A 57671-nucleotide genomic window follows, 5' to 3' on the forward strand; every position below is an offset into this window, starting at 1 on the left:
GCCGAAGCGCATGCGACGAAGTCGCGAGTCTCGGCCGCTCGGACGCGAGCCTTGGGGGCCGCGAACACGCAGCGCCGCAGGCGCTGCCAAAGATTCAGAACTGGATTTTCAGGTGGTCGGTGACCGGCCTGGCCTGGCAGCCGAGGATGTAGCCGTTGGCGATGTCCTCGGGGTCGAGGATTTCGGCGTTCTCCATCTCGACCTCGCCCTCCAGCACCGTGCAGGCGCAGGAACCGCATTCGCCTTCCTGGCAGGAGTAGGGCACGTCGAGTCCCTTGGCCAGCATGATGTCGACCAGGGTCTGCTTGCGCGGCCAGGACAGCTCGTGCACTTCGCCGTCGAGTTCGACCTCGACGGTGGCGGCGGCAGCGGCCTCCTCATCGCTGACCTCGATCGGCGCCTGGTCGGCGAACGGGTCTCCGGCAAGGGAATTGAACACCTCGGCGTGGGTGCGCGAGCGCGGCACATCGATCCGTGCGAGCGCGTCGTGCACCCGGTCCATGAACGGTTTCGGCCCGCACATGAAGGCGTGGTAAGTGGCGTAGGGCGACACCAGGGTGGCCAGCGCGTCCGGCGTGGGCAGGCCCTGCAGGTACTCCAGCCAATGGATCACGGTAAGCCGTTGCGGATGCTTGTCGGCCAGCTCCCGCAATTCGGCCGCGAAGATCACCGATTCGTGGTCGCGGTTGGCGTAGATCAGAACGATCTTGCCGTTGCCCCTGGCCAGCGCCGATTTCAGGATGGACATCACCGGGGTGATGCCGCTGCCCGCGCCGAAGAGCAGCAGGTCGTCGTCGAGATCCTTGGGTGTGAAAACGCCGGAGGGCGGCAGCACCTCGATCTGGTCGCCCGCTTTGACGTTGTCGCACACCCAGTTCGATCCGTAGCCGCCGACGGTGCGTTTGATGGTGACCTTCGGCCGGTCGTCGGTGTAGGGCGAGCTGGCAAGGGAATAGCACCGCGCCACCGAGCCGGTCAGGTCGCTCGGAATGCGCAGTGTCAGGAATTGGCCGGGCTGGTAGCTGAAGCGCTCACGCGATTCCTCGGGCACGTCGAAGACCAGCGAGCAGGTGTCGACGGTCTCGGTGATGACAGCGGCTACCCGCAGCACGACCGAGCGGGAGCCGTGTGGAACTTCAACGGTGGTCATGGCGTCCTCTCGAACGTGGCGCAGCCGGCGGGTACCGACAAAACTAGAACGTGTTTCAGTTTCATCGTACGTCGGTATTCGGCTGCCGGACAAGCTGGGCCTCCAGACCGGCTACCAACACCTCCATGCCGAAGTCGTAGGCGTACTTCCCGCGCAGGTCCGCCATGTACTTGGTGGCGCGCTCCACCACGTCGGGCAGCGCCACATCCGACAGCGGCGATCGATCCCGCGGATTCACTCGGCTGCGGCCGAACAGGTAGGTGTGGATCGTCGCGTAGGCGGCGAGCACATTGCGGTCGGTGAAGCCCGCTTCGAACAGGATCTCCATCAGTGCGGCGATCAGATCGAGCTGTTTGCCGAGCATCTGCTCGATCAGTACATCGCCGAGGCCGGGATGCTTGCGCAGCTTCTCATCGATCTGGTCGATGAGGTCACGCAGCCGCTGCTGCCACGGCCCGGATTCGGGCGGTGGCTTGCGAACTCCGGTCAGTGCCGCGGTGGCGACCAGGTCGAGCAGCTCCCGTTTATCGGCCACGTAGTAGTACGGCGCCATCGGTGAAACCCCGAGTTCGCGGGAAAGTCGCCGCATCGACAATTTCTCGACGCCGTCTTCTCGAACCACCCGCAGCGCGGCCTCGACGATCTCGGACTCCGACAGAGTATTGCCGCCCCCGCTCGCCTGCATTCGTCCGACTCCCATGCCACCTCTACCACCGCGGGCATCGATCGCCCGTCACGTCCTGTTCAGCTGCTTGCCACCGAAAGTCTAGAGCGCCCGCCTCCGGACCGGTCGGCGTGCGTGCGACTCGGTGGGCAGGTCTGGCGGCCCGGGGCGGCGCGTCCACTGAGCGGGACGCCGCACGCCCACCTCGATCTATCGAGTGGAACCTGTTCCATTTTGTCAGTGTATGACGTTATCGTGTGAGCGCGGCTACATCGGGTGGCCGTGGACACCGATCGTCATCTCGGAGGTAGCCATGCCGGAATACGGATCGCTCGGAAAGACCGACACCGACAGCACCGGGCCGATCACCACGGTCGACGCGCGTTCGGCCGAGGAAGCGCCGCTGGTGGAGGAAACCCTCATCGAAGAGGTCTCCATCGACGGTATGTGCGGCGTCTACTGAACGGCGGAGCGACCATGCTCGATCTCGATACTCGTTGGGAGCTGCACCCGAGGGTGGCGCTGCGGCCGGAGTCGTTCGGCGCGCTGCTCTACCACTTCGGCACGCGCAAGCTCTCGTTCCTGAAGAACCCGCGCATCCTCGAGATCGTGCGGTCGCTGCCCTCGCACGCCTCGGCGCGAACCGCGCTGCGGGCGGCCGGTCTGTCGGACGATGCCGCCGGCCCGTATGTGCGGGCGCTGGAACAGCTGGCCGACTCGAGCATGATCACTCCCGCGGCACCGGGAAGCGCTCCGAAAGCATTGCGGCACAGCGCAGTCGCCGCACCCGTCGCCCGGCCGGACGCAGGGGCGGCTCCGGCATCGGCCGGTGCGGTGCGCCTGATCGACCGATTCGAAACCGGTCTCGCGGCACCGATCTGCCTCACTTGGGAGCTCACCTACGCCTGCAATCTGTCCTGCGTGCACTGCCTATCCTCCTCGGGCAGGCGTGATCCGCGTGAGCTGAGCACCGAGCAGTGCAAGGCGCTGATCGACGAGTTCGAACGCATGCAGATCTTCTACGTGAACATCGGCGGCGGCGAACCCACTGTGCGCCCGGATTTCTGGGAGCTGGTCGACTACGCGACCGCGCATCATGTCGGAGTGAAGTTCTCCACCAACGGAGTTCGCATCACGCCGGAGGTCGCCGCGCGCCTTGCCGCCAGTGACTATGTGGACGTTCAGATTTCGCTGGACGGTGCGGACGCGGAGGTCAACGACGCGGTGCGGGGGCCGGGCTCCTACGACATGGCGATCAGGGCATTGGACAACCTGGCCGCGGCCGGGTTCTCCGACGCCAAGCTGTCGGTGGTCGCGACCCGTCACAACATCGCCCAGCTCGACGAGTTCAAGGCGATCGCCGACAAGTACGGCGCCACACTGCGTTTGACCAGACTGCGGCCCTCGGGGCGCGGCGCCGACGTCTGGGACGAACTGCACCCGCTGCCCGAACAGCAACGGGTGCTCTACGACTGGCTGGTGCGCAACGGCGACGGTGTGCTCACCGGTGACTCGTTCTTCCACCTGTCCGCGTTCGGCGAGGCACTGCCGGGGCTGAACATGTGCGGTGCGGGCCGGGTCGTCTGCCTCGTCGATCCGCTCGGCGATGTGTACGCCTGCCCGTTCGCCATCCATGAACGGTTCATGGCCGGAAATGTGGTGGCGGACGGTGGTTTTCGTGCCGTCTGGCAGGAGTCGCAGCTCTTCGCGGAGCTGCGCGAGCCCAGCGGTGGCGGCGCCTGCTCCGGCTGCGCCCACTACGACTCCTGCCGCGGCGGCTGCATGGCGGCGAAGTTCTTCACCGGCCTGCCCGCCGACGGACCGGACCCGGAGTGTGTGCAGGGCTACGGCGAGGCGGCGCTGGCCGACACGGGGCGGATGATCCCGCGCTCGTCGGTCGACCACTCGCGGCGGGCGGCGCCGCGCGGGCCCGGTCCGCGAAAGCCGGGTCCGATTCCGCTCACGCTGTCGGTGTCCCGGCCCGTCGTCACACCCGAACGACGTCCTTCGCGCGCCTGCGACGAGAGCCCGCTGACATGATGCCGGAAGGTAGCCAGTGATGTGCTGCCCTGTCGCTCGAAGGTCGCCGTCAATCGCACGGCCGGAAGATTGCCCGCCTGTTGCCGAGCGTCCGAGATTGGTAGCCAGCGACCTCTCGGCAACGCTCGGTGCCGAGGGTTGCCTGTCCGCTCGGGCCAATTCGGACGAAATTCTGTCCTTTTTTCCGGGTGGATGATGCTCGTGCGTGAATCTCCGCCTAGCATGCCAAGAATGCGCAATGATCGCCTGCCCGACGGGTTCGGGGTACGGATCGATCCACGGGTACGCGCATACTCCGGGGGGCGCATACTGATCGGCGGTTCGCCCGCCCGGTTGCTGCGGCTTGCCCCGGAGGCCGCCGAGATGATCGGCGACGGGTACCTGGAGGTCACCGACCCTAAATCCGCTGTTGTTGCCAGACGGCTGCTCGATTCCGGTGTCGGCAATCCGCGTCCCCGGCTGCTGCCCTCGCCGGAAGACGTCACCGTGATCGTTCCGCTGTACAACAACGCCGACGGTCTGGTTCGACTGCTCGCGGCGCTGCGCGGGCACAACGTGATCGTCGTCGACGACGGTTCCGATCAACCGGTGCCCATCCCGAGCAATCGGGGCACTCGGTGCCGGGTGACCGTCCTGCGCCACGATCGCAAGCAGGGGCCCGCCGCGGCCCGCAATGCCGGATTACGGGCCGCGACAACCGACTTCGTCGCCTTCCTCGACTCCGATGTCGTCCCGCGCAGCGGCTGGCTCGAGGTGATGCTCGGGCACTTCAGCGACCCGGAGGTCGCGCTCGTCGCGCCGCGCATCGTCGCGCTCGATCCGGAGTCGAACACGCTGGCCCGCTACGAGCACACCCGTTCCTCACTAGACCTCGGCAGGCGCGAGTCGGCGGTGCAGTCGCGCGGTCTGGTGTCCTATGTGCCGAGTGCGGCACTGCTGGTCCGCCGCCGGGCCCTGCTGGCCCAGGGCGGCTTCGACGAGACGATGCAGGTGGCCGAGGACGTCGACCTGTGCTGGCGGCTGGAGCAGGCGGGCTGGCGGCTGCGCTACGAGCCCGCGGCGCACGTGGCGCACGACCATCGGATCTCCTTCCGTGACTGGTTCGGCCGGAAGCTGTTCTACGGCACCGGGGCCGCGCCGCTCGGCGACCGGCATGCGGGCATGGTGTCGCCGCTGTCGGTGCCGTCCTGGACGGTGGTTGCCGCCCTGCTGTTCGCGACGCTGTCGAAGTGGGGCCTGTTCGGCGGACTGATCACCCTCGTCACCGCGCTGATCCGACTACGAAGGGTCTTCGCGGAGCTGGACAACCCGACCAGGATCGCGGCCATCTACCTCGCGCGCGGATTCTTCGCGGGCCTTTGGCGTTTGGCTTCGGCGATGTGCAGGCACTATTGGCCGGTCACCATGCTGGCCATGCTGGTGTCGCGGCGCATCCGGCGCATCGCGGTGACCATGGCCGTCGCCGACGGCCTCGCCGACTGGTTCACCCACCGCGATTCGGGCGGGCTCGATCCGTTCCGATACGTGGCCTACAAGCGGATGGACGATGTCGCCTATGGCAGCGGGCTGTGGCTCGGCGCGTTTCGCGCGCGCAGCCTCGAGGCGCTCAAACCCACCACGCCGTCCAGCTGATTCGCCACCGCTGATGCTGTTGATGTTGATGTAGATGGCAGACACCCTGATCGTCGGTGGCGGCACAGCGGGCTGTGTACTCGCGGCCCGGCTGAGCGAAAACCCCGACCACACCGTGCGCCTGCTCGAGGCGGGCCCAGTGTGGGCGACGGCGGCGGAGATCCCCACCGACCTGCTCGACGCCACCCGGCTGCCGGTCGGCCGCGGGTCGCCATGGGTGTGGACCTACCCGGTCACCCTCGCGACGGACGATACGGGCAACGAGGTCGCGGGAAATATTGTGCGCGGCAGGGTGATCGGTGGCTCCGGTGCGATCAACGGCAGCTATTTCGTGCGCGCCACGGCGGCCGACTTCGCCGCGTGGAGCAGTGAGATCGCCTCGGCCGCCTGGTCCTTCGACGTGGCGCTGCCGGTCTATCGGCGACTCGAGCACGACCACGATTTCGGTGACCGCCCATGGCACGGCCGGACCGGGCCCGTGCCGGTGCGCCGGATCGCCGCGCCCGTGCCGCTGAGCGCCGAGTTCGCCGCGGCCTGCGCCGCGGCCGGCGTTCCCGAGATCGCCGATCTGAACGCCCCGCCCGGCACCGGTCCCGCCGCCGGCATCGGCCCCGTGCCGTGCAGCATCGAGAACGGCAGGCGGGTCAGCACCGGATGGGCGTATCTGCTGCCCGCGTCGGCGCGGCCCAATCTGACCGTGGTCGGTGGAATGCAGGTCACCCGCATCGAATTCCGGGGTACGCGCGCCATCGGCGTGGAATTCCTGCGCGACGGCGTGATCGGCACGATGTCGGCCGATCGGATCGTGCTGTGCGCGGGGGCGATCGAATCGGCGGCCCTGTTACTGCGTTCCGGCATCGGCGGCGTCGAGCAGCTTCGAACACTGAATATTCCGGTGCGTCATCCCGCGCCGGTCGGAATCGGATTCAGTGATCATCCCGAGATCGGTATCGAATACCGACTCGATCCACCGCTTCGCACGCCGGAGACGGTGCCGCTGGAATATGTGCTGAGTCTGGACGATATCGAAATCCGGCCATACACCATCGCGTTCACACCAGGGGTGCAGCGGCTCGGGGTGGCTTTGATGCGACCACATGCCGAAGGCGTCATGCGACTGCGTTCACCTGATCCTGCCGTGCCGCCGCATATCGACCACCGTTATCTGTCGGCGGCACACGATCGGAACCGTTTGCACGAGGCTGTCGGCACCGCCACCGAATTGTTGCGCCGGATATCGGCGGCACGGGTATCGAACCCGATGCCGGAATCATCCGGGGCTGCTGCCGAAATGTGGCTGCGGGCGAATCTGGCTACTTCGCAACATCTGTCCGGTACGTGCCGGATGGGGCGTGCGGATGACGAACGCGCGGTGGTGGACGAGCTGTGCAGAGTGCATGGAGTGACCGGATTGTCGGTGGTGGATCTTTCGATTGTCCCGGTGCCGCTCAGTCGCGGTCCGCAGGCTACGACGGTGCTGATCGCCGAGCGCGCCGCCGATTACCTCAGTCGGTGATGTGAAAGATGGGTAGGTCACATTTGTACGAGGTATGAACCGGGTGTGACCTGGCGGACAAACAAGAGCATCCGCCCTTCCACCGGAATACGCGCCGGTACAGTTTGGGGCGGAAAGAAAGGCAAATGGTCAGCAATCTTGCAGGTGGGCGGCCCCCACGGCATGGCGTCGAACCCGGCACTCAACTCGGCGCCCTTGAAGCCTATGCCGCACAAGCACACGGATATCTTAGCGCGGGAGGCGAGCAGCTTTCGCAGCTTGCCGGTCTGCTACGTCCGGTCGTGCTCGAATCATGGCTGCGCAGTGTGCGCGGCGGCGTCGATCCAATGGATATGCTCGACGGCCGGGGTCTGCGCGGCGCGGATTTGCAGCGCTACCGCGATGCGCATCCGATCGCCGCATTGATGCCGCTGATCGACAAGCTTCTCGTACAGGACACCGCCAGAACGGGTTTGATCATCGCGGTCTCCGATCAATTCGGTCGCGTGCTCTCGATTCACGGTAATGCCGACCATGTCACCGCGGCGGCCGAGATCGGTTTGCGGGCGGGCGACGATTTGAGTGAGCGGCGCATCGGCACCAATGCGGTCGGTCTTGTGGTGCGGACCGGAAGGGCCGCATGGATTCACGGCCCTGAGCACTTCCTGCATCGTATGCATCAGATCACCGGCGCCGCGGCGCCCGTGCACGATCCCGACGGCAGGCTGGTCGGGGTGCTGATGATCGCCGGTGGCGTTCGTGTCGCAAAGCCGGAGATTCTGGCGTTGGTCAAGGCGGCGTCGACCGCCGCGGAAATGGATCTGGTGCTCACCGCGATGCGAGCGGGACAGCACGGTGCGGTGCATCGGCCCGGCAGTCAGGAGGCGGCCGATGCGGCCGCGGCGGGCCGGTTGGGTCTCGACGTACTCGGGCTCGGGCAGCCGTTGCTGACCGTGGCGGGCGATCGAGTTCCGTTGTCGCAGCGGCACGCCGAGATTCTGCTGCTGCTCGCCGAGCACCCGGAAGGGCTCGGCGCCGACCATCTCGCGCTGCTGCTCGATGATACGGATCTGGACAACGGCACCATCCGTGCCGCCATGTCGCGACTGCGTTCGGTGGTCGGCCCGGCCGTATTCGGTTCGCGCCCATACCGCTTGCGCGTGCATGTCGCAACCGATGTGGAGGCGTTGCGCGCCGCGCTCGACTCCGGTGATGTCGATGCTGCATTACGGCTTTACGCGGGCCCGGTGCTGCCGCGCTCGACCGCTCCCGGGATTGTCGACCTTCGCGACGAGCTCCGGGTCCGGCTGCGCGCCGCGGTGCTGAGTTCTGGTGACGCCGCTGTTCTGCGACGGTGGACGGCGGCCGCCGAGGGTCGCGACGATGCCGCGGCGTGGGCCGTCTATCGCTCTGCGGTCGATCGGGATTCGCCGCTGTACGCGCAGATCGAAGCCAAGATTCGGGTCCTCGACCGGCGCTTGGGCGCTGATGCAACGCGGATGCAACGTTCCGGCTCATAGTCTGCATATCTGAAAGTGCGGTAGCTCACATGCGCGGCTCGAATGTGGTCGCGAACACAGCTCTGTCCAGGGTTTTCTGCCCGCTCAACCCCGCTGGACGATCGTCCAGAAGTTTTTAGGGGAAAAAGTTCCTTTTTATTAACGAAGCGCCTAATGTTCGCATGCATGGATCTCATCCATGTGATGTAGCTGACATAGCCGCGGTGCCCGCCCGCATCGCGGCGGCGGAGTTGGAGGAACGATCAAGAGCTAGGCGCAACCGCGGCGATCTGCGTTCGCCACGGCGGTGACGCGAAGTCGCCGATCTCGTTTCACGCAAATCTGTTCGGATCCCGCGCGAGCGATGCTGCCGCGTCCCGCGCTTTTCGTCGAATCGCCCCAAAGGCCGGCATTCATGCCATGCGCCGGAGCTCGAAGGCTCTGCTGCAGAGGCTTATTCGTGCTGCCCAAAAGCATTCGGCCAGCTGTTGTTTCGCAAAACTAGGAGGCTCTGGTGCACGGTACGGAGTTGGGTGAGTTCGGTGCACGGCCGGATGAGACCGCCCATGCCGGGGCGGTGCCACCCGCGCCGACACCGTTTCCGCTCGCGCCCGCGCAGCTGGGGGTGTGGTACGCACAGCTGATCGATCCCGATGTGCCGATCAATATCGCGCAGTACGTGGATGTGCACGGCGAACTGGACATTGAGATCCTGCAAGAGGAATCGATCGAGGCGGCCTACGAATGCCAATCGATTCTGGTGCGGCTCGGCGAATCCGACGGCGTGCCCTATCAGTGCGTCGACACGGAACTGTCCAAAGACATCAAAGTGATCGATCTGCGCACACACGCCGATCCGATTGCCGCCGCGCATGAATGGATGCGGACGGATATGAGCGCACCGGTCGACCTGATCGCCGATCGCCTCGCCGAGTGCGCCGTATTGCGGGTCGCCGACCAGCGGTACTTCTGGTACCTGCGGGCCCACCATCTCGTCTTCGACGGATACGGCGCGCTGACCAGTACCAACCGTGTCGCCGAGCGCTACACCGCGCGGGTGCTCGGGACCGAGCTCGCCGCGGCGACGCCGGGCACGCTGGCCGCGCTGGTCGACGGCGAGCTCGCCTACCGCGACAGCACGCGATACGCCACCGACCGCGCGCACTGGGCGCAGCGGGTCGCCGGACTCGACAGCGCGACCAGCCTCGACGGCCGCACCGCGCCGCGGGCCGCGATGAATCTGATTGCGGGCCGTGCGTTGCCGGAGCGTCTAGTCGAACAGCTGAATGTCCTGGCCTCGACACAGGATTCGACATTCGCGGTGGTCTTGCTCGCGGCCTTCGCCTGCTACCTCGGACGGCTCACCGATCGGCACGAAGTGGTGCTCAGCCTGCCGGTGACCGCGCGCACGACGGCGGTGATGCGGCGTTCGGCGGGGATGCTGTCGAATATCGTGCCGCTGCGGCTGCCGGTCGGCGGCGCACGTTCCGGCGCCCCGGTCACCTGGGGTGAGCTGCTGCGGGCGACCAGGGTCGAGGTGGCGGGCGCACTGCGTCATCAGCGATACCGGCACGAGGACATCCGCCGTGACGCCGAACACGATGGGCAACCCGCGCGCCGTGCGCTGTTCGGTCCGCTGGCCAACATCATGCTGTTCGGCAACGACCTGACCCTCGGCGACACTGTGGCCAGATATCACGTGCTCTCGACCGGGCCGGTGGAAGACCTCAGCTTCAACGTCTACTACGGCGAGCGCGACAGCGTGCACGTGGACTTCGAGGCGAATCCGAATCTGTATCGCGCTGACGAAATCGCCCGCCATCACGCGCGTTTCCTGCAATATCTGGAGCGGCTGCTGTCCACCGATCTCGACGCACCGGTGGACGCGGTGCGGGTCGCGACCGAGTTGGAGCTCGAGGTCAGCACCAGGATCTGGAATGCGACCGCCTACGACGTCGGCGCGGTACTGCCCGGTCGATCGGCAGGCCGGGCTCCGGTCGCGACGCTTGTCTCCCTGTTCGAGGCGCAGGCCGCCCGCACGCCGGATGCGGTGGCAGTGCGATACGCCGACGAGTCCGGGCAGGCCATGACCTACCGCGAGGTGGCGGCCCGCAGCAACCGGCTGGCGCGGCAGTTGATCGGGCTCGGGGTCGGGCCCGAAACCGCGGTCGCGCTGAACATTCGGCGCTCACCCGAGCTGCTCGTCGCGATCTACGCGGTGCTCGCGGCCGGTGCGGCCTACGTTCCGCTCGACCCCGACCATCCCGTGGAGCGCACCGCGCACATCCTGGCCACCACCCGACCGGCCTGCGTGCTGACCACCGAACGCGATGGCGCGCCCGCTGTTTCCGGTCTTCCTGTCGTGTACGTCGACCGGTCTGATCCCGGCTGTTCGGATGGGCCGATCTGGGATCGGGAACGCACCGCGGCATTGCGCCCCGGTCATCCGGCGTACGTGATCTTCACGTCGGGTTCGACCGGGCTGCCCAAGGGCGTGGCGGTCACCCATGAGGCGATCGTCAACCGGTTGGTGTGGATGCAGTCGATGTACCGGCTCGGCGTCGAGGACGTAGTGTTGCAGAAGACTCCCGCCACTTTCGATGTGTCGGTGTGGGAGTTCTTCTGGCCGCTGCAGGTCGGTGCGACGCTGGTGCTCGCGCAGCACGACGGGCACCGCGATCCGGCTTACCTGCGCGCTGTCATCGCCGAATACGGCGTGACGGCAGCACACTTCGTGCCATCGATGCTGGAAGCGTTTCTGGCGCATCACGAATTCACCACGCGAACCACGCTGCGGATGGTGTTCGCCTCCGGCGAGGCGCTGCCCGCCGCACTGGCCCAGCGGCTGCGCGTGCTCACCGGCGCGCGGCTGCACAACCTGTACGGCCCGACCGAGGCCGCCGTCGACGTGACTTTCCACGAAGTGACCGACGCCGATACCCTCTCGGTGCCGATCGGCGGGCCGGTGTTCAACACCCGGCTCTATGTACTCGATTCGCGGCTACGGCCGGTACCGGTCGGGGCGCCGGGTGAGCTGTATCTGTCGGGGGTACAGCTCGCCCGGGGTTACCTCGACCGGCCGGGACTCTCGGCGGGCAGGTTCGTCGCCGATCCATTCGGCGGGCCGGGCGGCCCCTCCGCGCCGGGTGATCGGATGTACCGCACCGGTGATCTGGTGCGCTGGACCACCTCCGGTGAGCTCGAATATCTCGGCCGCACCGACTTTCAGGTCAAGCTGCGCGGGTTGCGCATCGAGCTCGGCGAAATCGAATCGGTGCTCGGCACGGTCGATTCGGTGGTGCGTGCCGTGGTCATGGTGCGTGACGATGCCGGGGTCGGCGAGCAGTTGGTCGCCTATGCCGTGGAGTCCGAACCGGGATCGGTGCTGCCGCGGCAGTTGCGTGCGGCGGCGATCAGGACGCTGCCCGGATACATGGTGCCCGCGGCCTTCGTGGTGCTGGACGCGCTGCCGGTCAATGCCTCCGGCAAGCTGGATCGTGCGGCATTGCCCGCGCCGGAGCGGACCGCCACGGAGTACGTCGCCGCGGTGACAGCCGTGGAGCAGACCATCGCGCGGGTGTTCGGCGAGGTGCTCGGCCACGAGCGCGTCGGTCGCAATGACGACTTCTTCGCACTCGGCGGAAACAGCTTGGTGGCCACACAGGTGGCGGCTCGGCTCGCCGCCGATTTGGGCTGCCGGCTCGGAGTTCGCGAATTGTTCACCGCCACCACGGTGTCCGAACTCGCCGAACTGATCGAGCAGGCGGGAGGAACCGGCGGCGTGCCCGCGGTCGCGCTGCTGCGGGCGCGGCAGCGGCCGCCGCTGGTTCCGCTTTCTCCCGCACAGCAGCGGATCTGGTTCCTGAACCGGTTCGACAGTTCCGGCGCGGGGTACAACATGCCGTTCGTGGTGCGACTACGTGGCGAGGTCGATGTCACCGCACTGCGGTCTGCGCTCGCTGACGTCCTCGCCAGGCACGAGGTGCTGCGCACCATTTTCCCCGCGGTGCTCGCCGCGGCGGAGGCGGCCGAAGGTGTCGCGGCGCAGCAGGTTGTCCTTCCGATGGCCGAGACGGTCGGCATTGCCGAACCGATCGGCGCACGCGAGCTCGATGCGGAACTGCTCCGCTTCGCTGCTCGCGGTTTCGATCTGGAACACGAGATCCCTTTCCGTGCCCGCGTTTTTACAGTGGACGACGGCAGTCACGCGGTTGTTCTGGTACTGCATCACATCGCCGCCGACGGCCTTTCGCTGCGGGTGCTGGCGCGCGATGTGATGACCGCCTACGCCGCGCGCCGCGTCGGTGCCGAACCGGGCTGGTCGCCGCTGACCGTGCAGTACGCGGACTACAGCCTCTGGCAGCGTGAGCGGGATCTGCCTGCCGGGCACCTGGAATTCTGGACCGCGACCCTTGCCGGGGCGCCCGACCAGCTCGAGCTACCGACCGACCGGCCGCGGCCGCCGGTGTCCTCCGGTGCGGGCGCGGTGTTCGGTTTCGTGCTGCCGTGGGACCTCTATGCCGATATCGCCGATCTGGCTCGCGCCGAGGGTGTCTCGACCTTCATGGTTGTGCACGGTGCGCTCGCCGTATCGCTGTCGCGGTTGTCGGGCACTGCCGACATCGTGATCGGCACCCCGATCGCCGGTCGCGGCGAGCGCGCACTCGACGATCTCATCGGGATGTTCGTGAACACCCTGGTGTTGCGCACCGAGGTCGACGCCGCGGCCTCGTTCTCCACCCTGCTCGCGCGGGTGCGCGAGGTCGACCTCGCCGCCTTCGGTCGTGCCGAGCTGCCATTCGAGCAGCTAGTCGAGGCCATCAATCCGACACGCTCGCAGGCGCGCCATCCGCTGTTCCAAGTCATGCTCGCCTTCGACAACACACAGGAAATCACCCTCGAACTGCCCGACATGTCGGTTGCCACCAGTACTCTGGACACTGGAGTGACCAAGTTCGATCTCCAGCTCACGGTCACCGAAAGCTTCGTCGGTGCCGGACTCGAGGAAGGTTCGGCACCGACGGGGGTCCGTGCGGAATTCACGTACGCGACCGATCTGTTCGACGAAGCCACCATCGCGGACTATGCGCGGTGGCTGGTGCGGCTGCTGCGGGCTATCACCGCCGATGCCGATCTACCGGTAGGCGACCTGCCGTTACTCGACGCCGCAGGCCAGCGGCGGGCGATCGAGCGGGGTCGGGCTCCGGGCGCTACCCCTGCTACCGGCACCGTGCTCGCCGCGTTCGAGGACCAGGTACGCCAAAACCCCGATGCGGTGGCGTTGCTGGACGGCGATCGCACGTTCACCTACGCCGAATTGTCGTCCCGGGTCAATCGTCTCGCGCGGGTGCTGATCGATACAGGCGTCGAACCCGAGTCGTTGGTGGTGCTCGGGATGCGCCGCTCGGCAGAACTGGTGGTGGGCGCATACGCGGTGCTGACCGCGGGCGGCGCGTATGTGCCCGTCGACCCCGGTCAGCCTGCCGCCCGGATCGCGCACGTCATGGCCTCGGCGCAGCCTGCGTGTCTCTTGACCACCTCCGCTGACGGCTGGCATGCCGAATCCGATGTCCCGGTCATCGCGATCGATGCGCTCGATGGCGCGGGGTACTCGGACGCGCCGGTCGGCGACGCGGAGCGCGCGCGGCCGTTGCGCGCGCTGAACACCGCCTACGTCATCTTCACCTCCGGCTCCACCGGGCGGCCGAAAGGCGTTGCTGTCCAGCATGCCTCGATGGTCAATCAGGTCGAGTGGATCGCCGACGAATACGGCATCGGCCGCGACGACGTCGTGCTGTTCAAGACGCCCGCGACATTCGATGTGTCGGTGTGGGAGCTGTTCGCGCCGTTGGCCAGGGGCGCTCGGGTGGTGGTGGCCGAGCATGACGGGCACCGCGACAGCGGCTATCTCGCAGCCCTCATCGCGGCGCACTCGGTGACCATGATGTCGTTCGTGCCGTCGATGCTGACGGTGTTCGCCGATGCCGCTCCCGGTGCGGGGATCGAGTCGTTGCGCACCGTCTTCGTCGCGGGTGAGGCGATGACCGGCGAAGCCGCGGCGGACTTCGCCGAGACGAGCTCGGCCCACCTGCACAATCTTTACGGGCCGACGGAATTCACGGTGCACGCCACCCACGCGCCGGTCGACCCGTCGAGCGCCGGTCCGCTGCCGATCGGGCGTCCGGTGCGCGCGAGTCAGGTGCTCGTGCTCGATGCGCGGTTGCGTCCGGTGCCGGAAACGGTGGTCGGCGAGCTGTATCTGTCCGGTGTCCAGATCGCACGCGGGTACCACGGGCGGGCAGAGCTGAGTGCCGAACGGTTCGTCGCCAATCCCTATGGTCCGCGGGGATCGCGGATGTACCGGACCGGCGATCTGGTGCGGCGCACGCGTGCCGGCGCACTGGAATACCTGGGGCGCAGCGACTTCCAGGTGAAGCTGCGCGGACAACGGATCGAGCTGGGCGAGATCGAGGCGGCGCTGGTCGCCGCGCCGGACGTGCGGGCGGCCGCGGTGCGGGTATTCGCCCATCCCGCCGGGGACATGCTCGTCGCCTATATTGTCGCCGCCATACCCGAGCCGGAGCTCGCCGCGGCGCTCGAGCCGCGACTGCGGGCGGTGCTGCCCTCGTACATGGTGCCCGCCGCGTACGTCGGGCTTGCGGCGATGCCGCTGACCAGTTCGGGCAAGCTGGATCGCAAGGCGCTGCCGGACCCGGTGCAGGCCGCCAAGGTATTTCGCGCGCCGGCCACCGCCGCCGAGCGGGCGGTGGCCGAGGTATTCGGCAAGGTGCTCGGCCTCGACCGGGTAGGTCTCGACGACGATTTCTTCGCGCTGGGCGGAAATTCGCTCGTGGCTACGCAGATCGCGGCGCGCATCGGGGCCACCGTCGGCACGGATATTCCGGTGCGACTGCTGTTCGAACATCCGACGGTCGGCGCGTTCGCCGCGAATCTGCCCGCTGCGAGCGGAGCCGCGAACCGTCGCCCGCTCGTCGCCCGGCCGCGTCCGGACCTGGTGCCGTTGTCGTTCGCGCAGCAGCGGATGTGGTTTCTCAACCAATTCGACGCGGCCTCGGTCGCGAACAATCTGACCGCGGCCGTCCGGCTCACCGGTGTCCTCGATCGTGCCGCGCTGTCTGCCGCGATCGGTGATGTGCTCACCAGACACGAGACGCTGCGCACCAGCTACCCGGCGGTGGACGGCATTGCGTGCCAGCATGTGCTGCCGATCGACGAGTCACCGGCGCGATTGATCGCCGAGCCGGTCGAGGACGTGGACCTCCAGGATCGGATCCGTGCCATCGCGGCATTGCCTTTCGCCGTGGACAAGGCCGCGCCCGTGCGGCTGACCTTGCTGGAGACGGGTGCGCGAAACGACACCGCGGGCGGCACAGCGCATGTACTCGTCGTCTCGATACACCACATCGCCGCGGACGGCTGGTCCATCGCGCCGCTCACCCGCGACATCATGCTCGCCTACGCCGCACGGAGTGCGGGCTCCGCGCCGGCCTGGCCGCCACTGCCGGTGCAGTACGCCGACTTCACGCTCTGGCAGCGGGAAACACTCGGCGCGGAAACCGATCCCGGCTCGCTGATCGCCGCGCAGATCCGCTACTGGTCCACCGAACTCGCGGGCCTGCCCGACACCTCGACCTTGCCCGCGGACCGGCCGCGTCCCGCGGTCGCCTCGGGCCGCGGGGACCGCCACGTGTTCGCCATCGACGCCGCGACGCACCGCCGACTGCGCGAGCTCGCCGACGGGTCGCACGCATCGCTGTTCATGGTCGTGCACGCCGCCTTCGCCACTCTGCTCGCCGAACTCGCCGGGCAGCAGGATGTCTCGATCGGCACGCCGATCGCCGGTCGTGGCCAGCAGGCGCTCGACGAGCTGGTCGGCATGTTCGTCAACACCCTGGTGCTGCGCACCGTCGTGCGTCCGGAGCTGTCATTCGCCGACCTGATCGCCGCCGTGCGCGACAGCGATCTGCGCGCCTTCGCCAACGCCGATGTCCCCTTCGAGCGGCTGGTGGAGGTGCTGAATCCGGAGCGATCCACGGCACGGCATCCGCTGTTCCAGGTCATGCTCGATTTCCAGAACACCGCGCAGACCACGTTGGCACTGGGCGGTCTCGAGGTGTCCGCGCTCGACATCGAATCGCGGACCGCCAAATTCGATCTGCAGTTGACCCTCACCGAGTCCACCGACAGCACCGGCGCACCGGCGGGCATCGCGGCGGTCCTCGAGTACGCCACCGATCTGTTCGACGCGAATACCGTCGCCGCGTTCGCTGCCCGGCTGCGCCGAGTGTTCGACGCCGTCGGCGCCGACCCACAGCTTCGGGTCGGTGACATCGAGCTGCTGTCCGGTCCCGAGCGCGTCCAGGTGCTGGACACCTGGAACGCGACCGCACGCGATATGGACGCCACCGCGACGCTGGTGTCGCTGTTCGAGGCGCAGGTGGCACGCACCCCGGACGCGATCGCCGTCTCGTCCGACGACGCCTCGCTGTCGTATGCGGAGTTCGCGGGCCGAGTGAATCGGCTGGCCCGCCTGCTGGTTTCCATCGGTGTCCGCCCCGGCACGACCGTTGCCTTGGGCATGGCCCGTTCGGTGGACCTCGTCGTCGCGATGTATGCGGTGCTCACGGCGGGTGGTGCGTACGTCCCGGTGGATCCGGACCATCCGGCCGAGCGGATCGAGCACGTGCTGCGTACCGCGCGTCCGGTATGCGTGCTGAGTCGCTCGGGCGACGGACTGGATCTCGCCGCCGGCGCGGACCGGCCGCGACCGTGGGCGGTGCTCGATGTCGACCTCTTCGACGACACCGACTACTCCGATGCGCCGCTGACCGATGCCGATCGGCTCGGTGCGCTCACATCGCACAACGACGCGTATGTGATCTTCACGTCGGGTTCGACCGGGCGGCCCAAGGGGGTCGCGGTTTCGCACGCCGCGATCGCGAACCGGCTGGTGTGGATGCAGGACGCGTACGGGCTGGACCACGCGGACGTCGTTTTGCAGAAGACGCCCGCCACCTTCGACGTGTCGGTGTGGGAATTCTTCTGGCCCTTGCAGGTCGGCGCACGGCTGGTGGTCGCCGAGCCGGACGGTCACCGGGATCCGCGCTATCTCGCGCAGGTCATCCAGCACGAGCGCGTGACCGTCGCGCATTTCGTGCCCTCGATGCTGATCGCCTTCGTCGCCGCCGCGGCAGCGGCGCGGTGTGACTCGTTGCGCATGGTGTTCTGCTCGGGTGAGGCACTGCCGCCGAGGCCCGCGCATCGACTGCGCGAACTGACCGGCGCCCGGCTGCACAACCTCTACGGTCCGACCGAGGCGGCCGTCGACGTCACCGCCCACGAGGTGACCGACGCCGACGTCGACACCGTGCCGATCGGCGCGCCGGTGGCCAACACCCGGGTGTACGTGCTGGATGGCCGATTGCGTCCGGTGCCGCCCGGTGTGCCGGGCGAGCTGTATCTGGCCGGAGCGCAGTTGGCGCGCGGCTACGTGGCGCGGCCCGAACTGACGAGCGATCGATTCGTGGCCAATCCGTTCGACCCGTCCGGGGCGCGGATGTACCGGACCGGTGATCTGGTGGCCTGGACCGGTGCCGGCGTACTCCGCTACCTCGGCCGCACCGACTTCCAGGTGAAGGTGCGCGGTGTGCGGATCGAGCCGGGGGAGATCGAATCCGTCCTCATCGGTATGGATTCGATCGCGCAGGCCGTCGTCGTGGTGCACGCGGGCACGCAGTTGGTCGGGTACCTCGTCGCCGAGCCCGGTGCCACGATCGGCCTCGACGCTGTGCGGTCCGCGCTGAGCGGGCGGCTACCGGGCTACCTGGTGCCCTCGGCCTTCGTGGTGCTCGACGAGTTCCCGCTCAACGCCTCCGGAAAGCTGGATCGAAAGGCATTGCCCGCACCGGTGTTCGAGGCCGCGGCCTTTCGCGCACCCGAGACTCCGGTGCAAGAGATCGTCGCGCGCGTCTTCGGCGAGGTACTCGGCGTCGAGCGGGTCGGGCTCGATGACGACTTCTTCGTGCTCGGCGGAAACTCGCTGAACGCCACCCGGGTCGTCGCCCGGCTCGGCGCGGCGTTGGATGCCGAGCTTCCGGTGCGGATGCTGTTCGAGGCGTCGTCGGTCGCGGCGCTGGCCGCGCTGGCCGGAGCGCACGAAGGGGAGGGCGGCCGCACCGAGTTGGCGGCGCGCCCGCGTCCGCGGCGGGTTCCGCTGTCGCCTGCCCAACAACGGATGTGGTTCCTCAACAGATTCCTGTCGAACGCCGAGACCGGTCCCGGCGCCGCCGTCGACAACATTCCGGTCGCGCTTGGTCTCACCGGTGAGCTGGATGTCGCCGCGCTGACCACCGCGCTGGCGGATGTGGTCGATCGCCACGAAACCTTGCGCACGGTCTATCCGGATGGACCCGACGGCGCCGAACAAGTGGTCCTTGCGAGGGGAACGGCTGTCCGCGTGCTGCGGTCGGACCCGATCACCGAATCCGAACTCGCGCAACAGCTCGCCGCCTTCGCCGCGACGACCTTCGACGTGACGAGCGACATGCCGTTGCGTGCCGCGCTGTTCACGATCGACGAGCCGACCTCCGTCGACTATGTCCTCGCCCTGGTGCTGCACCACATCTGCGCCGACGGGTTCTCGCTCGGGCCGCTGGCGGGCGATCTGATGACCGCCTACGCCGCACGGAGTGCGGGCACCGCCCCCGCGTGGGCGGCGCTGCCCGTCCAGTACGCCGACTACACACTGTGGCAGGCCGAAAACCTCGGTGCCGCCGAGGATCCCGCGTCACGGACCCGGCGCCAGCTCGAGTACTGGCGTCAGACCCTCACGGGCCTGCCCGAGCAGCTCGAACTGCCCACCGACCGCCCGCGCCCCGTCGTGTCGTCCTATCGCGGCGACACCCACCGGCTGCGCATCGATTCCGACCTGCACAGCGAACTGAGCGAGCTGGCGCGCAAACGGGACGCCACCTTGTTCGCCACCATGCACGCGGCGCTCGCGGTCCTGCTCGCCCGGTTGTCGAGCGCCGAGGACATCGCGATCGGCACCCCGGTCGCCGGTCGCGGCGCGGCCGCGCTGGACGGCCTCGTCGGCATGTTCGTCAACACGCTGGTGCTGCGCACCCGCATCGACACCAGGGCGCGCTTCGAGACGGTGCTCGACATGGTGCGCGCTCAGGACATCGAGGCACTCTCGCACGCGGACATTCCCTTCGAACGGCTGGTGGAGCTGGTCGCCCCCACACGGGCGCAGAACCGCCATCCGCTGTTCCAGGTAGCCATGACCTTCCAGAACTTCGCGCTGCCGCGGCTGGACGTGGACGGTCTGCTGGTGCGTCCGGTCGAGTTCGACGCGATCGCCGCCAAGTTCGATCTGCAGTTCACGGTGCTCGAGTCGAACGACGCGGGCGGTCGCGCGGACGGCATGGATGTCGAAATCACCTATGCCACTGATCTTTTCGATGCTACGACAATCGAGGTGCTGGCCCGCCGCTATACGCAGGTGCTTGCCGCGATCGCCGCGGACGCGACGGTGGTTGTCGGTGACATCCAACTGCTCAGCGCCGAGGAGCAGCATCGGGCGCTCTACGAGTGGGCGGGCACGCGGGGGCAGCGGACTGCCGTGACCGGCACTCTGGCCGATCGGTTCGCCATGGCCGCGGCGATCGACCCGGCCGCTGTCGCGGTACGGGCAGGCGATCGGTCGCTGACCTATGCCGAACTCGACGATCGGTCCAACCGGCTCGCCCGGCGGCTCATCGCCGCGGGCGTCGGGCCGGAAGCGCTGGTCGCGGTGGCGCTCCCGCGTTCGGTGGACCTGATCGTCGCGCTGCTGGCAGTGGTGAAGGCGGGTGGTGGCTACCTGCCGATCGACCCCAACTATCCGGCGGACCGGATCGAGTACGTCCTCGACGATGCCCGGCCGATCTGCGCGATCACCAGCGCGGCAACCGGATTGGCGCGCGGCTGGTTCGGTGGTCCGGTCATCGAGATCGAGGCCGCCGACCTGGAATCCTTCGACGGTGCGCCGGTGACCGACGGCGATCGCCGCCGACCGTTGGACCCGGCGCATACCGCGTACGTCATCTATACCTCCGGCTCCACCGGTCGGCCCAAGGGCGTCGTCATCCCGCACCGCAATGTGCTGCGGCTGCTGGACAACACGACGGGCCGGTTCGAGTTCGGGCCGTCGGATGTCTGGACGATGTTCCACTCCTATGCCTTCGATTTCTCGGTATGGGAGCTGTGGGGCGCGCTGCTCTACGGCGGCAGGCTGGTTGTCGTCGATTACTACACCTCGCGCTCGCCGGACCAGTTCCTGGAACTGCTCGCCGCGGAAGGTGTCACGGTCCTCAACCAGACGCCCTCGGCCTTCTATCAGTTGATCGCGGCCGACAACGCCGACCAGTCGCGGCACGAGTTGTCCTTGCGTTACGTGGTTTTCGGGGGCGAGGCACTGGAACCGCAACGCTTGAACGCGTGGTTCGAGCGGCGTCCGAACGGGCCGCGGCTGGTGAATATGTACGGCATCACCGAGACAACGGTGCATGTCTCCCATCGCTCGATCGAGGCGGGCACCGGATCGGCTAGCGTGATCGGCAGCGCGATCCCCGGCTTGGCCGTGCGGGTGCTCGATGCTCGGCTGCGCCCGGTGCCGGTCGGGGTGCCCGGCGAAATCTATGTCTCCGGCGGGCAATTGGCGCGCGGATACCTCGGCCGCCCCGCGCTGACCGCGAGTCGGTTCGTGGCCGACCCCTATGCCGGTCGCGGCGCGCTGGCCTATCGATCCGGCGATCTCGCCCGGTGGACGGCGGACGGCGAGCTGGAGTACCTGGGCCGGGTCGACCAGCAGGTGAACCTGCGCGGGTTCCGTATCGAGCTCGGCGAAATCGAGGCCGCGCTGCTGGACGAGGCCGCGCTGACGGTCAGCGAGGTCGCGGTCGTGGTGCGCACCGACCTCGTCGACGAGCCGCGCATCGTCGCCTACGTCGTCGGCGCGGGCTTGTCCGACACCGCGGCGTTGCGGCAGGCCCTCGCGCGCAGGTTGCCGGAGCACATGGTGCCCGCCGCGATCGTGATGGTCGATCGCATTCCGTTGACGGTGAACGGGAAGCTCGACCGCGCCGCGCTGCCCGCGCCGATCTTCGAGGCGAAGACCTATCGCAAGCCAGCGACGTTCGCCGAGGAGATCGTCGCCGGGGTCTTCGCGGAGGTGCTCGGCTTCGGCGCGGGGACGGCCGAGCCGCGTCTGGTCGGCGCGGACGACGACTTCTTCGACCTGGGCGGCAGCTCCCTGCTCGCGGCCAAGGCGGTCGCCAGGATCGGGGCCGCACTCGGACGCACCGTGACGGTCCGTGCGCTGTTCGAGGCGTCGCGGGTCGCGGACCTCGCGGCCATGGTGATCACGGGTGACGGGGAGGCCGCGCGGCCCGCGCTGGTGGCGGGCGCGCGTCCCGATCGGCTCCCGCTCTCGCCCGCCCAGCAGCGGATGTGGTTCCTGAACCGCTTCGACCGATCGTCGATCGCCTACAACATCCCGCTCGCCCTCCGGCTCTCCGGCGTCCTCGACGTCGCGGCGCTGCAGGCCGCCGTCGGCGATGTCATCGGCAGGCACGAATCGCTGCGTACCCGCTACCCCGAGTTCGACGGTGCACCGACGCAGCTGATCATGCCTGCCAGCCAGGCGATTCCGTCGTTGTACCCGATCGAGGTGACCGAAACCGAGCTGCCGGACCGGATCAGGGAACTGGCCGCGACCACCTTCGACGTGACCATGGACGTCCCGATTCGGATGCGACTGTTCGCGATCGGTGCGGACTACGTGCTCGCCGCCGTTGTGCACCACATTGCCGCGGACGGATCGTCGATCGCGCCGTTCATTCGGGACCTGATGCTCGCCTACACCGCGCGCTGCGCAGGCAACGCGCCCGGCTGGACGCCGCAGGCCGTGCAGTACGCGGACTATGCCCTGTGGCAGCGGGAATTGCTCGGCGCCGAAGACGATTCCGCCTCGCTGTCGGCACAACAGATCGCGTACTGGACCGAGACCCTGACCGGGCTGCCCGATCAGCTGGCCCTGCCTGCCGACCACCCGCGGCCCGCGCGCCAGAGCCTGCGCGGCGGCAAGGTCGGGATCGGCGTCGACGCGCAACTGCACGCGGCGCTCGTCGCACTCGGCAGGCGCTGCGGCGCGACCTTGTTCATGGTGGTGCACGCCGCCTTCGCCGCACTGCTCGCGCGGTTGTCGGGGACCTCCGACATCGCCGTCGGCACGCCGACCGCGGGCCGTGGCGCGGCCGAACTCGACGACGTCATCGGCATGTTCGTCAATACGCTGGCGCTGCGGACCCAGGTCGATGGCAGCGAAACGTTCGAACAACTGCTCGGCCGGGCGCGGGCGGCGGACATCGCGGCCTTCTCGCACGCCGATGTGCCGTTCGAGCGATTGGTCGAGGTGCTGAACCCGCAGCGCTCGACCGCACGGCACCCGCTCTTCCAGGTCGGCTACTCCTTCCAGAATCACGATCGAGGCACGCTCCGGTTACCGGGCCTCGAGGTGCGGGAAGTCGAATTCGACAGCAATGTCGCACAATTCGATCTACACCTGTTCGCGGTGGACAATTACGCCGCCGACGGTGCGCCCGAGGGCATGGACCTGGCCATCGGCTACGCGACGGACCTGTTCGAGACCGCGAGCGCACAGCGATTCGCGGCCGCGCTGCACCGGGTGCTCGAATCGGTGGCCACCAAGCCGGACACCCTCGTCGGCGACCTGGACCTGCTCGGCGAGGTCGATCGGGCACAGCTGCTCGACGAGTGGAATCGCACCGCGCACCACGTCGAGCCGGTCACGCTCGCGGATCTGATCGACGCCCAGGCGGCGGCGACGCCGCATTCGGTGGCGCTGATCGATGCGACGGGCGCCCGCGAAACCACCCTTACCTACGCAGAATTCGATGCTCGGGTGAACCGGCTCGCGCGCAGGTTGATCGCCGAAGGGGTGGGTCCGGAGTCGACAGTCGTCCTGGCGATGCGCCGGTCCGTGGACCTGATCGCCGCCATGTACGCGGTGGTGCGGGCGGGCGGAGCCTACGTTCCCATCGATCCGGACCATCCGGCCGACCGGATCGCCCACATCATCGACACCGCGTCACCCGCATGCATTCTCACCACCTCCGCCGACGGCATGCCGATCGAAACCCGCGCGGCGGCACTGGAAGTCGACAGGATCGACCTGACGGGCTTCACGGCGACAGCGATCCGGGACACCGACCGGATCCGCCCATTGCGGCAGGCGCACCCGGCCTACGTGATCTTCACGTCCGGATCGACGGGCCTGCCCAAAGGCGTCACCGTCGCGCACTCGGCGATCGTCAACCAGTTGGCGTGGCTGCGCGACAGTTTCGCACTCGGCCCGCAGGACTGCGTGCTGCTGAAGACACCGGCGACCTTCGACCTCTCGGTCTGGGAGTTCTGGTCCCCACTGGTGACCGGCGGTCGCCTCGTGGTGACCACGGCGGGCACCGAGCGCGATCCCGACCGAGTGCGTGCGCTGATCGAGCGGCACGGCGTCACCGTGCTGCACGCGGTGCCGTCACTCGTGAGCATGCTGCTCGCCGCCGCGCCGGATGCGCTGATGCCGCTCTCGCTGCGCCAGGTGCTCGCCATCGGTGAACCATTGCCGCCTGCCACCGCGGTCGAGTTCCGGCGGCGCGCGGCTCGCAGCAGGCTGTACAACCTGTACGGCCCCACCGAGGCGGCGGTGTCGATCACGGCGTTCGAAGTGCGTGCGGACCCGTCGCAGGTGGTGCCGATCGGTGCGCCCGCGTGGAACAGCCGGGTCTACGTCCTCGATGCCCGGCTCCAGCCGGTGCCCGTCGGCGTGCCGGGCGAGCTGTATTTGGCCGGTGCGCAATTGGCGCGCGGCTATCACCGCAGACCCGCGTTGACCGCGGACCGCTTCGTCGCCGATCCCTTCGCGGCCGCGGCCGAGCCGATGTATCGCACCGGCGACATCGTTCGCCGGCGTCCGGACGGCGCCCTGGAGTATCTCGAGCGATCGGATTTCCAGGTCAAGATCGGCGGCTTCCGCATCGAGCTCGGCGATGTCGAAACCGCGCTGCGGCGACTGTCGGTGGTGCGCGCGGCCGTGGTGGTGGCGCGCGAAGACGAGCGGGCAGGCGCTCGGCTCATCGCCTACGTCGCGGTACCGGAATCGGATCCGGCCGCCCGCGCCGACCTGGCCGCCGAACTGCGCGCGGCGGTCGCCGTCGAGCTGCCCGCATACATGGTGCCCGCCGCGATCGTCGTGCTGGAGTCGTTGCCCCTCAACGCGAATGGCAAGGTCGATCGAGCGCAGTTGCCCGAGCCGGTGTTCACCGAAGTCGCCTTCCGCGCGCCGAGCACCGAGCACGAGCAGCTCGTGGCCACCGTCTTCGCCGACGTGCTCGGCGCGGCGACAGCGGGTCTGGACGATCACTTCTTCGCCATGGGCGGCAACTCGCTGATGGCGACCCGGCTGGCCGCGCAGCTCGGCGCGGCCCTCGGTGTCCGGGTGCCGGTCTCCTCGGTGTTCGAGTCGCCGACCGTGGCCGCCCTCGCGGCGCACGTCGCCGAGCTGGACGGCACCGAAGGGCGGCCCGCGCTCAGCCGCCGTTCCGGCTCCGCGCCCGCTCCGCTCTCGCTCGCACAGCAGCGGATGTGGGTGGTCAACCGGCTGGCTCCGGAATCCTCCGCTTACCACGTTCCCGCCGCCCTGCGGCTGACCGGCGTGCTGGACCTCGACGCGCTCACCGCCGCGGTCCTTGATGTGCTGAGCAGGCACGAAGCTCTTCGCACCAGGTATCCCGACTCCGAGCGCGGCCCGGTGCAGGAGGTCCTCGACAGCGCCGCGGTCAGCATCGATCTGACTCCGATTCCGGTGCGGGCCACGAGCCTCGGCGCGCAACTCGACGAGTTCGTCGCCACCGGTTTCGATGTCACCATCGCACCACCGGTCCGGATCGCGCTGTTCGAAACCGGAAGGGAAGAGCGCGTTCTCGTGGTGGTGGCGCATCACATCAGTGCCGACGGCTACTCGGTCGCACCGATGACGCGCGATCTGGTGCGCGCCTATCTCAGCCGAGCCGCCGGGCAGCGACCGGACTGGGCACCGCTCGATATCCAATACTCCGATTACAGCGAGTGGCAGCGCGAAATCCTGGGTTCCGATCGCGATCCGGCGAGCCTGCTATCTCAGCAGCTCGCGTACTGGACCACCGAATTGGCCGGACTACCCGAGGTTCTCGCACTGCCGACCGATCGACCGAGGCCCGCCCGCCGGGAAATGCGCGGCGCTACAGTTGATTTCGCGGTCGATGCCGAGCTGACCCGCCGGTTGAACCGCGTCGCCGGTGAGCACGGCACCACGTTGTTCACCTTGATCCACGGCGTATTCGCGGTGCTGCTCGCCAAACTGTCCGGCACCAGCGACATCGCCATCGGCGCTCCGGTCGCGGGTCGCGGCGAACGCGAGCTCGACGACCTGATCGGCATGTTCGTCAACACGGTGGTGCTGCGCACCGAGATCGACCCGCGTACCAGCTTCGCCGATCTGCTCCGGCAGGCCAGGGACCGGGATGTGGCGGCGCTCTCGCACGCCGATGTGCCGTTCGAGCGGGTGGTCGACGCGCTGGAGCGCACGCGCTCTAGCACCTACACCCCGCTGTTCCAGGTCCTGTTCACCTTCCAGAACATGCCCGCGGGCCGGGTGGCGCTGCCGGGGCTCGCGGTCGAGGCGCTCGATCTGGATCTGGCCGAGGCGAAGTTCGATCTGCAACTCACCGGCATCGAAAAGTTCGACGTCGCGGGCGAACCGGCCGGGCTGCAGCTGAGATTCGGTTACGCGACAGACATTTTCGAGGCCGCCACGGTCCGGCTGTTCGCCGATCGGCTCCTGCGGGTGTTCTCGATCGTCGTGGCCGAGCCGTCGATCGCGATCCGGGCCATCGATATCCGCACCGCCGCGGAACAGGCGCGGCGCGCACCCAGCGCGGGCATCGAGCCGGTGACTGTGGCCGAGCTGCCCGCGCTCATCGAGGTCGCGGCGGGCATCGCGCCCGACATCGTCGCCTTCGAGCACGGTGCGCACACGGTGACCTACGGCCAGCTCGCCGCCAAGATCGCGGCGGTCGCCAAGTCGATGGGCGCGGCGGCGAAACCGGAAGCGCTGATCAATGTCTCCCTCGCCGGGCTGGTGCCCGGCGTCTTGGCCGCGCTCGGCGGCAGTGGTCTCGCCGCGGTGCTGCGGACGCTGCTCACCGACGCGCAGGCCGTGGTCTCCAACTCTGGGTTGGAAATCGATTCGGAAGGAAACAGCTGATGTCCCACGCAGAATCGGTCGCATCCAGCGAGCTCGGCAACCGTAGTGCCGCGCATCCTCATGCCGCGCTGCGGCGCGCCTACGGAATCGATGATCTACCAGGGTTGATCGGGACGGTCGCCGAGCTGGATCCGGATCGAATCGCGTTGCGTCACGCCGGCACCGCGATCAGCTACGGTGCGCTGGCCACCGAGCTCGGGGTGCTCGACGAGGCCATGGGTGGCGCGCTCGGCCCGGACGCGCTGGTGCCGGTGGTGGTGTCGAGTCAGCTGCCGGAACTGATGGATTCGGCCGACGGCGCGCTCGGCGCGATTCTCGAGCAGTTGCTCGATGACGCACTCGAGGCGGCGGTGCGGGTGCTGCCGACGACCTTCGCGCCGACCGAGACGCTGATCAGCGAGTTCGAGGCCCAGGTTCGGCTGACGCCCGACGCGGTCGCGCTGGAATACGCGGGCGCGACTCTCACCTACGCCGAGTTCGACACCAAGGTCGATGCACTGGCCTACCACCTGGTCGAGCGGGGCGTCGGCCCGGACGCGCTGGTCGGACTCGCGGTGCACCGATCGTTCGAACTGCTCATCGGCATGTACGCGATCCTCAAGGCAGGCGGCGCATATGTGCCGATCGACCCCGAACACCCCGCCGAGCGCATCGCCTATGTGCTCGAGGTCGCCGCACCGGTGCTGGTGCTCACCACCACCCGCGACGAGCCGGCGCTGCCCGCGGGTGTCGACGTGCTGCGCATCGATCGGTTCGACGCGGTCGCGCCGGAATCGTTCGATGCCTGGCCCCGGCCACTGGGCGACAATATCGCCTACGTCATTTTCACCTCGGGCTCGACCGGCAGGCCGAAAGGCGTTGCTGTTTCGCACCGGTCGATCGTCGCCAATCTGCGGTGGCGCGAACGGCTGCACCGGCTGAACACGACCGATGTCGTGCTGCAGAAGACGCCGTTCACCTTCGATGTGTCGGTGTGGGAGTTCTTCTGGCCGTTGCAGGTCGGTGCGCGTCTGGTGCTCGCCGAGCCCGATGGCCACCGCGATCCGGCCTATCTGGTTCGCGCGATCGCCGAATGCGGTATCACCGTGGCGCATTTCGTGCCGTCGATGCTGGCGGTGTTCGTCGCGGAGGTGGATCCGGCGAATGCGGCGGCGGTGGAAACGCTGCGGCTGGTGATCGCTTCGGGTGAGGCGCTGCCCGCGGCGACCGGCGCCGCCTTCCGTGCGATCAGCGGCGCGTGCCTGTACAACACCTACGGTCCGACCGAGGCCGCGGTGGATATCACCTCGCACGAGGTGACCGCCGCGGATCTCATCACCGTGCCGATCGGCGAACCGGCGGACGACTCCGAACTACTTGTGCTGGACGACAATCTGCGGCCGGTGCCGAGCGGAGTCGTCGGGGAGCTGTACTTGGCCGGTGTGCAATTGGCCCGCGGCTATGTGGCGCGCCCCGCACTGACCGCCGACCGGTTCGTGGCCAATCCGGAAGGCCCGCCCGGCGAGCGCATGTACCGCACCGGTGACCTGGTCCGCTGGCTGCCCGCCGTAGACGGCGGCCCGGCCGAGCTCGAGTACCTGGGCCGCACCGATTTTCAGGTGAAGTTGCGTGGTCTGCGCATCGAGTTGGGCGAGGTGGAGGCGGCGCTGCTGCGCAACCGGCAGGTCGCGCAGGCCGTGGTGGTGCTGCATCAGCACGCGGGTGGTGACCATCTGGTCGGCTACGTCGTTGCGACCGGCACTTCCGTGCTCGATACCGCCGCGGTGCTGGAAGCCGCTCGGGCGCAGCTGCCGGAGTACATGGTGCCCTCTCTGGTCACGGTGCTCGACGAGCTGCCGGTGAATGCCAATGGCAAGCTGGATCGTCGCGCGCTGCCGGAACCGGTATTCGGTTCCGGCGCTGTCGCATACCGGGAACCGGCCACCGCGGCCGAGCGCGCTGTCGCGGCGATCTTCGGTGAGCTGCTCGAGGCGGACCGGGTCGGAGCCGACGACGATTTCTTCGCCCTCGGCGGCAATTCGCTCATGGCGACGCGGGCCATTGCCCGGGTCGCGGCCGCGCTCGGCGTCTCCGTCGATGTCCGTGACTTCTTCGACCGCCCGACGGTGGCGGCGCTCGCCGCGCTGCCCGCCGCGGGCGCACCGGCGCGTCCCGCTCTGGTGGCCGGGTCGCGGCCGGAGCGTATCCCGCTGTCGCCCGCGCAGCGGCGAATGTGGTTTCTCAACCGGTTCGGCGTCGACACGGAGTCCGCGTACATCTTCGACACCGCGGCGGTGGACAACATTCCGGTCGCCTTGCGGCTGCGCGGTGCGCTCGATGTCGAGGCGTTGTCGGTGGCGATCACCGATATCGTCGCGCGGCACGAGATCCTGCGCACCGTATACCCGCAGACCGACGCCGGACCGGTGCAGCAGGTGCGTTCGGTGCATGCCGTATTCGATCTGTCGCCCTCGGAGGTGCCTGCGGCGGACCTCGCGGGCGCGGTCATGGCGATCGCCGGTCACGGCTTCGATGTCACCGAGGAGATCCCGGTCCGGGTGCGGTTGCTGCGCAGCGGCGCACAGGATCACACGCTGGTACTGGTGGTGCATCACATCGCCGCCGACGGTGTCTCGATGGGACCGTTGATGCGCGACCTGATCACCGCGTATACCGCCCGCCGCAGCGGACGCGGGCCGGACTGGGCTCCGCTGACGGTGCAGTACGCGGACTACGCGCTGTGGCAGCGGCAGGTGCTCGGGGATGAAGCCGACCCCGAATCCACGGCCGCACGTCAGCTCGAATTCTGGGCCGCCGAACTAGCCGAGCTACCGGGCCAACTCGAGCTACCCGCCGATCGTCCCCGCCCCGCGACCGCCTCCTACCGCGGCGCGACTCACGAATTCGCGATCGATGCCGCACTGCGGGCCGAGCTCGACGCGATCGCCGCGCGGTGCCGGGCCACGCCGTTCATGGTGCTGCACGCCGCGCTGGCCGCGCTGCTGGCCAGACTCTCCGGCACCTCCGACATAGCGGTCGGAACCCCGGTCGCCGGTCGCGGTGACCGAGCACTCGACGACCTCGTCGGCATGTTCGTCAACACGCTGGTGCTGCGCACCGAGGTGCGCGGTGCGGCGTCCTTCGCCGACCTCGTCACCCACGCCCGCGACCGCGACCTGCGTGCCTTCGCGCACAGCGACATCCCCTTCGAGCGCCTGGTCGAGGTGGTCGATCCGGCCCGATCCCAGGCCAGGCACCCACTGTTCCAGGTCGCGCTGTTCATGCAGAACATCGGTCCGATCGCACTGACCATGCCGGGCCTTGCCGCGGACATCGTCGACTTCGATCCCGGGTTCGCCAAGTTCGATCTTCAGCTGACCATCTCCGGCACCGATGCGGCCGACACCGGCTACCGCGCCGAATTCACCTACGCCACCGACCTGTTCGACCCCGCCACCGTCCGCGAGTTCGGTGTGAAATTCCTGCGGTTGCTGCGCGCTGTCGTCGCGACGCCGGAGATCCCGATCGGTGATATCGAACTCATGGACGCGGGCGAGCTCGACTATGTCACCGCGAGCTGGAATGCCAGCGGGCACAAGGTGGCCGACCGGTACCTGCACGAGGGGTTCGACAACCAGGTTCGGCGTACCCCGAATGCGTTCGCGCTGGTGAGTGATACGACGGAGGTGACCTACACCGAGCTCTCCGAGCGCGCCAACCGACTGGCCCGGCTGCTGATCGAGACCGGCGTCGGTCCGGAGAAACTGGTGGTGCTCGCACTGCCACGCTCGATCGAGCTCGTCGTGGCCATGTACGCGGTGCTGCGGGCGGGCGGAGCTTACGTACCGGTAGACCCCCATCACCCCGCCGAACGAATTCGGCACATTCTCGGCACCGCACGGCCACACCTCGTGCTCACCACGCGCTCGACCGGTTTCGCGTTGCCCGATGCGGCCGCCGTACACCTGATCCACCTCGACGAGCTCGAGCTGTCGGGCTACTCGGTCGCCAAGATCGGCGACCGCGAACGGCTCGCCACACTGCGTCCCGAGCACCCGGCCTACGTCATCTTCACCTCCGGCTCGACCGGCAGGCCGAAAGGCGTGGCCATCGCGCACCGCGCCATCGCGAACCAGCTGGCCTGGATGCACGACGAATACCGCATCCGCACCGGCGATGTGTACCTGCAGAAGACCGCGACCACCTTCGATGTATCGCTGTGGGGCTATTTCCTGCCGCTGCGCGCGGGCGCGACCCTGCTGCTCGCCGCCGTGGACGGGCACCGCGATCCTCGCTACATCGCGGAAACTATCGCCCGCCACCGGGTTACGCTGACCGATTTCGTGCCCTCCATGCTTTCGGTGTTCGCCGCCAACGCCGAGCCCGGTGAACTCGACTCGCTGCGTGAGGTTTTCGTCATCGGTGAGGCGTTGGCGCCCGAGGCCATCGCCGCCTTCCACGCCGTCAGCACCGCCGCGTTGCACAACCTGTACGGGCCGACCGAGGCCGCCGTATCGATCACCGCACGCGAGGTGACCACCGACGACGCCCCGCTCGTGCCGATCGGTGAACCGGAGTGGAATTCCCAGGTCTACGTGCTGGATTCGCGACTGCGTCCGGTGCCGATCGGGGTGCCCGGTGAGCTGTATCTGGCGGGCGACCAGCTGGCGCGCGGCTATCACGGGCGGGTGGATCTGACCGCCGAGCGCTTCGTCGCCAATCCGTTCGGCCGCCGCGGCGACCGGATGTACCGCACCGGCGACCTGGTGCGGTGGAGCCGGGACGGCGAACTCGTCTACCTCGGCCGCGTCGACTTCCAGGTGAAATTGCGCGGTCAGCGCATCGAGCTCGCCGAAATCGAGACCGCCTTGCTCGCGGTGCCCGGCGTGAGCCGGGCCGCGGCGCGTGTGATCAGTGCCGACACCGGTGACTACCTGGCGGGGTATGTGGTTCGCACCTCGGGCGGCGAGCTCGACCTCGACGTGATGCGGGCGGCGCTGGCGCGGGAGCTACCCGGATACATGGTGCCCACCGCGCTCGTCGAGGTGGCCGAGTTCCCGCTCAACACCAGTGGAAAGCTGGATCGTGGTGCGCTACCGATTCCGGTAGTGCAGCCCAGACGTTTTCGAGCGCCGGGCAATGCCGTGCAGCGCCTGGTGGCCGCGGTGTTCGCCGCAGTGCTTCGGGTCGAGCGGGTGGGGCTGGACGACGACTTCTTCGCACTCGGCGGCAGCTCGCTGGACGCCACCCAGGTCACCGCACGGGCAGGGGAAGCCGTCGGCACCCGGATTCCGGTTCGTGCGCTCTTCGAGGCGTCCACCGTGGAGGGCTTCGCTGCCACGGTGAGCGAACTGAGCACGACCGGTGCGCCGCGTCGTCACCTGGTGCCCGAGCAGCGCCCCGAGTTGATTCCGCTGTCGCTGGCGCAGCAGCGGATGTGGTTTCTCAACCGCTTCGACACCACCTCGGCGGTGCACAACATCCCGGTCGCGGTCCGGTTGACCGGTGATCTGGATATCGCCGCGTTGCAGCAGGCCGTCACCGATGTGATCGGCAGGCACGAGGCACTGCGCACGGTGTATCCGGAGCAGGATGGTGTCGCCTACCAGTTGGTGCTGACCCTCGACGAAATGGTTGTCGATCTGACCCCCATTCCGGTGGAGGTCGAATCGCTCGGTGCGCGCATCGCCGAGGAGGTGTCCGGCGGGTTCGATGTGACCAGCGAGGTCCCGCTGCGGGCTGAACTGTTCCGAGTCCTCGGCCCCGGCCTCGACGCCGATCCGGAGTACGTTCTGGTGCTCGTCGCGCACCACATCAGCGCGGACGGGTGGTCCATCGGGCCGCTCACGCGAGACGTGATGGCGGCCTACGCGGCGCGTGCCGCACGGGTCGCGCCGGCGTGGGCGCCGCTGCCGGTGCAGTACGCGGACTACACCCTCTGGCAGCGTGAGACGCTCGGCGCGGAATCCGATCCGGACAGTCTGATCTCGGCACAGGCCGCATACTGGCGCAGCACCCTCGACGGCCTGCCCGCGGAGCTGAACCTGCCCGCGGACCGGCCGCGGCCCTCGGTGCCGTCGTATGCCGGTGGCCGGGTGGCGTTTCCGATCGACGCCGAGTTGCGGCAGGGTCTGCAGCGGATCGCCCGCGCGCAGCAGGCGACCCTCTTCATGGTCGTGCACACCGCACTCGCGGTCTTCCTGGCACGCCTGTCGGACACCGACGACATCGCGATCGGCACCCCGATCGCCGGTCGCGGCGACACCGAACTCGACGACCTGATCGGCATGTTCGTCAACACCCTCGTGTTGCGCACTCAGGTGCCGGGACACGCGACGTTCACCGCGTTGCTGGAGCGAACCAGAGACGCCGACCTGCGGGCGTTCGCGCACGCCGATCTGCCGTTCGAACGGCTGGTCGAGCTGTTGAATCCGGAGCGTTCGACGGCACGGCACCCGCTGTTCCAGGTGGCATTGACCTCCGAGGACCTGCCGGAGAGCCGGTTCGAGCTGCCCGGGTTGCTCGTCGAGGCCGTCGATATCGAATTCGACGCCGCGAAGTTCGATCTGTCGCTGGCTATCCGCCATGCCGAATCCGGGATGCTGGCCGAGTTCTCGTATGCGCGGGATCTGTTCGACGAGGCCACTGTCCGGGTATTCGCGCAGCGGTTCACCCGGCTGCTCACCGAGATCGTCACCCGGCCCGACGCGCCCGTCGGCGATCTGCCGCTGCTGGCCGAGTCCGAGTACGCCGCGCTGACCCGCGTGCCCGGCGACGAGGTGATGGCGACCGCGCTGCTGCCGGATCTGCTCACCCGAGGCGTGCGATTCGGCAGGAGCCGGATCGCGGTGCGGTACGAGGGCAGATCGATCACCTACGGCGAGCTCGACGACTATTCCTCGCGGCTGGCGCGGGTCCTGATCGATCGCGGTGTCGGTCCGGAAAGTCTTGTCGCGGTGTCGTTCCCGCGATCGTATGAGATGGTGGCGGCGGTGCTCGCCGTCGCCAAAGCCGGTGGCGCGCACGTGCCGGTCGATCCGACCTATCCGGTGCACCGGGTGCGGCATATGGTGACCGACTCCGCCGCGGTGCTCGGCATCACCGGTTCCGGCCACGTCGACGGCCTGCCCGACGACGTGGACTGGCTCGTCCTCGACGCGCCCTCGACGATCGCGTTGTGCGTGGCGAAGTCCGCCGCGCCCGTGACCGATGCCGATCGCGTGACCCCGCTGCGGATGCAGCACCCGGCGTATGTGATCTACACATCGGGCTCGACCGGTATGCCCAAGGGCGTCACGGTGACTCATTCGGGTCTCGGTGGTCTCACCGACCACGCGACCCGGCTCTACCAGCTGGGATCGGAGCACCGGTTCCTGCACATCTGCTCGCCCAGTTTCGATCCGTCGGTGCTCGAATGGGTGTGCGCGTTCTCCGTGGGCGCGACGCTGGTGATTGTGCCGTCGAGCATCATCGGCGGCGCGGAGCTCGGCGCGTTGTTGCGCGCGGAGAGCGTGACCCACACGATCATCACGCCCGCGGTCCTCGGCACCGTCGACCCCGCCGGTCAGCAGCAGCTGTTGACAGCCTCGGTCGGCGGCGATGTGACCACACCGGAGCTGCTGGCCAAATGGCAGCCGGGACGGCGGTATCTCAACGGCTACGGCCCGACCGAGACCACGATCATCTCCTCCTACGCGCAGCTGTCGGCGGGGCGGCACATCACTATCGGCACACCGGTGCCCGGCATGGCGGCGCTGGTGCTCGACGGCCGCCTCAACCCGGTACCACCGGGTGTGACAGGCGAATTGTATTTGGCCGGCGGCGCTTTGGCGCGCGGCTATCGCAATCGCGCCGGGCTGTCCGCGGATCGGTTCGTGGCCAATCCCTGGGGCGCGCCCGGCGCGCGGATGTACCGCACCGGCGATGTGGTGCGCTGGTTGGACGGGGAGCTGGATTACGTCGGTCGCTCGGATTTCCAGGTGAAGATCCGCGGGTTCCGCATCGAACTCGGTGAGATCGACGCGGTGCTCACCGGACACTCGGATATCGAGTTCGCGACCACGCTGGGACGCGAGCATGCCTCCGGCGCGACGATTCTCGTCTCCTATGTGCTGCCCGCGCCGGGCCGGTCGCCGGATCCGGCCGAACTCACCGCCTTCGCCGCGCGCACGTTGCCCTCGCACATGGTGCCCTCGGCCATCGTGGTGCTCGCGCAGCTCCCGCTGACTCCCGTCGGCAAGCTGGACCGCGAGGCATTGCCCGAACCGGTGCCTGCCTCGGTCGAGTTCCGCGCGCCCACCGGCGACACCGAATCCATCGTGGCAGCGACGTTCGCCGCACTGCTCGGCGCCGATCGGGTCGGCGCGGACGACGACTTCTTCGCACTCGGCGGAAACTCGCTCATCGCCACGCAACTGGCCGCACGGCTGACCAAAGCACTCGGCACGCAGGTCCCGGTACGCGCGGTGTTCGACGCGCCGACCGTGCGCGATCTCGCCCGCAGGATCGCGGCGGCGGAGGTCGAACAGCGGCCGCTGCCGCCGCTGGTCGCGCAGGATCGCGACGCGGCGATTCCGCTATCGGTCGCGCAGCAGCGCATGTGGTTCCTCAACCGATTCGACGCCCGCGGCGGCGGCTACAACATCCCGTTCGCGCTGCGGCTGACCGGCATGCTGAACGTGCCCGCGCTCCGAGCCGCGATCGCCGACGTGATCGGCAGGCACGAAACGCTGCGCACCCTGTACCCGGAGCGCGACGGCGCGGCCACCCAGCTGATCCTGCCCGCCGGAACCCGTCTGGTCGAGCTGGTCGCGGAGCCGGTCGCCGCCGCCGAGCTGGAACGGATCGTTACCGCCGTGGCGCAGACCGGTTTCGACGTCACCACCGAGGTGCCGATGCGGGTGCGGTTGCTGCGCCTGGACGAGGAGCCGCCGGTTCGGACCGGCCAGCAGGTGCACATCCTGCTGTTCGTGGTGCACCACATCGCCGCCGACGGCTGGTCGGCGGCACCGCTGACCCGTGATCTGGCCGCCGCCTATGTGGCCCGCTGCGCGGGCCTCGCACCCGCCTGGGGCGCGCTACGGGTGCAGTACGCGGACTTCGCGATCTGGCAGCGGGCCGCGCTGGGCGGCAGTGCCGATGAGACGTCGGTGCTGGCCCGCCAATTGCGTTATTGGACACGGCGGTTGGACGGCCTGCCCGAGGTGCTGACACTCCCGTCGGATCGGGCGCGCCCAGCGGTGTCCACCCACCGAGGGGCCGCGATCACCGGCCGGTTGGATCGTGCACTGCACCAGTCGATCCAGGAGGTGGCGACGACGCACCGGGTCTCGCCGTTCATGGTCCTGCACACCGCGCTCGCGGTGCTGCTCGCCCGCCTCGCGGGTACCGCCGAGGTGGTGATCGGCGCGCCGGTCGCGGGCCGCGGCGACGAGGCGCTCGACGAACTCGTCGGCATGTTCGTCAATACGCTGCTGCTGCGCACCGACGTTCGACCCGACGCACGCCTCGCCGAGCTGCTCGACCACGTCCGCGACACCGATCTCGCCGCATTCGATCACGCGGCAGTGCCGTTCGAGCAGTTGGTCGAGGTGCTGAACCCGGTTCGCTCCCAGGCGCATGCGCCGCTGTACCAGGTGTCGCTGACGCTGCAGAACCAGACCAAGCCGGACTTCCGGCTCAACCGGCTCGCCATCGCCGCCATTGACGCGGGTCCTGGCCCGATCCAGTTGGACTTGGACTGGACGCTCACCGACCGCTATGACGCCGACGGCTCGGCCGACGGCATCGACGTGCACCTGCATTACGCACTCGACTTGTTCGACGAACACACGGCCGCCGGCTTCCTGGCCGGTTTCGAACGGGTGCTGCGCGCCATCGTGCGCGACGCTCGCACGATGGTCGGCGATGTCGAGCTGATGTCGGTGGCCGAGCGCGGACTGCTGCTCTCCGACCGCAATGCCACTGTGCACCGGCTGCCCCGCGAGACACTCGGTGACCTGCTCGACCGCAATGCCGCGGCGAATCCCGATGCGGCCGCGCTGCTGTTCGAGGGCGCTTGCGTGACCTACGGCGAACTGGCTGCCAGGTCGAACCGGCTTGCCCGCCTGCTGATCTCGGAAGGGATCGGCCCCGACACGATCGTCGGGCTCGCCGCGCGGAAGTCCGTCGACATGATCGTGGCGATGTTCGCGATCGTGCAGGCGGGCGGCGCGTATCTGCCCGTCGATCCGGATCATCCTGCCGAACGGATCGAACACATCCTCGGTACGGCAGGCGTGCGGCTGGTGCTTGCCGTGGGCGGGGCGACGCTGCCCCCGCTGCCAGGAGTCCGGGTGACCGCGGTCGAGCGGCTGGCACTCGCGGGCCTGGGCGCAGGCCCGATCCTCGGCGGCGACCGCATCGCACCACTGCGACCGGACAACGCCGCCTATGTGCTGTTCACGTCGGGTTCGACCGGTCTGCCCAAGGGCGTGACCACCAGCCATCGGGCCATCATGAACCAATTGCGCTGGCTGGAAAGCCGATACGAGGTCACCGCCGACGATCGGATCATGCAGCGTGCGCCGCTCACCTTCGACGTTTCGGTGTGGGAATGCTTCCTGCCCGCGGCGGTCGGTGCGCCACTGGTGATTCCGCGTCCCGGCGGTCACCTCGACCTGGACTATCTGGCCGGGCTGATGCGCGAACACGCCGTCACGTTCGCCGAGCACGTGCCCTCGGTGCTCGCCGCGCTGCTCGCCGAGGGGCACGGTGACGCATTGCGCTCGTTCCGCCATTTGCACTGTGGCGGTGAGGCATTGCCCTCTGAGCTGCTCGGCGCGCTGCGTGAGCACATCGGCGGGTCCGTGCACAATGCGTACGGACCGACCGAGGCCGCGATCTCGACGATCTACCACGAATTCACCGACGCCGATCAAGGCCCCGACCTGGCCATCGGCCGGCCGAACTGGAACACCCGCGCCTACGTGCTCGACACCCGGCTGCGTCCGGTGCCGACAGGCGTCACAGGTGAGCTGTATCTGGCCGGCGATCAGTTGGCGCGTGGCTATGAAGGCCGGACCGGACTCACCGCGGAGCGGTTTCTCGCCGATCCTTTCGGCGTGCCAGGGGCTCGCATGTACCGCACCGGCGACCTGGTGCGCTGGAACCGGGACGGCGACCTGGTCTACTTGGGCCGCAACGATTTCCAGGTGAAGCTGCGCGGTCAGCGGATCGAGCTCGGCGAGATCGAATCGGCGTTGCTGGCGGCCGCGGGCGTCACGAACGCCGCGGTGGTGTTGGCACGCGACGCCGCGGGCACCGAATGCCTGGTGGGCTACGTGTCCGGCAACGGGTTATCGGCCGCCGCGGTGCATACCGCTGTCCGCGACCGGCTGCCCGGCTACATGGTTCCCGCCCACCTGGTCGTGCTGGAGGAGATGCCGCTCACCACGGTGGGCAAGCTCGATCGCGCGGCACTCCCGGTTGTCGAGTTCACCGGTCCGGCAACGGCATTCCGTGCGCCGCGCGAGGGTGGTGAATCGGTGCTCGCCGCGCTGATCGGTGACCTGCTCGGGGTCGCCGATGACGCGCCGATCGGCGCCGACGACGATTTCTTCGCGCGCGGCGGCAATTCACTGCTCGCCATGCGCCTGGTCGCCCGCGCGAATGCCGCGCTGGGCTGTGATCTGAACGTGCGTGCGGTATTCGAGTCGCCGACCGTCGCGCAACTGGCCGTGCACGTGACCCGGACGCCGCAACGGGCGCTGCCGCCGCTCGTCGCCACGGCGCGACCGTCACGAATCCCGCTGTCGCAGGCGCAGACCCGAATGTGGTTGCTCAACCGGCTCGATCCGGACTCGGCCGTCTACAACATCCCGATCACCATCCGGCTCGCGGGCGCGCTGGACCTCGCCGCCCTGCGCGCCGCCCTGCTCGATGTCATCGGCAGGCACGAGTCGCTGCGGACGGTCTTCCCGGACGACGGGGCGGGGCCTGCCCAGGTGGTCACGCCGATGGCGGAGATCGGTCTGCGGCTGCGCCAGGTGGACGTCACCACCGACGAGCTGCCGAGCGCGGTTGTCGCGGCCGTCGGGCTCGGCTTCGATCTGCGCACCGGCCTGCCGGTGCGGGCCACAGTGTTGCGCGTCGCGCCGCACGATCACGTGCTGGTCGTCGTGGTGCACCACATCGCCGCGGACGGCGTCTCCACCGGCCCGCTGGCCAGGGACCTGATGGCCGCCTATGCCGCGCGCACGGCGGGCGCGCAGCCGCAATGGCGTCCGCTGCCGGTTCAGTACGCGGACTTCACCCTGTGGCAGCGCGAGGTGTTGGGCTCGGCCACCGATCCGGAATCGGTGCTGGCGGGCCAGATCGCGCACTGGCGTGCCGAACTCGACGGGCTCGCACCGGTTCTCGAGCTGCCGACCGACCGGCCGCGTCCGCCGGTGGCCTCCGGCCGCGGCGCCGCGGTCGGCTTCGAGGTCGCCGCCGAGAAGACCACGGCGATCGCCGATCTCGCACGCAGGCACGGGGTGTCGACCTTCATGGTCGTGCACGCCGCCTTCGCCACCGTGCTCGCGCGGCTGGCGGGAACCGACGATGTCGCGATCGGCACGCCCATCGCGGGCCGGGCCGAGGAAGCACTCGACGATCTGGTCGGCATGTTCGTCAATACCCTGGTTCTGCGCACCCCGGTGTCGGCAGGCGCGTCGTTCGGCGAGCTGCTCGCACAGGTGCGCGACACCGATGTCCGTGCCTTCGCGAATGCCGATCTGCCCTTCGAGCGTCTGGTCGAGGAGCTGAATCCGGTCCGCTCGCAAGCACATTCGCCGATCATTCAAACGCTGCTCACCTTCGAGCATCGCGACGACACGATGCTGCGGCTGCCCGGGCTGGAGGTCTCGGCGTTCGAGTTGGACAATCCGATCGCGCAGTTCGAGTTGTCGCTGGCGCTGACGGAGGTCGCCGCGGCGGACGGCACCGCACTGCGTGCGGAACTGCGTTATGCGACAGACCTGTTCGACGAGTCGACGGTCCGGTCGTTCGCCACACGTTTCGTGCGGGTGCTGGAGACCGTCGTGCTGGATTCGGCGGTGCGGCTCGGTGATATCGAACTGCTGGATGACGCCGAGCGGGTGCGCATCCTGGAATCCTGGAACGCGACGACCACCGAGTTCGACTCGACCGCGACGCTGGTGTCGCTGTTCGAGGCCCAGGCGGCGCGGACACCGTTCGCGCCCGCGGTGACCCAGGCGGGCACGAGTCTGTCCTACTGCGACTTCGCGGCGCGCGTGCACCAGTTGGCGCGGTTCCTCGTCGCGCAGGGTGTCGGCCCGGATTCGCTGGTGGCGCTGGGGATGCGGCGTTCGATCGACCTGGTCATCGGCATGTACGCGGTGACGGTCGCGGGTGGCGCCTACGTTCCGCTCGACCCGGATCACCCGGCCGAGCGCACCGAATACATGCTCGCGACCGCGCGACCCGTCTGTGTGCTGACCGCAGGGCTCGATCTGGAAGTCGGGGGAGTGCGGCAGCTCAGGATCGACCGTCTCGACCTGGCCGCCTATTCGGCGCGGCCGCTGACCGACGCGGATCGGACGGGGGTGTTGGCTCCTGGCCATCCCGCCTATGTGATCTTCACGTCGGGCTCGACCGGTCGGCCGAAGGGCGTCACGGTATCGCACGCGGCGATCGTCAACCGGCTGCGCTGGATGCAGGCCGAATACCCGCTCTCCGATGACGATGTCGTCTTGCAGAAGACGCCCGCGACCTTCGATGTGTCGGTGTGGGAGTTCTTCTGGCCGTTGCAGGTCGGGGCCCGGTTGATCGTCGCGCGCCCGGACGGGCATCGCGACCCGGTCTATCTGGCCCGCCTCATGTCCGCGGAGCGGGTCACGGTCGTGCATTTCGTGCCTTCGATGCTCGCGGTGTTCGTCGCCGATGGACTTGCCGCGCAGTGTGTTTCGCTGAGGCAGGTGTTCGCTTCCGGGGAAGCGTTGCCCGCGGTGACGGCACAACGGCTGCGTGCGCTCACCGGAGCCCGCCTGCACAACCTCTACGGTCCGACCGAAGCCGCCGTCGATGTGACCTACCACGAGGTCGCCGACGCCGACGCGGTGTCGGTGCCGATCGGGCGACCGGTGTCCAACACCCGGGTGTACGTACTGGATTCACGGCTGCGCCCGGTGCCCGCCGGCGTCGCGGGCGAGTTGTACCTGGCGGGCAGGCAACTGGCGCAGGGGTATGTCGCCCGCGCGGAGCTGACCGCGGATCGGTTCGTGGCCAGTCCGTTCGGCGCGGGCGAGCGGATGTACCGCACCGGTGACCTGGTGCGGTGGACCGCAGCGGGCGAACTGGAATACCTGGGTCGCACCGACTTCCAGGTGAAACTGCGTGGCCTGCGCGTCGAGCTCGGCGAGATCGAGGCCGCGCTCACCGCCATGGCCGCCATCGGGCAGGCCGTCGTAGTGGTGCGCACCGACGACCGGCTCGGCGACCAGCTGGTCGCGTATCTGATCGCGGCGCAGACGGCAGTCGACACCGACGGCGTGCGCGCCGAGCTGAACGCGGTGCTGCCCGCCTACATGGTGCCGTCGGCGTTCGTCGCGCTGGATGCTCTCCCGCTCAACGCTTCCGGCAAACTCGACCGCGCGGCGCTGCCCGCGCCCGAGTTTCATACGGCGGCCTATCGGGCACCGGAGACCGCTGCCGAGCACACGGTCGCGGGCATCATCGGCGAGTTGCTCGGCATCGAAAAGCTCGGCGCGGAAGACGATTTCTTCGCACTCGGCGGCAACTCGCTGATCGCCACCCAGGTGGCCGCGCGGCTCGGCGTCGCGGTGAACGCGGACATCCCGGTCCGGCTGTTGTTCGAGACACCGACCGTGGCGGGGCTCGCCGCACGGGCGGCCCGGCTGGCAGGCACCAGCCGCCGTCCGAAGCTCGCCGCGCGGCCACGACCCGAGCTGGTGCCGCTGTCACCCGCGCAGCAGCGCATGTGGTTCCTCAACCGTTTCGACCCGGACGAGACGGTCAGCAACATCCCGGTCGCCATCCGGCTGACCGGCGACCTCGACACCGGCGCGCTGGCCGCCGCGCTCGCCGACGTGGTCGGCAGGCACGAGACGCTGCGCACCGTGTATCCGGATATCGACGGCACCGGGTTCCAGCGGATCCTGGACCGCACGCACACCCCGCCGATCGTGGCGCTCGATCCGGCGAATGTGGCTGCCGCGCTGCTGGATCTGGCGGCGGCGCCGTTCGACGTCACCGCCGCGGTGCCGCTGCGCGTCGGCCTGGCCCGACTGTCCGATCGCGAGCACATTCTCGCGCTGGTGGTGCATCACATCGCGGCCGACGGCTTTTCGATGGGCCCGCTGGCTCGCGATATCGCCACCGCTTATGCGGCGCGCGCCACCGGCGGCGCGCCGGCCTGGACCGAACTCGATGTGCAGTACGCCGATTACGCGCTCTGGCAACGCGAGCTGCTCGGGGCCGAGGACGATCCGGAATCGCTGGCCGCGGCACAGCTGCGCTATTGGCAGCAGACCCTGCGCGGGCTGCCCGCACAGCTCGACCTGCCTGCCGACCGGCCGCGTCCGGCGATCGCCACCCATGCCGCGGCGACCGCCACCCTCGCTCTCGACGCTGCGCTTCGAGACGGAATCGCCGCCATCGCCCGGCGATACGACGCCAGCCCGTTCATGGTGGTGCATGCCGCGCTCGCCACGCTGCTGGCCAGGATGTCGGGCGGGGAAGACATCGCCATCGGTGCGCCGATCGCGGGCCGCGGCGCTGCCGCGCTCGACGATCTGGTCGGCATGTTCGTCAATACCCAGGTGCTGCGCGCGGAGGTGCCCGGTTCGGACACCTTCGCCGCCGTGCTGCGACGGGTGCGCGAGGGCGATCTGGATGCCTTCGCGCACGCCGAGGTGCCGTTCGAGCGACTGGTCGAGGTGCTCGACCCGCCCCGCTCCGAAGCGCGCCATCCGCTGTTCCAGATCGCGCTGTTCTTCCAGAACCTCGCGCCGGTCGCGGTCGAGCCTGCGGGGGTGACCCTCACCGAGCACGACTTCGAGTACGCGACGACCCGATTCGACCTGCAGCTGACCGTCGCCGATGACGCACTCCGATTCACTTATGCGACAGATCTTTTCGACGAGTCGACCATCGTCACCTTCGGTGCCAGATTCACCCGCCTGCTGGCGGCGGTGGTCGCCGACCCCGCGCAGGTGGTCGGCGATATCGACCTGTTCGAGTCCGGCGAATGGGACCGGGTGGTGCGCCGATGGAACGACTCGGCGCACACCGCGTTCGTCGCGGAACTACTGCTCGACGAGTTCGAGGCGCAGGCCGCGGCCACCCCGGACGCCACGGCGCTGGTGTTCGCGGCCGAGAACGGCAGTGCGGGCGCGACTATCACCTACGACGAATTGGACCGTCGGACCAACCAGCTCGCCCGATGCCTGATCGCCGGGGGAGTCGGCCCGGAATCGCTGGTGGCGCTGGCCATTCGGCGCTCGACCGACCTGGTGGTCGCGATGTACGCGGTGCTCAAGGCCGGTGGCGCCTACGTCCCGATCGATCCGGATCATCCGGCCCTGCGCATCGCGCACATTCTCGATACCGCGCAGCCTGCCGCGCTGCTCACCACCGAAGCCGATCGAGCCGACTTCGGCTATGCCGGGCCGACGATCTGCCTCGACTCGGTCGGCCTGAACGGCTACGCCGACGACCCGATCGCGGCCGGCGAGCGGACCGCCGCGCTCCACCCGCACCACCCCGCCTACGTTCTGTTCACCTCCGGGTCGACCGGTAAGCCCAAGGGCGTCAGCGTCTCGCACGCCGCGATCGTCAACCAGATGACCTGGATGCAATCGGAGTACGTGCTGACCTCGCAGGATGTGTACCTGCAGAAGACGGCGACCACCTTCGACGTCTCGCTGTGGGGGTACTTCCTGCCGCTGCGGATCGGGGCGACACTGATCCTGGCCACCCCGGAGGGCCATCGCGATCCGGGTTATCTGACCGAGGTCATCGTCGAGCACGGCGTCACCCTCACCGATTTCGTTCCGTCGATGCTGAGCGTCTTCGCGGGGCACGCCGACACCGACGCGCTCGCGACGCTGCGCACGGTGTTCGTCATCGGTGAGGCATTGCCCGCCGAAACCGTCCGTGCCTTCGGCGCGGTCAGCGGGGCGCGGCTGCACAACCTGTACGGCCCCACCGAGGCGGCGGTGAGCATCACCCACCGCGACGTCACCGGTGAAATCGACCGCACCGTCATGCCGATCGGTAACCCGGAATGGAACAGCCGGGTCTACGTGCTGGATTCGCGCCTGCGCCCGACCCTTCCCGGTGTCGCGGGAGAGCTGTACCTGGCGGGCGCCCAGCTCGCCCGCGGCTACCACGGCAGGCCCGAGCTGACCTCGGACCGCTTCGTCGCCAACCCCTTCGGTGAGCCCGGCGAGCGCATGTACCGCACGGGCGATCTGGTTCGCTGGGAAACCAGTGTTACCACCGCCGAATTGGGGTATTTGGGCCGCACCGACTTCCAGGTGAAGTTCCGCGGGCAGCGCATCGAACTGGGCGAGATCGAATCTGTCGTGGCCGCTGTGCCTGGTGTCGGCCAGGCCGCCGCCGGGGTCGTCCGCGCAGGCGTCGGCGATCACCTGGTTGTGTACGTGACCGCGCTCGGTGGAATCGGAGCCGACGAGGTCGAGAGCCGAGTATCGCGCGCCGCGTCCGACGCCCTGCCGTCCTACATGGTGCCCTCGGCGGTCGTGGTGCTGGATGCCTTCCCGCTCAACGCTTCCGGCAAACTCGATCGAAACGCCCTGCCGGAGCCGGTGTTCGACCGGACCGCCTATCGCGCGCCCGTCACCCCGGCCGAGCGTCTTGTCGCCGCGGCGTTCGAGGCGGTGCTCGGGTCCTCGCCCGTCGGCGCCGACGACAACTTCTTCGATCTCGGTGGCAATTCGCTGATCGCCACCCGAGTGCTCGCCCGGCTCGGCGAGCGGCTCGGTCGGCGGGTTCCGGTGCGGCTGCTGTTCGAGTCGCCGACCGTGCGGGCGCTGGCGGCCAGGCTCGCCGCCGAAGCGGACGCGACCGAACAGGTAGTGCCGCTGATCGCCGGACCGCGCCCCGAGCTCGTTCCCCTCGCGCCGGTGCAGCGTGGCATGTGGTTCCTCAACCGCCTCGACCCGGCGTCGGCCGTGCACAACATTCCGGTGGCCGTGCGCATCCGCGGCGAACTCGACGAAGTCGCCCTGTGCGCCGCCTTCGCCGATGTCGTCGCCCGGCACGAGGTGCTGCGCACGATGTATCCGGTGGATGCCACCGGCACCGGCCACCAGGTGATCCTGCCCGCCGAGCCTGCGCCGGTGCGGCTGGTCATCGACACCAGGGAGCTGCGGTCGGTCGACGAGCGCATTGCCGAATTCATCGGCGCGGGCTTCGATGTCAGCACCGAGGTGCCGGTGCGCGCGGTGCTGCTACGTGAGCACGAATCCAGTCACGTGCTCGTCGCCGTGCTGCACCACATCGCCGCGGACGGCTATTCGATGAATCCGCTGCTGCGAGACTTGTTGTCGGCCTATCTGTCCCGGCTGCTCGACACCGCGCCGACCTGGCCCGAACTCGCCGCGCAGTACGCCGACTACGCGCTGTGGCAGACGCAGTCGCTGGATTCGGTGGCCGCACCGCAGCTCGCGTACTGGCGCGAAACCCTGCGTGAATTGCCGCAAGAGCTCGCGCTGCCCACCGACCGGCCGCGGCCTGCCATCGCGTCCGAGCGTGGTGCGAACATGCGCGCGCGGATCGGTGGTGGCGTCGGCGCTCGCGTGCACGAGCTTGCGAGACAGCACAATGCGACCTCGTTCATGGTCGTGCACGCCGCCCTCGCGGTGCTGCTGGCCCGGCTGTCCGGATCCGCCGATATCGCCATCGGTACTCCGGTCGCCGGGCGCGGTGCGGCCGCGCTCGACGATCTGGTCGGCATGTTCGTCAACACCCTGGTGCTGCGCACCCGCCCGGACCGCAAGCTGTCGTTCACCGAACTGCTCACGCAGACGAGGACGGTCGATCTGGCGGCCTTCGCCCATGCGACGGTTCCGTTCGAGCGAGTCGCCGATGAACTCGGCGTCGAGCGCTCGCAGGCACGGCATCCGCTCTTCACCGTCGCGCTCAGCTACGCCGATACCGGGCCCGGCACCGTCTCGGTGCCCGGCCTCGAGCTGACGCCGGTCGAATTCGACGAGCCGGTGGCGCGATTCGATCTGCAGTTCACCGTCGCCGCCGAGCCGGATGCCGACGGTCACCTCGCGGTCGAGCTGACCTACGCCACGGACCTGTTCGACGCGGACACCGCCGCCACGCTGCTGCGCCGGTTCGGCCGCCTCCTCGGCGCGCTCACCGCGAATCCCGATACGGCGATCGGTGCCGCCGACCTGCTCGCTCCTGCCGAACGCGCCGACCTGCTCGGCAGGCGGGGCGCCGACCCGGTGCACGGCCAGACCCTCGCCGAGCTGATGGCCGCCGCCGTCGCCATGAATCCCGATGCCACCGCCGTGATCGCAACCGAGAGGGAGCTGACCTATCGGGCCTTGGACGAGCAGTCGTCACGGCTGGCCAGAATGCTCATCGGTCACGGCATCGGCGCAGAAGACTTCGTCGCCGTGGCCATCGCGCGTTCGGCCGAGTCGGTGCTCGCGATCTGGGCGGTGGCCAAGACCGGCGCCGCCTTCGTTCCGGTCGACCCGACCTACCCGGCCGATCGGATCGCGCACATGCTGTCGGATTCCGGCGCGGCGGTCGGACTCACGACCACCGCGAGCCGGCCCGGACTGCCCGGCGGCGCCGAATGGCTGATGTTGGACGCGCCCGCCGTTACGGCGCGGATGCGGCACACGAGCGCAGGGCCGATCGGTGCGGACGAACTGGTCCGCCCGGTGCGGATCGACAACCCCGCGTGGATGATCTACACCTCCGGCTCGACCGGCGTCCCCAAGGGTGTGCTGGCCACACACGCGGGCCTCGCCGGAATCGCGTGTGCCCAGCGTGATCGGTACTCGATCACCTCGGCATCCAGGACACTGCACGTCACCTCACCCAGCTTCGACGCCTCGATGCTCGAACTGCTGCTCGCGCTGCCCGCCGGTGCGGCGATGGTGGTCGCGCCGTCCGGCGTCTACGGTGGCGCCGAACTGACCGCGCTCATCCGCGACCAGCGCGTGACCCATGCGTTCATCACACCGGCCGTGCTGCAAACCCTCGACGCGACGCAGCTGCCCGAGCTCACACATCTGACCGTCGGCGGTGAGTCCTACAGCCCGGATGTGGTGCAGCGCTGGGGAACCACGCGTGCCTTCTTCAACACCTACGGCCCGACCGAAACCACGGTCATCACGAACATCAGCGAACGGATCCGTCCCGGCGATCCGTTCGACATCGGCACGCCGATCCACGGTATGTCGGCGGTGGTGCTCGACACCGGACTGCAACCGGTCCCGGTCGGGGTCACCGGTGAGCTGTACCTGCGCGGGCCCGGCCTCGCCCGTGGCTACCATGCGCGGCCCGCGCTGTCGGCAGACCGCTTCATCGCCGACCCCTACGGCCCCGTGGGCGGACGGTTGTACCGAACCGGCGACCTGGTCCGCTGGACCACCGGGGGTGCGATCCACTACGTGGGACGCGCCGACCACCAGGTCAAGGTGCGCGGCCTGCGCATCGAGCTCGGTGAGATCGACACCGTGCTCGCGGCGCACGACACCGTCGAATACGCGGTGACCATCGGCCACACCGACGACGCGGGGAATGTGTCGCTGATCGCCTACGTGGTCGCCGCCGCACACGCCACGATCGACACCGCGGAGCTCGCCGCCTTCGCCGGACGCGCGCTGACGGCCTATATGGTGCCCGCCGCCATCATGGTGCTAGACGACATGCCGCTGACTCCCACCGGCAAGCTGGATCGGAAGGCATTGCCGGAACCCGATTTCCGGACCGTGCAGGCGCGCACCGCCTACCGCGCACCGGAGACCGCCTTCGAGCATGCGGTCGCCGAGACCATCGCGGAGGTGCTCGGCCTCGACCGGCCGAACGCGGTCGGCGCTGATGACGACTTCTTCGCGCTCGGCGGGAATTCGCTGATCGCCACGCAACTGGCCGCTCGGCTCGGCAACCGCGTTGATCTGACGGTCGGGGTCCGGATGGTCTTCGAGCATCCGACGGTGCGCGCCATGGCCGCCGCCCTCGCCGCCACTGATCCGGCCGCGGCGCCGGCACGTCCCGCACTGACCAGGCGCGCCGGAACGGATCCGGTCCCGCTGTCGCTCGCGCAGCAGCGCATGTGGTTCCTCAACCGGTTGGATCGCCAATCCACCGCGTACAACATTCCGTTGGCGGTGCGGCTGACCGGCGATCTCGACGTCACCGCCTTGAACGCGGCGATCACCGATGTGGTGGCGCGCCACGAGGTGCTGCGCACCGTCTACCCGCAGCGCGATTCCGGCCCGGTGCAGGTGGTGCTGCCGATCGAGCAGGCGGGCGTGCCCACGCTCGCGCCGATCCGGATTCCCCTCGACGACCTCGTCGCCGCGGTCACCGATTTCATCGGCGGCGGCTTCGACGTCACCGAATCGGTGCCGTTGCGGGCCCGGCTGTTCGTTCCTGTCGCTGCCGAGGCGGCAACGGCGGGCGAGCACGTGCTCGTGGTGGTCGTACACCACATCGCCGCCGACGGTTCGTCACTGGTGCCGCTGGCCCGCGACGTGATGGTCGCCTACGCCGCGCGCAAGCGGGGCGGCGTTCCCGCGTGGGCGCCGCTGCCGGTGCAGTACGCGGACTACAGCGTGTGGCAACGGAGGCTGCTCGGCTCCGAGGACGATCCGGAGTCGCTGGTCTCCCAGCAACTCCGGTTCTGGACCGAAACACTCGCCGAACTGCCCGCCCAGCTTGCCCTGCCGACCGACCGGCCGCGACCGGCCATCGCCGCCACCCGCGGCGGGCATGTGGATTTCGCGATCGACGCGCAGGCGCACGCCCGCCTCACCGAGCTGGGCCGCGCGTCCGGCGCGACGCTGTTCATGGTGGTGCACGCCGCGTTCGCGGTCCTGCTCGCACGCCTGTCCGGAACACGGGACATCGCGCTGGGCACCCCGATCGCGGGCCGCGGCGAGGCCGCGCTCGACGACGTGGTCGGCATGTTCGTGAACACCCTGGTGCTGCGCACCCAGGTGGACGCGGCCGAGGGATTCACCGAGCTGCTCGACCAGGTTCGCGCCAGGGACGTGGCGGCCTTCTCGCACGCGGACGTGCCGTTCGAGCGCCTGGTCGAGGTGCTGAATCCGGAGCGCTCGACCGCGCGGCACCCGCTGTTCCAGGTCGGCTTCTCCTTCCACAACCAGACCGAAGCGGACTTCGCACTGGACGGATCGACCGCCACCGCGGCCGATTTCGACTACGAGGTCTCGCAATTCGATCTGCACCTGGTGGTGACCGACCGATACGACGCGGACGGTGATCCGGCGGGCATGTCCGCCTCGATCACCTACGCGACTGTGCTGTTCGACGAGTCCACCGTCGCGGGCTTCGCCGGACGCCTGCAACGACTGCTGACCGCGGTGTGTGCCGCGCCGCACCGGCCGGTCGGTGACCTCGCGCTGCTCGACACCGCCGAACGCGAGCGCATGATCGTGACCTGGAACCGGGCCGACCGGGCATTCGCACCGGCCACGCTGGTCACCGCATTCGACACCCAAGTGGCACGGACACCGGACGCGGTGGCTGTCGTCGACGACGAGACCACCCTGACCTACGCGGAGTTCGGCGCTCGGGTGTACCGGCTGGCACGCGCCCTTATCGGCCGCGGTATCGGCCCGGAAGCGCTGGTGGCTCTCGCCATCCCGCGCAGCATCGACCTGATGGTCGCGATGTACGCGGTGGTGGCCGCGGGCGGCGCGTACGTGCCGCTCGACCCCGCGCATCCGCTGGAACGCACCGTGAGCGTGCTGGCCGCCGCCAACCCCGCGTTGGTGCTGACCGCCCCCGGGCAGCCGATGTTGCCGGAAGCGGTGGCGCAACACGATGTGGTGCTGGATATCTCGATCGCCGACGTGGTGGCGGATGCGGGCCCGGTGCGCGCCGAGGAGCGGGTGGCGGCGCTCACGCCGTCGAACACCGCCTATGTCATCTTCACCTCGGGCTCGACCGGCACACCCAAGGGTGTCGCCGTGCCGCACGCGGCCATCGCACACCAATTGGACTGGATGCAGTCGGAGTACCGCCTGGACACCGACGACGCGAGCTTGCTGATGACCTCGGCGGCGTTCGACCTCTCGGTGTGGGAATTCTGGTGGGCCCTGCGCACCGGGGCCCGGGTAGTGCTCGCGCCGCAGGGTGTCCAGCGTGATCCGGCCGCGCTGGTGGATCTGATTCGACGCGCATCGGTGACCACGGTGACGCTGGTGCCTTCGCTGCTGGCCATGGTGGCCGAGGCGTCCGGCGTCCGGCTCTTGCCGCGCTCGCTGCGCAGGCTGCTCGTGATCGGCGAGGCATTGCCGACCGCGACGGTCGATCGCGTCGGTGCGCTCACCAGTGCCCGGATCGACAACCTGTACGGCCCCACCGAAGCGGCGGTCTCGGTCACTAGATTCCCGGCCTGCGCCGGTACCAGGCATGCGGTGGCGCCGATAGGCACCCCGGAGTCGGGCAACCAGGTCTATGTTCTCGACGACCGGATGCATCCGGTTCCGGCCGGTGTCACCGGCGAGCTGTACCTCGGTGGGGCCCAGCTGGCCAGGGGGTATCACGGTCGGCCTGAGCTGACCGCGGAACGATTCGTCGCCAACCCGTTCGGCACACCGGGGACGCGCCTGTACCGCACCGGCGACATCGTGCGCTGGGGCGCGGACGGCAACCTCGAGTACGTCGAACGCCGCGACTTCCAGGTGAAGGTTCGCGGCTACCGTATCGAGCTCGCCGAGATCGAGCACGCGCTGCGCTCGCAACGCGCGGTGTCCGATGCCGTCGTCGTCGCCCAGCACACCGGTGGCGCGAACGCAATGCTGATCGGGTATTTCACCGCCACCGAGCGGCTCGAGCACGACGCGCTGCGCTCGGCGCTGACCGATGTGCTGCCCAGCTACATGGTCCCGGCGATGCTGCGGCAGCTGGACGCCTTGCCGTTGAACGCGAATGGCAAGGTCGACCGGGCGGCTCTGCCGCGACCGGAGACGAGTACTCGCGAATTCCGGGCGCCGGCCACCGAACTGGAGCAGACCGTCTGCGCGGTCTTCGCCGAGGTGCTCGAGGCGGGGCGAATCGGGCTCGACGACAACTTCTTCGAACGCGGCGGCAACTCGCTGCTCGCCACCAGGCTCGCGACCCGCCTGAGTGCCGCGCTCGTCGAAGAGATCCCGGTCGTCTGGCTGTTCGCCGCCCCGACACCGGCGGGTGTGGTCGCACAGCTGGCCTCGCGCCGGTCCGGCCGCGGCCGAGTCGAGGCACACGCGGCGTTCGACGTGTTGCTGCCGCTGCGGCCGGGCGGCGTCCGCGAGCCGCTGTTCTGCCTGCATCCGGTCGGTGGCGTCGCATGGTCTTTCGCGGGGCTCGCCGCGTATATCGACCCCGAGCGCGGCATCTACGGCATCCAGTCGCCGGTGCTGAGTTCGGATGCCGCCCTGCCGGATTCGATCGAGGACTGGGCGCTGCGCTACACACGAGAAATCCGCGCCGTCCAACCGGAAGGCCCGTACCACCTGCTCGGCTGGTCGCTCGGCGGTGTGCTCGCGCACGCGGTGGCGATCCACTTGCAGGATCAGGGCCAGCATGTCGCCCTGCTCGCCATGATGGACAGCTCGCTGAACATCACGGTGGACGAGTCGGCGACGGTTCCGCTGGCCGATCTGCTCGGCGGCCTGCTCGGCGAACAGGCCGACGACGCGGACGCCGAACTCGACCGCACCCGGCTCGCACAGCGCATCGCCGAATTGCCGGAACCGTTCGCCTCCTTCGGCGCCACGCGTCTGGGCCGGGTACTGGACGCGGGCACCCGCTCGCTGCGGCTCATCACCCGCTACCGCCCGCGCCCGTACAAGGGCAATCTCGTCTACTTCACCGCGGCACTCGACGATCCGACCGGCGCCACCGGCGCCGCGAGCTGGTCGGCGGCCATCGACGGCACCGTGCACAACCATGCCGTCCAGTCCTCGCACTGGCGCATGACTTCCGGGTCCGCCCTTGCCCGTATCGGCCACGTGCTGACCACGGTCTTGGCCGACGCGAATCGTGCGTGATCCCGATTCTCCGTTCCCACCAGGAAGGTCCCCGATGAACAACCCGTTCGACGACGATGACGCCCAGTTCTACGTCCTGATCAACGAGGAGGGCGAGCACTCGATGTGGCCGATCTTCGCGGCCGTCCCCGGCGGCTGGACCATCGCCTACGGCGCCGCGTCCCGCGCCGCCTGCCTGGAATACGTCGAATCCCACTGGCTCGACATGCGTCCCAACTCCCTCATCGCGGCGATGCACCCCGAAACCAACTGAATAGCGGGGCGCGCCGGCCCACATCCCCCTGCCGGCCGGTGCGCCCCGCGAATACATCACGATCGGCACGTCATGCATACAGAGTCTGCCCAGGCGAGGATGATGGAAGACATGACAACCCGCCGAATCACCGTGACACTGCCCGAGGAACTGGTCGCCACCGCCGAACATGCCGTGGCGGCGGGCCATGCCAGTTCGGTGTCCGCCTATATCGCCGATGCCGCCGAAGTCGGCCGGGCGCACGCGCCTTTCGCCGACCTCATGCCGAAAACCAGCGCCACCAAGCCGGTCGGCGTCTGGTTGGCAGGCGTTATGCGGGGCAAGCGGCAGCGCGCGGCCCGCAGCAGCGTCGTGTGACGGTCTGTGAACTCAGCGTCGTATGACGCTGGAGTCCGCGGCGTCGTGTGACGCGTGGATCCGTCATGCCCGTGTCCGCGCGGAATCACAGATCAGCCGAGCCTGTTCGCGCCAGTCGGACACCGCGCGGCCGCGCTGCCCTGTCAGGGCCGAGTCGAACTGTCTGGCGCGCTTGGTGACCGTCAGGCCGACATAGGTGTGGCCGTTCGTGATCGCCCGGGTGGCGATCGCACACGCCTCGTCGACCTCGCCGGAGCTGAGCAGGGCCGTCGCATGCTCGAATTGGACGAGGGCCGGCTCCATTGTTTCCTGCGGGTCGTACAGCGAAATCGCCCGTGCCGCGGCGCTCGCGGTCTCCTCGGCGCGGCCGAGCCGGGAATATCCGATGGCCTGATAGAAAGCGAGTTTTTCGGGACGAAAGGAAAAGATTCCGACCGGCAGGTCCGCAGAGGTGAAGTCATCGAGTGCGGCGGAAGATTTGTTTATGCAATAGGCGAATTGGCCGGCGTCGCCGAGGCTGGCGTGGGCGCGCGCCGCCATTCCCCATAACCAGGCGACGGCGGGACCGTGTCCCGGATTTTCTGCGAGACGTGGGGCGAGTAGGTGTAAAACTTCCTTCGGTTTATCGCTATAGGTGGGCAGATATGTGAGGCCGGCCAACGCGATGTCTTCCGAGTAGCGGTCGCCGATGTCCTGCGCGGCATGAATCGCGGTCGTATACCACATCCGGGCCTGGCCGAAATGCCCCTCGTTGAAAAGGATTTCACCGACGACGTTGGCCAGTCTGCCCGCCGTGCGGACCAGCCGGATCTGATGATGGGTGGCCTGTCGTTCGGCGAGACACCCTCGCACAGTACGGAATTGGTCGAGCGTGGCGTGCAGCAACTCGTAGGGCGGCACCTGTACCACTCGCGTGCCGAGCGTCTGCGCCGACTCCTCCAGCAGGCCGAGTCTGCGCTCGCTGATCGATCCGGCATCGAGTGTGGCCAGCATCTTCTCGGGCTCGTTCGCCACGAGATCCGCTGCTCGGCCGGCCAGGCCCGCGCCTACGCAGGCTAATAGTTCACGCCGTCTCACGTCATTGTCCTCGACTTCCTTGTCGAGCCCAGTTTCCCTACCGAGCTTGGTATTCCGAACGAGCGCCGCGCTCGTGTCTTCGGTCTCGCCTGCCGCCGAGTAGTCCGCGAGGATCGCGCGCTCGAACCGCGTGACGACCACCGAATCGGCCTGCGACAGGACCCCGTCGAGCAGGCGCCTGCTTGCGTCGTGCATCCGGGTTGTCCGGCCGTTCTCCCACAAGACCACGGTGCGCGGGGTGACGCCCACCAAGCGCGCGAACTCGTAGCGACTTCGCTTCATCGCCGCGCGGAGGGCGCGCACGTCGTCGCCCGTCCAGTCGACTTCAACCATAGGTCCTCCTCCCTCGCACCAGGTTGATTCAATCGGAAATTACTCGGATTTACCGGTTTCGGGACTGTTATACGCCGAATCGCAACGCGCACGCTTAGTCGGTACCCGGCACCGGGGGTTATGCCCAAACCCTTTCGGGGTGCCTGCTTTCCGGAAGCCCGGCGCACGGTCCCGACTCGGTCCGATCCAGCCGAGTCGAGCGCGGTTCCGGCGGCGCCTCTCGGTGTCGGGTGCATTTACTTTTCCCGGAGGTGAACGATGGACACATTGCGCTCGGATATCAGGGAATTGTGGCTCGTGCAGAGCCGCGACTGTGCACAGGAACCGATTGGTCTCACTTACGACAGAGCCCGCTTCATCGTTGCCGTGCACGCGGGCCACGGCGCGCGCTGCCGCCAATATCTGGCCTCATCGGCCTACTGCTTCCGCCGAGCCGCCGAGAAGTAGGCAGCTGCCGTCAGGCCGCGATCGAAGGCTGTGGCTGCCCTCGTCGAGCGCGGCGTGTGGTGGTCAGCGGTGGCGGCACCGACATCGCTCGAGGGTGGCGCTGCCGATCAGTTCGCCGCGCGGTCGGCGAATACTTTACGTGCTACGGCGATTGCGTTGAGGGCGGCGGGGAAGCCTGCGTAGACCGCCATCTGGGTGATGACTTCGACCGTCTCGGTGGTGGTCCCACCGACGTTGAGCAGGCCGTGGATGTGCACTTCGAGTTGGGGTGCGGCGGTGCCGAGGGCGGTGAGCATGGCGACGGTGGTCAGCTCACGCGTCTTTAGGTCGAGGCCGGGGCGGGAGTAGATGTCGCCGAATGCGAATTCGAGGACGTAGCGGGCGAGGTCGGGGGCGATGTCCTGCAGCGAGGCGATGACCTGCTCGCCGGCGTGGCCGTCGATCTCCGAAAGCCGGGCGCTGCCACGCTCGAACCGGTCACCGGTCGGGGCGGGGGCGGTTCGGGTCTGCGCTGGAACGTCGGTGCGGGCGTCGAAAACCGCACGGGCCGCGGTCAGTCCGTTGAGCGTGGCCGGAAAGCCCGCGTACACGCTGACGTGGATGAGGGTCTCCACGATCTCCTCGCGCGTGCAGCCCACATTCAGCGCGCCGTCGATGTGGAAGCGCAGCTGAGGTGCCGCATTGCCGATGGCCGCGAGCGCGGCCACCGTGGCGAGCTGGCGTTGCGGCAGGGTCAGGCCGGGGCGGGACAGGATGTCGCCGTAGCCGAACTCGACGGTCAGCCTGCCGAGGTCCGGTGCGATGTCGGCAAGGCTGTCGATCGCCGCGGGATTCGGGCTGCCACTGATGGTCCGCAAGAGTGCCGAGCCGCGTTCGAGACGGTCATTTTCGCTGGTAGAAGTCGCTGTTGTGGACTGTGTGTTCGTCATGTCCGAACTGTAAAAGCTGGAGTGCACTCCAACGCAAGCTCATCCTCCGAGGCCGACGTCGAAATCAGGTGAATCTCGGGGTTCGACCCCGATGTGGCGTTGCGCCGCGAGTCCTAATGTCGAGGTGTGCGCTTTCTTCCGATCGTTGTGGCTACGTTCGCGGTTGCTCTGCTCGTCGGATGCTCATCGGACCCGAAACCGGCCGCGCAAGGGGTGTCCGACAGCCGAAAGCAGGCCGTGCAGGCCGAAATCGATCGGATGGTGGAGTCCGGGCTGGCCGGGGCGATCGCCACGGTGACCGAGAACGGTGCCACGGTCATCTTGACCAGCGGTGTCGCCGATCGCGACACGCGCGCACCGATCCTCGCCGATCCACCGCAGCAGACACGGATCGGCTCCATCAGCAAGTCGTTCATCGCTTCGGTGGTGCTGCAGTTGGTGGCGGAGGGCAAGATTCGGCTCGACGAACCGATCGACACCTACCTGCCCGGCTTGCTGGTGGGCGACGGCATCGATGGCCGCGCCATCACCGTGCGTCACATTCTGCGCCATCAGAGCGGACTGCCCGAATTGACCGACGACCCGCGGATCGACGAGTACCGGGTGGCGCTCGAAGGTCGCACGGTGACGCCCGCGCAGGAGGTCGCCAGCGCGCTGACGCGGCCGGCATTGTTCGCGCCTGGCACGCGGTGGGAGTACACCAATACCAACTACATCGTCGCGGGCATGCTGGTCGAGCGGGTCACGGGCGCGCCGTATACCGAGGAGCTGAACCGGCGCATCCTGCGGCCGCTCGCTCTCGAAGACACCTATCTCCCGGGTCCCGGCGAGCTGGACATCCGCGGGCCGCACCCGAAGGGTTACGCCTCCGTCGACGGGGTGATGACCGACGTGACCCGGATCGAGCCCTCGGTGCCGTGGGCCGCGGGCGCGATGGTGTCCACCGGTGCGGATCTGAATCGTTTCTACTCGGAGCTGCTTGCGGGCCGGGTGGTACCCGCGGCCCAGCTGGCCGAGATGCGTGCGGGTGTCTCCATGGGGTCCGAGCCGGCAGGCATGAACTATGGACTCGGCATCGGGTACACGCACTTGCCGTGTGGCGCAGAGTATGTCGGCCACACCGGCGGGATATACGGGTTCCTCACGGTCTCCGGCGCGACGCCGGAAGGGCGCGCGATCACCTACGCCTTCACTCAGGTTCCGGAGTCGCAACCCGACATCCCTGGCATGTTGAGCCGGGCTCTGTGCCCGTGACCCGTCGCTATTTACAGGCAAGAATACGCGGCAACGTATACCGGCGTGAACCGCAGCATCAAGCTGGTGATCTTGGTGTATAACTCCAGCAGAACGGCTCCTCGCTGCTTAGGCGAAACCTGCTGAAGAGACTAGCTTTGATCGCTGTCAGCGGGAGCGAACCTCAACCGGAAGTTCGATCGAGACATCCAGTTCGAAGGGGTCCGGCTCAACCTCCTCCATAACGGCGATGAGATCGCGTGCCATCGGCGCGACCTCTCGGAGGTCGCGTGCCTGGGTCCACTGGTCGATCTCAGGAACGTGGACAAGCCAAAACCGGCCGTCCCGTTCGACCTTGGTGTGGTACTTCATTTCCGCCACCAAGGACGCATGGAGCGTCAACGTGTCCTCCGCGAAGGCATCCACCGATTCAATTACCTCATAGGAGAGCAGGCCTTACACACGACAGTCGGCGACCACTCGGTGATGGTCGAGCAAATCGAGCACCTGACCAACCTTATGATGCTGCCCAGAGTTGCCTTCGGCATCGTTCCGCAGGCTGCCGGATTCATCTACACCACAACAAATTTCGTGATCTACGACCAGCGGATGGTGCAGGTGGAGACAATCACGGCAGAGCTGACCATCACGCAGCCGCGAGAGCTTGTCTTCTATGAGAAGTCCTTCTCGGCGCTTGCGAAACAAGCTGTTCATGGAGACGCGGCCCGCGCGCTGATGCGAGGAGCGCTAGACAAGCGGCTTGGCATCGAAGCCGGCGCTGACGGTTCGACAGCTGTGTAGCACCAGCTGCCGGGCCGCGACACGGCTGGTCAACAAGGTCAACTCGCCGCTCGCGCCGCCGAAATTGCCGCAGTCAGCCTGCGGGGCGGCCGAACAGAATGATCTGCATCAGGTGGATCACCC

At 68.4% G+C, this 57671-nt stretch carries 17 protein-coding genes (1 of these 17 only partly in view); 11 read left to right on the plus strand and 6 right to left on the minus strand.

What is annotated here, in order from left to right:
* Positions 1–94: 94 nt before the first annotated feature.
* Both ACFU4Z_RS24495 and mftR2 read right to left on the minus strand, forming a co-directional pair.
* Positions 95–1150: a 2Fe-2S iron-sulfur cluster-binding protein gene (locus ACFU4Z_RS24495; protein ID WP_379066816.1), complete on the minus strand. Its 1056-nt coding sequence runs from the start codon at positions 1148–1150 to the stop codon at positions 95–97.
* A 61-nt stretch (positions 1151–1211) separates the two neighbouring features.
* Entirely contained in the window at positions 1212–1850 is a 639-nt protein-coding gene (gene mftR2 / locus ACFU4Z_RS24500; protein ID WP_328406520.1) for a mycofactocin system transcriptional regulator MftR2, read from the minus strand.
* Between the two features lie 328 nt (positions 1851–2178).
* On the opposite strand from mftR2, the gene mftA reads away from it, so the two are divergent.
* The 9 genes from mftA to ACFU4Z_RS24545 all read left to right on the plus strand — a co-directional run bounded on the left by mftA (position 2179) and on the right by ACFU4Z_RS24545 (position 52728).
* Positions 2179–2277: a mycofactocin precursor MftA gene (mftA, locus tag ACFU4Z_RS24505; protein WP_328413443.1), complete on the plus strand. Its 99-nt coding sequence runs from the start codon at positions 2179–2181 to the stop codon at positions 2275–2277.
* 14 nt (positions 2278–2291) lie between these two features.
* Complete coding sequence (gene mftC, locus ACFU4Z_RS24510; RefSeq protein WP_379066818.1) at positions 2292–3854, plus strand: mycofactocin radical SAM maturase; 1563 nt, start codon at positions 2292–2294, stop codon at positions 3852–3854.
* A gap of 231 nt (positions 3855–4085) precedes the next feature.
* Positions 4086–5486 carry a mycofactocin biosynthesis glycosyltransferase MftF gene (gene mftF / locus ACFU4Z_RS24515; RefSeq protein ID WP_379066820.1) on the plus strand — a complete coding sequence of 467 codons (1401 nt, stop codon included), beginning with the start codon at positions 4086–4088 and terminating at the stop codon, positions 5484–5486.
* Between the two features lie 34 nt (positions 5487–5520).
* Entirely contained in the window at positions 5521–7002 is a 1482-nt protein-coding gene (gene mftG / locus ACFU4Z_RS24520; protein WP_379066822.1) for a mycofactocin system GMC family oxidoreductase MftG, read from the plus strand.
* Positions 7003–7127: 125 nt separating this feature from the next.
* Positions 7128–8501 (plus strand): GAF domain-containing protein, encoded by a 1374-nt coding sequence (locus ACFU4Z_RS24525; protein ID WP_379066824.1) that lies wholly within the window; start codon positions 7128–7130, stop codon positions 8499–8501.
* Between the two features lie 493 nt (positions 8502–8994).
* Entirely contained in the window at positions 8995–26862 is a 17868-nt protein-coding gene (locus tag ACFU4Z_RS24530) for a non-ribosomal peptide synthase/polyketide synthase (RefSeq protein ID WP_379066826.1), read from the plus strand.
* The gene (locus ACFU4Z_RS24535; RefSeq protein WP_379066828.1) at positions 26862–52118 is read left to right on the plus strand and encodes a non-ribosomal peptide synthase/polyketide synthase; all 25257 of its coding nucleotides are present in this window, start codon (positions 26862–26864) and stop codon (positions 52116–52118) included. Before ACFU4Z_RS24530 ends, ACFU4Z_RS24535 begins: the two co-directional genes overlap by 1 nt.
* A 34-nt stretch (positions 52119–52152) precedes the next feature.
* Positions 52153–52371: an MbtH family protein gene (locus ACFU4Z_RS24540; RefSeq protein ID WP_379066830.1), complete on the plus strand. Its 219-nt coding sequence runs from the start codon at positions 52153–52155 to the stop codon at positions 52369–52371.
* Positions 52372–52482: 111 nt separating this feature from the next.
* Entirely contained in the window at positions 52483–52728 is a 246-nt protein-coding gene (locus ACFU4Z_RS24545; protein ID WP_379066832.1) for a ribbon-helix-helix domain-containing protein, read from the plus strand.
* Between the two features lie 63 nt (positions 52729–52791).
* On the opposite strand, the gene ACFU4Z_RS24550 is transcribed toward ACFU4Z_RS24545, so the two are convergent.
* On the minus strand, positions 52792–54138 hold the full coding sequence (locus tag ACFU4Z_RS24550) for a helix-turn-helix domain-containing protein (protein WP_379066834.1): 1347 nt from the start codon (positions 54136–54138) through the stop codon (positions 52792–52794).
* A gap of 554 nt (positions 54139–54692) precedes the next feature.
* Entirely contained in the window at positions 54693–55514 is an 822-nt protein-coding gene (locus ACFU4Z_RS24555; RefSeq protein ID WP_379066836.1) for a carboxymuconolactone decarboxylase family protein, read from the minus strand.
* A 126-nt stretch (positions 55515–55640) separates the two neighbouring features.
* Between ACFU4Z_RS24555 and ACFU4Z_RS24560 the strand changes: the two genes are divergently transcribed.
* On the plus strand, positions 55641–56768 hold the full coding sequence (locus ACFU4Z_RS24560; protein ID WP_379066838.1) for a serine hydrolase domain-containing protein: 1128 nt from the start codon (positions 55641–55643) through the stop codon (positions 56766–56768).
* Positions 56769–56915: 147 nt separating this feature from the next.
* On the opposite strand, the gene ACFU4Z_RS24565 is transcribed toward ACFU4Z_RS24560, so the two are convergent.
* Positions 56916–57119, minus strand: a complete 204-nt coding sequence (locus ACFU4Z_RS24565; protein ID WP_379066840.1) for a hypothetical protein — start codon at positions 57117–57119, stop codon at positions 56916–56918.
* 18 nt (positions 57120–57137) lie between these two features.
* Between ACFU4Z_RS24565 and ACFU4Z_RS24570 the strand changes: the two genes are divergently transcribed.
* Entirely contained in the window at positions 57138–57548 is a 411-nt protein-coding gene (locus tag ACFU4Z_RS24570; protein ID WP_379066842.1) for a Scr1 family TA system antitoxin-like transcriptional regulator, read from the plus strand.
* A 73-nt stretch (positions 57549–57621) separates the two neighbouring features.
* On the opposite strand, the gene ACFU4Z_RS24575 is transcribed toward ACFU4Z_RS24570, so the two are convergent.
* Positions 57622–57671, minus strand: the 3' portion of a protein-coding gene (locus ACFU4Z_RS24575) for a TetR/AcrR family transcriptional regulator (protein WP_379066844.1). Its footprint extends 1204 nt past the window's final position; 50 of the gene's 1254 nt are visible here — the last part of the coding sequence; its start codon lies beyond the right edge, outside the window; its stop codon occupies positions 57622–57624.

It is taken from the genome of Nocardia sp. NPDC057440, from assembly GCF_042802915.1.
In the GTDB taxonomy this organism is placed as follows: domain Bacteria; phylum Actinomycetota; class Actinomycetes; order Mycobacteriales; family Mycobacteriaceae; genus Nocardia.

Bases quoted from the DNA above. Each gene is read 5' to 3' on its own strand.
- ACFU4Z_RS24495 (WP_379066816.1), bottom strand. From the start codon at position 1,150: ATGACCACCGTTGAAGTTCCACACGGCTCCCGCTCGGTCGTGCTGCGG.
- mftR2 (WP_328406520.1), bottom strand. From the start codon at position 1,850: ATGGGAGTCGGACGAATGCAGGCGAGCGGGGGCGGCAATACTCTGTCG.
- mftC (WP_379066818.1), top strand. From the start codon at position 2,292: ATGCTCGATCTCGATACTCGTTGGGAGCTGCACCCGAGGGTGGCGCTG.
- mftF (WP_379066820.1), top strand. From the start codon at position 4,086: ATGCGCAATGATCGCCTGCCCGACGGGTTCGGGGTACGGATCGATCCA.
- mftG (WP_379066822.1), top strand. From the start codon at position 5,521: ATGGCAGACACCCTGATCGTCGGTGGCGGCACAGCGGGCTGTGTACTC.
- ACFU4Z_RS24525 (WP_379066824.1), top strand. From the start codon at position 7,128: ATGGTCAGCAATCTTGCAGGTGGGCGGCCCCCACGGCATGGCGTCGAA.
- ACFU4Z_RS24535 (WP_379066828.1), top strand. From the start codon at position 26,862: ATGTCCCACGCAGAATCGGTCGCATCCAGCGAGCTCGGCAACCGTAGT.
- ACFU4Z_RS24540 (WP_379066830.1), top strand. From the start codon at position 52,153: ATGAACAACCCGTTCGACGACGATGACGCCCAGTTCTACGTCCTGATC.
- ACFU4Z_RS24545 (WP_379066832.1), top strand. From the start codon at position 52,483: ATGACAACCCGCCGAATCACCGTGACACTGCCCGAGGAACTGGTCGCC.
- ACFU4Z_RS24550 (WP_379066834.1), bottom strand. From the start codon at position 54,138: ATGGTTGAAGTCGACTGGACGGGCGACGACGTGCGCGCCCTCCGCGCG.
- ACFU4Z_RS24555 (WP_379066836.1), bottom strand. From the start codon at position 55,514: ATGACGAACACACAGTCCACAACAGCGACTTCTACCAGCGAAAATGAC.
- ACFU4Z_RS24565 (WP_379066840.1), bottom strand. From the start codon at position 57,119: ATGAAGTACCACACCAAGGTCGAACGGGACGGCCGGTTTTGGCTTGTC.
- ACFU4Z_RS24570 (WP_379066842.1), top strand. From the start codon at position 57,138: ATGGAGCGTCAACGTGTCCTCCGCGAAGGCATCCACCGATTCAATTAC.